At 63.0% G+C, this 56,318-nt stretch carries 54 protein-coding genes, 1 tRNA gene and 1 other RNA gene (2 of these 56 running past the window's edge); 21 read left to right on the forward strand and 35 right to left on the reverse strand.

Annotation, left to right across the window (positions count from 1 at the left end):
* From FN835_RS05195 to FN835_RS05205, 3 genes are all read right to left on the reverse strand, one after another.
* A protein-coding gene (locus FN835_RS05195; RefSeq protein WP_142662131.1) for a microcin C ABC transporter permease YejB crosses the window boundary here: on the reverse strand, positions 1-77 show its start. It extends 1,066 nt beyond the left edge of the window; only the first 77 of its 1,143 coding nucleotides appear in the window; the start codon lies at positions 75-77; its stop codon lies beyond the left edge, outside the window.
* A 43-nt stretch (positions 78-120) separates the two neighbouring features.
* Positions 121-1,992, reverse strand: coding sequence for an extracellular solute-binding protein (locus FN835_RS05200; RefSeq protein WP_142662132.1), 1,872 nt, complete (start codon positions 1,990-1,992; stop codon positions 121-123).
* Positions 1,993-2,154: 162 nt separating this feature from the next.
* Entirely contained in the window at positions 2,155-2,694 is a 540-nt protein-coding gene (locus FN835_RS05205) for a c-type cytochrome (RefSeq protein ID WP_142662133.1), read from the reverse strand.
* Positions 2,695-2,842: 148 nt separating this feature from the next.
* On the opposite strand from FN835_RS05205, the gene FN835_RS05210 reads away from it, so the two are divergent.
* Positions 2,843-3,712: a prephenate dehydratase gene (locus tag FN835_RS05210; protein WP_142662134.1), complete on the forward strand. Its 870-nt coding sequence runs from the start codon at positions 2,843-2,845 to the stop codon at positions 3,710-3,712.
* A 25-nt stretch (positions 3,713-3,737) separates the two neighbouring features.
* On the opposite strand, the gene FN835_RS05215 is transcribed toward FN835_RS05210, so the two are convergent.
* A complete protein-coding gene (locus FN835_RS05215; RefSeq protein WP_142662135.1) occupies positions 3,738-4,199 on the reverse strand; it encodes an SRPBCC family protein in 462 nt (153 codons plus the stop codon).
* 410 nt (positions 4,200-4,609) lie between these two features.
* On the opposite strand from FN835_RS05215, the gene ffs reads away from it, so the two are divergent.
* The 3 genes from ffs (at position 4,610) to FN835_RS05230 (ending at position 6,613) form a co-directional block, all read left to right on the forward strand.
* Positions 4,610-4,706, forward strand: an RNA gene (ffs, locus tag FN835_RS05220) — signal recognition particle sRNA small type.
* 72 nt (positions 4,707-4,778) lie between these two features.
* Positions 4,779-5,705: a PfkB family carbohydrate kinase gene (locus FN835_RS05225; RefSeq protein WP_142662136.1), complete on the forward strand. Its 927-nt coding sequence runs from the start codon at positions 4,779-4,781 to the stop codon at positions 5,703-5,705.
* Positions 5,702-6,613, forward strand: a complete 912-nt coding sequence (locus FN835_RS05230) for a pseudouridine-5'-phosphate glycosidase (protein WP_142662137.1) — start codon at positions 5,702-5,704, stop codon at positions 6,611-6,613. The genes FN835_RS05225 and FN835_RS05230 overlap by 4 nt, the downstream gene beginning before the upstream one ends.
* Here the strand turns inward: FN835_RS05230 and FN835_RS05235 are convergent.
* Entirely contained in the window at positions 6,610-7,656 is a 1,047-nt protein-coding gene (locus tag FN835_RS05235; protein ID WP_185958587.1) for a patatin-like phospholipase family protein, read from the reverse strand. The genes FN835_RS05230 and FN835_RS05235 overlap by 4 nt on opposite strands.
* 111 nt (positions 7,657-7,767) lie before the next feature.
* Between FN835_RS05235 and FN835_RS05240 the strand changes: the two genes are divergently transcribed.
* A complete protein-coding gene (locus tag FN835_RS05240) occupies positions 7,768-8,184 on the forward strand; it encodes a DUF2267 domain-containing protein (protein ID WP_185958588.1) in 417 nt (138 codons plus the stop codon).
* A 73-nt stretch (positions 8,185-8,257) separates the two neighbouring features.
* Here FN835_RS05240 and prfB read toward each other — a convergent pair whose 3' ends face one another.
* The 4 genes from prfB to FN835_RS05260 all read right to left on the reverse strand — a co-directional run bounded on the left by prfB (position 8,258) and on the right by FN835_RS05260 (position 14,438).
* Positions 8,258-9,385, reverse strand: a complete 1,128-nt coding sequence (gene prfB / locus FN835_RS05245) for a peptide chain release factor 2 (RefSeq protein ID WP_142662139.1) — start codon at positions 9,383-9,385, stop codon at positions 8,258-8,260.
* 79 nt (positions 9,386-9,464) lie between these two features.
* Positions 9,465-12,002, reverse strand: coding sequence for a penicillin-binding protein 1A (locus tag FN835_RS05250; RefSeq protein WP_142662140.1), 2,538 nt, complete (start codon positions 12,000-12,002; stop codon positions 9,465-9,467).
* Between the two features lie 73 nt (positions 12,003-12,075).
* Positions 12,076-13,308 (reverse strand): N-acetylmuramoyl-L-alanine amidase, encoded by a 1,233-nt coding sequence (locus FN835_RS05255; protein ID WP_142662141.1) that lies wholly within the window; start codon positions 13,306-13,308, stop codon positions 12,076-12,078.
* Positions 13,305-14,438 (reverse strand): pyridoxal phosphate-dependent aminotransferase, encoded by a 1,134-nt coding sequence (locus tag FN835_RS05260; RefSeq protein WP_142662142.1) that lies wholly within the window; start codon positions 14,436-14,438, stop codon positions 13,305-13,307. The genes FN835_RS05255 and FN835_RS05260 overlap by 4 nt, the downstream gene beginning before the upstream one ends.
* 157 nt (positions 14,439-14,595) lie before the next feature.
* Here FN835_RS05260 and FN835_RS05265 point away from each other — a divergent pair, with 157 nt between their 5' ends.
* Positions 14,596-15,345, forward strand: coding sequence for a DsbA family protein (locus tag FN835_RS05265; protein WP_142662143.1), 750 nt, complete (start codon positions 14,596-14,598; stop codon positions 15,343-15,345).
* A gap of 129 nt (positions 15,346-15,474) precedes the next feature.
* Here the strand turns inward: FN835_RS05265 and ispG are convergent, their stop codons facing one another.
* The 3 genes from ispG to hemA all read right to left on the reverse strand — a co-directional run bounded on the left by ispG (position 15,475) and on the right by hemA (position 19,289).
* Positions 15,475-16,599: a flavodoxin-dependent (E)-4-hydroxy-3-methylbut-2-enyl-diphosphate synthase gene (ispG, locus tag FN835_RS05270; RefSeq protein WP_142662144.1), complete on the reverse strand. Its 1,125-nt coding sequence runs from the start codon at positions 16,597-16,599 to the stop codon at positions 15,475-15,477.
* A gap of 116 nt (positions 16,600-16,715) precedes the next feature.
* Positions 16,716-17,954: a helix-turn-helix domain-containing protein gene (locus FN835_RS05275; protein ID WP_142662145.1), complete on the reverse strand. Its 1,239-nt coding sequence runs from the start codon at positions 17,952-17,954 to the stop codon at positions 16,716-16,718.
* A 105-nt stretch (positions 17,955-18,059) separates the two neighbouring features.
* Complete coding sequence (gene hemA / locus FN835_RS05280; protein WP_142662146.1) at positions 18,060-19,289, reverse strand: 5-aminolevulinate synthase; 1,230 nt, start codon at positions 19,287-19,289, stop codon at positions 18,060-18,062.
* Positions 19,290-19,452: 163 nt separating this feature from the next.
* Here hemA and FN835_RS05285 point away from each other — a divergent pair, with 163 nt between their 5' ends.
* Positions 19,453-20,838: a dipeptidase gene (locus FN835_RS05285; RefSeq protein WP_142662147.1), complete on the forward strand. Its 1,386-nt coding sequence runs from the start codon at positions 19,453-19,455 to the stop codon at positions 20,836-20,838.
* Positions 20,839-20,873: 35 nt separating this feature from the next.
* On the opposite strand, the gene FN835_RS05290 is transcribed toward FN835_RS05285, so the two are convergent.
* Together FN835_RS05290 and FN835_RS21175 are read right to left on the reverse strand one after the other, a co-directional pair.
* Positions 20,874-21,476 (reverse strand): autoinducer binding domain-containing protein, encoded by a 603-nt coding sequence (locus tag FN835_RS05290; RefSeq protein WP_142662148.1) that lies wholly within the window; start codon positions 21,474-21,476, stop codon positions 20,874-20,876.
* On the reverse strand, positions 21,388-21,729 hold the full coding sequence (locus FN835_RS21175) for a hypothetical protein (protein ID WP_185958589.1): 342 nt from the start codon (positions 21,727-21,729) through the stop codon (positions 21,388-21,390). The genes FN835_RS05290 and FN835_RS21175 overlap by 89 nt, the downstream gene beginning before the upstream one ends.
* Before the next feature lie 53 nt (positions 21,730-21,782).
* On the opposite strand from FN835_RS21175, the gene FN835_RS05300 reads away from it, so the two are divergent.
* On the forward strand, positions 21,783-22,127 hold the full coding sequence (locus FN835_RS05300) for a hypothetical protein (RefSeq protein WP_142662150.1): 345 nt from the start codon (positions 21,783-21,785) through the stop codon (positions 22,125-22,127).
* 586 nt (positions 22,128-22,713) lie between these two features.
* Here the strand turns inward: FN835_RS05300 and FN835_RS05305 are convergent.
* The 10 genes from FN835_RS05305 to coaBC all read right to left on the reverse strand — a co-directional run bounded on the left by FN835_RS05305 (position 22,714) and on the right by coaBC (position 31,394).
* Positions 22,714-22,790: transfer RNA gene (locus FN835_RS05305), tRNA-Arg, on the reverse strand.
* A gap of 46 nt (positions 22,791-22,836) precedes the next feature.
* Positions 22,837-24,048: a cysteine desulfurase gene (locus tag FN835_RS05310; protein WP_142662151.1), complete on the reverse strand. Its 1,212-nt coding sequence runs from the start codon at positions 24,046-24,048 to the stop codon at positions 22,837-22,839.
* Positions 24,045-24,632 carry a Yip1 family protein gene (locus FN835_RS05315; protein WP_142662152.1) on the reverse strand — a complete coding sequence of 196 codons (588 nt, stop codon included), beginning with the start codon at positions 24,630-24,632 and terminating at the stop codon, positions 24,045-24,047. Before FN835_RS05315 ends, FN835_RS05310 begins: the two co-directional genes overlap by 4 nt.
* A gap of 10 nt (positions 24,633-24,642) precedes the next feature.
* Positions 24,643-25,134 (reverse strand): hypothetical protein, encoded by a 492-nt coding sequence (locus tag FN835_RS05320; protein WP_142662153.1) that lies wholly within the window; start codon positions 25,132-25,134, stop codon positions 24,643-24,645.
* Positions 25,135-25,138: 4 nt separating this feature from the next.
* Complete coding sequence (locus FN835_RS05325; RefSeq protein WP_142662154.1) at positions 25,139-26,470, reverse strand: SufB/SufD family protein; 1,332 nt, start codon at positions 26,468-26,470, stop codon at positions 25,139-25,141.
* Positions 26,470-27,225 carry a Fe-S cluster assembly ATPase SufC gene (gene sufC / locus FN835_RS05330; protein ID WP_142662155.1) on the reverse strand — a complete coding sequence of 252 codons (756 nt, stop codon included), beginning with the start codon at positions 27,223-27,225 and terminating at the stop codon, positions 26,470-26,472. Before sufC ends, FN835_RS05325 begins: the two co-directional genes overlap by 1 nt.
* A gap of 9 nt (positions 27,226-27,234) precedes the next feature.
* On the reverse strand, positions 27,235-27,546 hold the full coding sequence (locus FN835_RS05335) for a heavy metal-binding domain-containing protein (protein WP_142662156.1): 312 nt from the start codon (positions 27,544-27,546) through the stop codon (positions 27,235-27,237).
* Positions 27,543-29,066, reverse strand: a complete 1,524-nt coding sequence (sufB, locus tag FN835_RS05340; protein ID WP_142662157.1) for a Fe-S cluster assembly protein SufB — start codon at positions 29,064-29,066, stop codon at positions 27,543-27,545. The genes FN835_RS05335 and sufB overlap by 4 nt, the downstream gene beginning before the upstream one ends.
* A 1-nt stretch (position 29,067) precedes the next feature.
* On the reverse strand, positions 29,068-30,135 hold the full coding sequence (locus FN835_RS05345) for a cysteine desulfurase family protein (RefSeq protein ID WP_142662158.1): 1,068 nt from the start codon (positions 30,133-30,135) through the stop codon (positions 29,068-29,070).
* Positions 30,132-31,394, reverse strand: coding sequence for a bifunctional phosphopantothenoylcysteine decarboxylase/phosphopantothenate--cysteine ligase CoaBC (gene coaBC, locus FN835_RS05350; protein ID WP_142662159.1), 1,263 nt, complete (start codon positions 31,392-31,394; stop codon positions 30,132-30,134). Before coaBC ends, FN835_RS05345 begins: the two co-directional genes overlap by 4 nt.
* A gap of 132 nt (positions 31,395-31,526) precedes the next feature.
* Here coaBC and FN835_RS05355 point away from each other — a divergent pair, with 132 nt between their 5' ends.
* Positions 31,527-33,041, forward strand: a complete 1,515-nt coding sequence (locus FN835_RS05355) for a YifB family Mg chelatase-like AAA ATPase (protein ID WP_142662160.1) — start codon at positions 31,527-31,529, stop codon at positions 33,039-33,041.
* Between the two features lie 827 nt (positions 33,042-33,868).
* On the opposite strand, the gene gshB is transcribed toward FN835_RS05355, so the two are convergent.
* From gshB to rsmI, 3 genes are all read right to left on the reverse strand, one after another.
* Complete coding sequence (gene gshB, locus FN835_RS05360; RefSeq protein ID WP_142662161.1) at positions 33,869-34,819, reverse strand: glutathione synthase; 951 nt, start codon at positions 34,817-34,819, stop codon at positions 33,869-33,871.
* Between the two features lie 68 nt (positions 34,820-34,887).
* Entirely contained in the window at positions 34,888-35,271 is a 384-nt protein-coding gene (locus FN835_RS05365) for a YraN family protein (protein WP_142662162.1), read from the reverse strand.
* Positions 35,268-36,170 carry a 16S rRNA (cytidine(1402)-2'-O)-methyltransferase gene (gene rsmI / locus FN835_RS05370; protein WP_142662222.1) on the reverse strand — a complete coding sequence of 301 codons (903 nt, stop codon included), beginning with the start codon at positions 36,168-36,170 and terminating at the stop codon, positions 35,268-35,270. Before rsmI ends, FN835_RS05365 begins: the two co-directional genes overlap by 4 nt.
* 146 nt (positions 36,171-36,316) lie before the next feature.
* Here rsmI and FN835_RS05375 point away from each other — a divergent pair, with 146 nt between their 5' ends.
* The 3 genes from FN835_RS05375 to murJ all read left to right on the forward strand — a co-directional run bounded on the left by FN835_RS05375 (position 36,317) and on the right by murJ (position 41,884).
* On the forward strand, positions 36,317-37,516 hold the full coding sequence (locus FN835_RS05375) for a penicillin-binding protein activator (RefSeq protein WP_142662163.1): 1,200 nt from the start codon (positions 36,317-36,319) through the stop codon (positions 37,514-37,516).
* 65 nt (positions 37,517-37,581) lie between these two features.
* The gene (locus tag FN835_RS05380) at positions 37,582-40,329 is read left to right on the forward strand and encodes a [protein-PII] uridylyltransferase (protein ID WP_425467453.1); all 2,748 of its coding nucleotides are present in this window, start codon (positions 37,582-37,584) and stop codon (positions 40,327-40,329) included.
* 10 nt (positions 40,330-40,339) lie between these two features.
* Positions 40,340-41,884 carry a murein biosynthesis integral membrane protein MurJ gene (murJ, locus tag FN835_RS05385; protein ID WP_142662165.1) on the forward strand — a complete coding sequence of 515 codons (1,545 nt, stop codon included), beginning with the start codon at positions 40,340-40,342 and terminating at the stop codon, positions 41,882-41,884.
* Here murJ and FN835_RS05390 read toward each other — a convergent pair.
* The gene (locus tag FN835_RS05390; RefSeq protein ID WP_142662166.1) at positions 41,875-42,588 is read right to left on the reverse strand and encodes a rhomboid family intramembrane serine protease; all 714 of its coding nucleotides are present in this window, start codon (positions 42,586-42,588) and stop codon (positions 41,875-41,877) included. The genes murJ and FN835_RS05390 overlap by 10 nt on opposite strands.
* A 111-nt stretch (positions 42,589-42,699) precedes the next feature.
* On the opposite strand from FN835_RS05390, the gene trpS reads away from it, so the two are divergent.
* Both trpS and bmt read left to right on the forward strand, forming a co-directional pair.
* A complete protein-coding gene (trpS, locus tag FN835_RS05395) occupies positions 42,700-43,719 on the forward strand; it encodes a tryptophan--tRNA ligase (RefSeq protein WP_142662167.1) in 1,020 nt (339 codons plus the stop codon).
* Between the two features lie 82 nt (positions 43,720-43,801).
* Complete coding sequence (bmt, locus tag FN835_RS05400) at positions 43,802-44,755, forward strand: betaine--homocysteine S-methyltransferase (RefSeq protein ID WP_142662168.1); 954 nt, start codon at positions 43,802-43,804, stop codon at positions 44,753-44,755.
* Here the strand turns inward: bmt and FN835_RS05405 are convergent.
* Entirely contained in the window at positions 44,752-45,834 is a 1,083-nt protein-coding gene (locus tag FN835_RS05405) for a PA0069 family radical SAM protein (protein ID WP_142662169.1), read from the reverse strand. The two genes, bmt and FN835_RS05405, sit on opposite strands and share 4 nt — an antisense overlap.
* Positions 45,835-45,973: 139 nt before the next feature.
* Between FN835_RS05405 and FN835_RS21180 the strand changes: the two genes are divergently transcribed.
* Positions 45,974-46,135, forward strand: a complete 162-nt coding sequence (locus FN835_RS21180) for a hypothetical protein (protein WP_185958590.1) — start codon at positions 45,974-45,976, stop codon at positions 46,133-46,135.
* Here FN835_RS21180 and FN835_RS05410 read toward each other — a convergent pair.
* Positions 46,132-46,725 carry an HNH endonuclease gene (locus tag FN835_RS05410; RefSeq protein ID WP_142662170.1) on the reverse strand — a complete coding sequence of 198 codons (594 nt, stop codon included), beginning with the start codon at positions 46,723-46,725 and terminating at the stop codon, positions 46,132-46,134. The genes FN835_RS21180 and FN835_RS05410 overlap by 4 nt on opposite strands.
* Positions 46,726-46,878: 153 nt before the next feature.
* A complete protein-coding gene (locus tag FN835_RS05415; RefSeq protein WP_142662171.1) occupies positions 46,879-47,199 on the reverse strand; it encodes a DMT family transporter in 321 nt (106 codons plus the stop codon).
* 67 nt (positions 47,200-47,266) lie between these two features.
* Here FN835_RS05415 and FN835_RS05420 point away from each other — a divergent pair, with 67 nt between their 5' ends.
* Positions 47,267-47,683 carry a VOC family protein gene (locus tag FN835_RS05420; protein ID WP_142662172.1) on the forward strand — a complete coding sequence of 139 codons (417 nt, stop codon included), beginning with the start codon at positions 47,267-47,269 and terminating at the stop codon, positions 47,681-47,683.
* Between the two features lie 193 nt (positions 47,684-47,876).
* On the opposite strand, the gene FN835_RS05425 is transcribed toward FN835_RS05420, so the two are convergent.
* Genes FN835_RS05425 through FN835_RS05435 form a run of 3 tightly spaced genes read right to left on the reverse strand, consistent with a single transcriptional unit; the run spans position 47,877 to position 49,797 of the window.
* Positions 47,877-48,536 carry an alpha/beta hydrolase gene (locus FN835_RS05425; protein ID WP_142662173.1) on the reverse strand — a complete coding sequence of 220 codons (660 nt, stop codon included), beginning with the start codon at positions 48,534-48,536 and terminating at the stop codon, positions 47,877-47,879.
* Positions 48,533-49,159 (reverse strand): DNA-3-methyladenine glycosylase family protein, encoded by a 627-nt coding sequence (locus FN835_RS05430; RefSeq protein ID WP_185958591.1) that lies wholly within the window; start codon positions 49,157-49,159, stop codon positions 48,533-48,535. Before FN835_RS05430 ends, FN835_RS05425 begins: the two co-directional genes overlap by 4 nt.
* On the reverse strand, positions 49,156-49,797 hold the full coding sequence (locus FN835_RS05435) for a GntR family transcriptional regulator (RefSeq protein ID WP_142662224.1): 642 nt from the start codon (positions 49,795-49,797) through the stop codon (positions 49,156-49,158). The genes FN835_RS05430 and FN835_RS05435 overlap by 4 nt, the downstream gene beginning before the upstream one ends.
* A gap of 90 nt (positions 49,798-49,887) precedes the next feature.
* On the opposite strand from FN835_RS05435, the gene FN835_RS05440 reads away from it, so the two are divergent.
* The 5 genes from FN835_RS05440 (at position 49,888) to purF (ending at position 55,408) form a co-directional block, all read left to right on the forward strand.
* Entirely contained in the window at positions 49,888-50,568 is a 681-nt protein-coding gene (locus FN835_RS05440; RefSeq protein WP_142662174.1) for a pyrimidine 5'-nucleotidase, read from the forward strand.
* The gene (locus FN835_RS05445; protein ID WP_142662175.1) at positions 50,552-51,739 is read left to right on the forward strand and encodes a UbiH/UbiF family hydroxylase; all 1,188 of its coding nucleotides are present in this window, start codon (positions 50,552-50,554) and stop codon (positions 51,737-51,739) included. The genes FN835_RS05440 and FN835_RS05445 overlap by 17 nt, the downstream gene beginning before the upstream one ends.
* Positions 51,740-51,744: 5 nt before the next feature.
* Positions 51,745-53,109, forward strand: coding sequence for a DNA repair protein RadA (gene radA / locus FN835_RS05450; protein WP_142662176.1), 1,365 nt, complete (start codon positions 51,745-51,747; stop codon positions 53,107-53,109).
* A gap of 46 nt (positions 53,110-53,155) precedes the next feature.
* Positions 53,156-53,764: a CvpA family protein gene (locus FN835_RS05455; RefSeq protein WP_142662177.1), complete on the forward strand. Its 609-nt coding sequence runs from the start codon at positions 53,156-53,158 to the stop codon at positions 53,762-53,764.
* A gap of 150 nt (positions 53,765-53,914) precedes the next feature.
* Complete coding sequence (purF, locus tag FN835_RS05460; protein WP_142662225.1) at positions 53,915-55,408, forward strand: amidophosphoribosyltransferase; 1,494 nt, start codon at positions 53,915-53,917, stop codon at positions 55,406-55,408.
* A 73-nt stretch (positions 55,409-55,481) separates the two neighbouring features.
* Here the strand turns inward: purF and FN835_RS05465 are convergent, their stop codons facing one another.
* On the reverse strand, positions 55,482-56,318 hold the 3' portion of the coding sequence (locus FN835_RS05465) for a sensor histidine kinase (protein WP_142662178.1). 216 nt of this gene lie beyond the right edge of the window; 837 of the gene's 1,053 nt are visible here — the last part of the coding sequence; its start codon lies beyond the right edge, outside the window; its stop codon occupies positions 55,482-55,484.

Here is a 56,318-nt window from a genome sequence, read left to right on the forward strand (position 1 = left end):
AGGGTGAAGTTCACCAACATGATGCCGATCAATGTCGGAATGATCAGCAGCAAGCGCCGCAGGATATAGGCTGCCATCCGCCCCGTCTTTCGTTTGCCGTCTTGTTATGCCGTCATGCGCTTAGCGCAGCACGCCGGATTGCTTTAGCTTTTCGGCCTTATCGGCGTCATACCACCAGAAATCAAGTTCACCCAGCGCATAGGGTGGCAAGGTTTCGGGACGGCCGAACATGTCGTAATAGGCCAGCGTGTAATCGGCCTTATACCATTGCGGCACCCAGAAACGCAGGGCGCGCAGGCTGCGGTCAAGCGCCTTGATGACGGTATCGCTTTCTTCCTGTGTCGTTGCCTCGATCCCTTTTGTGATCAGCGCATCAATGGCGGGGTTCGCAAGGCCCATCGGGTTGAAGACATCGCCCACGTTTTCGGAACCAAAGATCTGCTCGGTTCCGCCGCCCACGGCAAAGCCCTGCGGGAAGCTGTCGGTGACCATATCGAAATCATGGCTGCGCGTGCGGTTCGTCATCTCGGCATCATCGACACGGGCGTTGACGGCATCGACGCCAAGAGCGCGCAGGTTCTGGACATAGGGGTTGATGACGCGGTCGAAACTTTGGTTGTCGTTCAGGATTTCCAGCCGCAGCACCTGCCCCTTGGCATTGCGCCGGATGCCGTCCTGCCCGACCTTCCACCCCGCTTCGTCCAGCAGGGCCGATGCGGCGCGCATATTGCGACGGTCAAGCTGCGTCTTGCCCGATACCGGCTGCACCACGGCATCATCGGTCAGAATGCCCGGCGGCAAATCCTTGGCCAGCGGCTCCAGCAGCGCCAGTTCCTCGGGCGTGGGCTTGCCGGATGCGCCAAGATCGCTGTTGTCCCAGAACGAATTCACACGCTTGTTCAGGCCATAGAACAGCGTTTCGTTCGACCATTCGAAGTTAAAGACCGACGCGATGGCCTGACGTACGCGAATATCCTGCCAGATTTCACGGCGCAGGTTGAAAATCCACGCCTGCCCGGTCGCCAGATCGCCGTTCGGCGGCGTGTCCAACTTGACTGCGCCCGATTTCACCGCCGGAAAATCATAGCGCGTCGCCCAGTGGATCGAGCTTGCCTCGTTCCTGAAGGTATAGACGCCCGCCTTGAACGCCTCGAACGCGCTGTCGTAATCGCCGAAATATTCCAGACGGATGCGGTCGAAATTGTGCCGCCCGATATTGATGGGCAGATCCTTGCCCCAATATTCGGGATTGCGCTTGACGGTCATCGACCGCCCCATTTCGGCGCTGTCAAAGACATAGGGGCCGGACCCAAGATAAGGCTTGTCGGATGATTGCTCGATGTCGCGCTTGTTCTTGCGGAAATCTTCGCGGGAAAAGACGATCTGGCTGCCCACCTGCTGGATCACATCGCGGCGCGGATAGCCGGGCTGAAAGATGAACTTGATGCGGTGATCGTCCAGCACCTCGGCCTTGGCGACCATCTTGGCGATTCCGGTGCGATAGGACGACAGACCCTTGTCGCGCAAAAGCTCAAATGAAAACAGCACGTCATGCGCGGTCAGCGGCGTGCCGTCCGAAAACTTGGCCTCGGGGCGAAGGTTGAAGATCACCCAGTCGCGGCTTTCGGGATATTCGATCGTCTCGCAGATCAGGCAATAGGAGGAGCCGCGTTCATCGACCGCATCCTCCATCAGGCGTTCCAGCATGATGACCGAAAGCGGCCCGGCACGCCCGCGATGGGTAAAGGGATTGTAGCTGTCAAAGCCGCCAAGCGCCCATTCCGAAATCTCGCCGCCCTTGGGCGCATCGGGGTTCACATAGCGCAGATGCTTGAAATCGGCGGGCAATTCGGGCTGACCGAAGGTCGCGATGCCATTTGATACGATGGTCTGCCCCTCGGGCGTCGTGGACGGTCCCTGCGCCAGCAAGGCGGTGGGCAAAAGCGCCAGAAGCGCAACCATCGGGGCATGTCGCAGCATGTGCATCGTCATCGGGTCTTGGTGATCCTCTTGGCTCGAACCGGCCTTGCGCCTTTGGGTCACGCTACCAATGCTGCGCGTCGGTTCAACAAGCAAATGCGTGATGAGGCCCCCGGCCCCGAAAAGCGAAAGGGCGCCCCGGCGGGACGCCCCAGCAAGCGGCAATGCGCCGGATTATTGCTGCGTTTCCAGATAGGCGATCAGATTCGCGCGATCTTCGACCTTGGGCAGACCGGCAAAGGTCATCTTGGTTCCAGGTGCCGCGGCCTTGGGGTTCAGCAGGAAATGCTCAAGCGCCTCGGGCGTCCAGTCGGGCGCGTCGGTGACATGGGCCTTCATCCCATCGGAATAGTTGAAGCCTGCGGCGCTGGCGACGGCACGACCGACGACGCCGTTCAGATGCGGGCCGGTGCTGTCGGACCCGTCCAGCTTGTGACAGGCTTTGCATTTGGCAAAAACCTTTTCGCCAGCGGCGGCATCGGCGGATGCCATGACGGTGGCGAAATCCGGGCCTGCATCAGCGGCGGCATCACCGCCTTCGGCGCTTTCCGGAACGGGAATGGTATAGGCCTGCGCGTGCTCCTCGCCCTCGGCACCATGGCCGGCAGAGCCGACATGATAAATGCCCGACGCGGCCCAGCTCATCAGCATAAGGAACAGCGCAGCGCCGATAAAGGCGCCAGCGGCCTTTGTGATGGTCATCGTGTCGAACATGTCTGCGGCTCCCCCCTGTGGACTGTCCGTGGATGCCTTGTATCTATGCGCTTTTGTTTCGAGCGATCAAGGTATAGTTGTCGGCTCCGCATGGAACTGGGCCGATGGCGTGCCATGCCCGCCACGGCCCGCAAAGGGGCTTTGTCTCATGACCAAGAACGTGATCGCATTTCAGGGTGAACCGGGCGCCTATAGCCATCAGGCCTGCCGATTCTATCGTCCGCAGATGGAGGCCCTGCCCTGCCGCACGTTCGAGGACGTGATCGATGCCGTTCGTTCGGGCCGCGCCGAACTGGCAATGCTGCCGGTCGAAAATTCGACCTATGGCCGGGTGGCCGACATCCACCACCTGCTGCCCGAAAGCGGGCTGCACATCATCGACGAAGGTTTCGTGCGCGTCCGCATCAGCCTGCTGGGCGTGCCGGGTGCCAGGATCGAGGACGTGACCGACGCCATGAGCCATACGGTCCTGCTGGGTCAATGCCGGGGCTTTCTGAAACAGCACGACATCCGCAGCATCACTGGCGCGGATACCGCAGGTTCCGCCATGGAAGTCGCGCGCCGGGGCGAGAAATCGCTGGCCGCGCTGGCCGCCCCCCTTGCCGGTGAAATCTACAAGCTGGACGAGCTTGCCTCGGGGATCGAGGACCGGCAGAACAACACGACCCGTTTCCTGATCATGTCGCGCGAGCCGAATTACGCGCGGCGCGACGGACTGGCCGGCAGCGCGACGATGATGACCACTTTCGTGTTTCGCGTGCGCAACATTCCGGCGGCGCTTTACAAGGCGATGGGCGGTTTCGCGACCAATGGCGTCAACATGACCAAGCTGGAAAGCTACATGGTGGACGGCATCTTCACCGCGACGCAGTTCTATGCCGACATCGAAGGCCATCCCGAAGACCCCAATGTCGCCCGCGCGCTAGAGGAACTGGCCTATTTCACGTCAAGCCTTGAAATTCTGGGCGTCTACCCCGCCGATCCGCTGCGGGCCGAACAGGCGGCGGAAACCGCCTGACCCGATGCAGGCCGGGCAATTGCCGTCAGGTATATTGCTCGGCCGCCAGACGATCAACGAATTCACCGATCCGTTGCGAGAATTTGCGGTCAAGCTGCGCCTTGCCCAGCTTCGCCGTTTGCAGCATCAGCCGCGCCTTCATGCCGCGGGGCTGCACGTCCACCTCGAATATCAGGCGCGATTTCGTCGGGGTCAGGGCCACGACGGTAATCTGGACGTCGATGTTGAACTGCTCGGACTGACCGGCAAAGGTCAGTTGCTGGGGCGGATTGAAGGTCGCGACTTTCAATGAAAGGTCGCGTTGCTTGCCGCGCCAGTCAAAGCCGATCTGCCAGGCATTCCCGCGCCCCGGTTGCGGATTTCCATCCACCCGCCGCACAGTCGCGCCGCGGCGCAGCAAGATACGTTCAAGCCTGGGGAAATCGCTGACCGCGCGGAACAGCGCATCAGCAGCCAGATCGGTGTCCTGCCGCGTCGAGAATTTCATATTCCACCGGATAATTCGAGAGGTTGAGTGCTGTTAACCGTATTCTAATCATGCTTGCAAGACCACCGGAAAGGGACAAGTGCGCTTTCGCCGACAACAATCTGTGGTTGCATAAATTCCCTTATGACCACGCCGTCATAGCACATTCATGCGACAATTCTCCGCAGTGCAGCAAAATTCATCCAAAATGCTTGAACTGCTTGGGGTTGTGCCCACCAGCCTGCAAAGGCTGCCATGACAATAGGACTGTTTTACCGCAGCGGCGGGCTGCAGCGGCACATTTTCGGCCCAGATGATAAATGTTGTTTTGGGTCACAGGGCGAATCCCCGCACCCCGCCGCCTGACCCGTCCCGATCTTTCCCGCGCCGAAGTGCTTGCATCCCGCGCGCACCGCGCCTAGATAGGCGGCGAGAGGTTGGCGCGGGTAAGCGCCTCGCCAACCCGGTCAGGTCCGGAAGGAAGCAGCCGTAACGAGCCCCGCTTGGGTCGTTGTCCAGCCTCTCACCCGGTTCCCGTGCCGCATTGATCGCAACAGGCGATGTTCCCGGCGGAACCCGCCCTTTCCACAAGAGCCCGCCATGCCTGACCAGCCCCGGATCATCTGCCTTGGCGCAATGCTCTGGGATGTGATCGGCCATAGCCCGGTGCCGCTGGCGCATGGCGACGATGTGGCGGGCCGCATCCATCAACGCCCCGGCGGCGTCGCGCTGAACGTGGCGATTGCGCTGGCCCGCCTTGGGCTGTCGCCCGCGATCCTGTCCGCCGTGGGGCGTGACGCACCGGGCGATTCGCTGATCCACGAAACCGCGCGGCATGGCGTCGCGATCGACTGGCTTTACCGCGACGGCCCGCTGCCCACCGATCTTTACATGGCGATCGAGGCGCCGGGTGGCCTTGTCGCCGCCATCGCCGACGCGCATGGGCTTGAGGCGGCCGGGCTTGGCATCCTTGGGCCGATGCGCGACGGCACGCTGGGTTCGGCCCAGTCGCCCTGGCAAGGCGTGTTGGTGGTTGACGGCAACCCCACGCTGGAAACGCTGGCACTGATCGCTGCCGACCCCTGCCTTGCGCTGGCCGAATTGCGCATCGTTCCCGCCAGTCCCGACAAGGCGACGCGCCTTGCGCCGCTGTTGAAGCACCCCAGCTCGGTCTTCCATATCAACCGGCTTGAGGCCGAGGCGCTGGCCGGACGCCGCTTCCATTCCGCAGTCGATGCGGCCGAGGCGGTCGTGGCCATGGGCGCATCGCGCGTGATCGTGACAGACGGTCCACGCGCCGCTGCCGACGCGATGCAGGACCGCCCGACCCTGACGCTTGTTCCGCCACCCATTGTCGCATCGCGCGTGACCGGCGCGGGCGATGCGTTTCTGGCCGCGCATCTGGCCGCCGAATTGTCGGGCGCCGACCGCCAAACCGCCCTTGCCGCCGCAATCGACGCGGCATCCACCCATGTCACGGCGCAGGACGCCACAGCCCCAACCGCCATCGAAAAGGACATCGCATGAACGACCTGCTGGTATTCTCCCCCGAGGTCGAGGCCGCCCGTGCCAATGGCGCGCCCATCGTCGCGCTGGAATCGACCATCATCACCCACGGGATGCCCTATCCGCAGAACCTTGAGGTCGCGCGCCGGGTCGAGGCGACGGTGCGCGAAGCCGGGGCCATCCCCGCGACCATCGCGGTCATCGGCGGTCGCATCCATATCGGTCTGGACGATGCCACACTGGAAACGCTGGCATCGACGCCGGGCGATCAGGTGATGAAACTGTCGCGCGCCGATCTGGCCGCCTGCTGCGCGCTTGGCCGCACCGGGGCCACTACGGTCGCAGCAACGATGATCTGCGCCAATCTGGCGGGCATCCACGTCTTTGCCACCGGCGGCATCGGCGGCGTGCATCGGGGCGCCGAACTCAGCTTTGACATTTCCGCCGACCTGCAGGAATTGTCGCGCACGCCGGTCACGGTGGTCGCCGCAGGGGCCAAGGCGATCCTTGACCTGCCCAAAACCCTTGAGGTGCTGGAAACGCTGGGCGTGCCCGTCATCGCCTTTGGTCAGGATCAGCTTCCGGCCTTTTGGTCGCGCGAATCCGGCCTTGCCGCACCGCTGCGCATGGATGACCCGGCGCAGATCGCCGCATCGGCACAGATGCGCGCCAAGCTGGGCCTGATCGGCGGGCAACTGGTGGTGAACCCGATCCCCGAAGCCGACGAAATCCCCCGCGCGACCATGATCCCGGTCGTGGAACAGGCCCTGGCCGAGGCGGCAAGCCAGGGCATCGCGGCGAAGTCGGTGACGCCATTCCTGCTGCAACGGATATTCGAGCTGACCCAGGGCCGTTCGCTGGACGCCAATATCGCGCTGGTCCTGAACAATGCCCGCGTCGCGGCCCGCATCGCGGCGGCGATGGCCTAACTGAACAGGGCGGGCAGATCGACGGAATCACGCTGCCCCAGATTTTCCGCGTCGCCTGCCAGAAACCGGTCGGCGGCGCGGTATCCCGCCTCGTGCATCGTGCCCAGCAATCCCGGCTCCGGCACCAGCTTGCTGCCCGCACTCAACGAGGTCATCAGGCAATCATCCATGATCATATGCACCAGCACGTTCTTCATCGGGCGCCCGGTCAGGCGATCCTCGCCATGCAGACGCTTGACGAAGTTGATCGCCCGCAATTCGCGCAGCAATGAGGTATTGAAGCTGATTTCATTGATCCGGTCCTGAATCTCGCCCGGCGTCCGCGGCACAACGTCCCGCAGCATAGGATTGATGTTTACGATCACCACATCCCGCGGCAGATCGGGATGGAACAGCGGAAACAGCGCCGGATTGCCGGAATAGCCGCCATCCCAATACGCCTCACGCCGCCCGGTCTTGGGATCGTCGATCTCGACCGCACGAAACAGCGTGGGCAGACAAGCCGAGGCCATGATGGCATCCGGCGTGACCTCGGCCCCGCCAAAGACACGGATGCGGCCTGTGCGCACATTTGTCGCGGTCACGAAAAGCTGCGGCCCGCGCCCGGTATCCAGCCGGGGATGCGGCATCTCGCGCAGGATGGCGGCCAGTGGATTGGAATAGAACGGCCCGTAATCATAGGGGCTGAACACCCGCGTCAGGCTTTCCATCCAGGCAATAGGCGAAATCATCTCGGTCAGGCGCTGCAATCCACGCGGCACGGGAAACATCGAATGCATCCAGCGCACCATGCGATTATCGCTCAGCTGGCTGACCTGCGACCAGATATAGTCCAGATTTTCCCGCGCCGCATCGCGCCCGCGCCTGCCGGGACCGCTTGCCAACCCCGCAGCCAACGCGGCACCGTTCAGCGCCCCCGCCGATGTGCCGCTTATGCCGGAAATCTCGATCCCGTCATCCTCCAGCAACCGTTCCAGCACACCCCATGCAAAGGCGCCATGCGCACCCCCGCCCTGCAAAGCCAGATTGATGCGTCGTGCCATCAGGACCCCCGTTCCGGTCACCCGCAGTATATCGCCGCAGCGCAGCATGGAAAGGTTGCGTTTTCAGACCTCACCCCACACCCTCGGACCACGCAACACGGGAAAGCGGACATGCCCATGCCATTCACCTATCGCCACGCGACCGACGAATGGCGCGGCTTCCTGAAAGACCTGCGCGACGAAACGCTGATCATATCCGACAATGTGCTTTATACCGGAACGCAGGCGGTGCTTCACGCATTCCGCGCCCGCATTTGTGTGCAGGATGCGCTGGATTTCGCAAACCTGCTGCCTGCGATCCTGCGCGCCATCTTCGTCGCCGACTGGCAGATCGCGCCGCCCCGCCCCTGGCCCACGCGCGACGATCTGCGCAGCGAAATGCTAGACCTGCGCCGCGATCACAATTTCTGCCCGCCGGACCTGCTCGAAGTGCTGCTACGCGCCATACCAGCGACCACGCGCCGGATGGAATTCGACCGCCTCATGATCCGCATCGGACCCGAGGCTGGGGATTTCTGGGCAACCTGACGACTTCTTAGTTCCCCAAATACCCAAATTCACCACGCCAGCCGTCAGCACGGCATGGCAGATCCGCGCGGCATCAGTCCTCGGCCTGCGCCTCGGCCCGCGACTTGCCTGCAACGTCAAGTGCCAGCGTCGCGGCCATGAACGCATCCAGATCGCCGTCCAACACGCCTTGCGTGTCCGACGTCTCGTGCGAGGTCCGCAGATCCTTCACCATCTGATAAGGATGCAGCACATAGGACCGGATCTGGTTGCCCCAGCCTGCATCGCCCTTGGCCGCGTGCTGGGCGTTGATCTCGGCATTCCGCTTGTCCAGTTCCATCTGGTAAAGCCGCGCCTTCAGCGCCGCCATGGCGTTGGCGCGGTTCTGGTGCTGCGACTTTTCGGAACTCGTCACGACGATGCCGGTGGGCAAGTGGGTGATCCGCACCGCCGAGTCGGTGGTGTTCACGTGCTGACCGCCCGCGCCCGACGACCGATAGGTGTCGATGCGGATGTCCTTGTCGGGAATATCGATCTCGATATTGTCGTCCACCACCGGATAGACCCAGACCGAGGAAAAAGACGTGTGCCGCCGCGCCGCCGAATCGTAGGGCGAGATGCGGACCAGACGATGCACGCCCGATTCCGATTTCAGCCAGCCATAGGCATTATGGCCAGAAATCTTATAGGCGGCCGAGCGGATGCCCGCCTCCTCGCCCGGCGTTTCCGACAAAAGCTCGACATTATAGCCCTGCTTTTCGGCCCAGCGGACATACATCCGCGCCAGCATGGATGCCCAATCGGCGCTTTCCGTACCACCGGCGCCGGCGTTGATTTCCAAAAACGTGTCGTTGGAATCCGCCTCGCCGTTCAGCAGCGCCTCAAGCTCTTTCTGCGCGGCCATTTCGGCCAGCGCCTTCAGCGAGGCTTCGGCATCTGCCACGATCTCGGCATCGCCCTCGGCTTCGCCCAGTTCGATCAGTTCGGCATTGTCCGACAGCCCGCTTTCGATCCGGCGATAGCTTTCCACGGCGTCGATCAGGCTTTGACGTTCGCGCATCATCTTTTGCGCGCGCTCCGGCTCGGACCAGATGTCGCCCGCCTCGATCATGGCGTTCATTTCTTCCAGACGATGCGGCGCGGTTTCCCAATCCATGCGCTGACCGATCAGTTTCAGCGACTTGCGGATCGCATCAATGGTGGCTTGGGTCTCGGCGCGCATGGGCTTCACTCTTAGGAAACGGATCAAGGCACGACTGATAACGTGCAGAGCAGCCTCTCGCAAGCCACCCCGCCCGTGATCAGTAAAGCCCGCCCGATGACAGCGTGCCGAAATCGGCCTTTTTCGGGATCACGCGCTTTTTCCCGGTCGATGTGGTCACCGCCTGCCCGCGATCGCTGGGCTGGGTGAACATCGGCAAGGTCGCCGGATCGACACGCGCAAAGCCGCCGTCCACGATGCCCAACCCGCTAAGATCCTGCCCGTCGCGGAAGTATTCGGCAATCACGTTCGGACCCTTGGCATTGGGGCCAAGGATCGCGCCGGTAAAGCGGTCCACGTTGACGAAATGGCCGCCCGGCGGAACCTTGAAGGCGGCGCCGCCATATTCCTTGACCACTTCGCGCATGAATTCGTTGAACACCGGAACGCAAAGCGTGCCGCCAAAGGCATCTTCGCCCAGCGTGCGCGGCTGGTCATAACCCAGATAACAGCCCGCCACGATGTTCGAGGTGAAGCCGATGAACCACACGTCCTTGGCGTCGTTGGTCGTGCCGGTCTTGCCCGCCACCGGAACCGACAGGTTCACACCACGACCCGAGCCGCGCTTGACCACCCCTTCCATCATGGAAGTCAGCTGATAGGCGGTGACCGCATCCATCACCCGTTCGCGGTTCGATGCAATGGCGGGTGCAGCGCCCGCGGGCAGATTCGCCTGATCACAGTTGATGCATTCGCGGCGGTCGTGACGATAGATCGTGCGGCCCATGCGGTCCTGCACGCGGTCCACCAGCGTCGGTTCGACCCGCTCGCCGCCGTTTGCGAACATGGCATAGGCAGCGACCATCTTGAACAGCGTGGTTTCCTGCGCCCCCAGCGCATTGGCAAGAAACGGCGTCAGCTGATCATAGACCCCGAATTTCTCGGCATAGGTGGCGACCGTTTCCATCCCGATATCCTGCGCGATCCGCACGGTCATCAGGTTGCGCGACTGTTCGATCCCGGTCCGCATCGTGGTCGGGCCATAGAACTTGCCGGACGAGTTCTTGGGCGTCCAAAGTCCCTGCGGCGTGTTCAGCGTGATCGGCTCATCAACCACGATCGTCGCGGGGTTGAAGCCGGAATCCAGCGCCGCCGCATAGACGAACGGCTTGAAGCTGGAACCGGGCTGGCGTTGCGCCTGCGTTGCACGGTTGAAGACCGAGCTTTGATAGGAAAAGCCACCCTGCATGGCGATGACGCGGCCGTTGTTCACGTCCATAGCCATGAAGCCGCCTTCGATCTCGGGCACCTGCCGCAGCGTCCAGCGGATGAAGCTGCCATCGTCGTCGCTGGTCATCTGGCGCACAAGCACCACGTCGCCCACAGAAAGCAGATCGGATGCCACGCGGGCACGCGGACCAAGACGTCCGTCATCCAGCCGTTTGCGGGCCCATTGCACGTCCTTGGCGGGGATTTCGGCAGTGCCCTCTTCGCCCTCGATGCCGATTTCGGCATTGTTGGCCCCCAGCGACAGCACCACGGCGGGATACCAGCCCTGAATGTCGCGCGGAACCGGGGCGGCGGACAGGGCGGCACGCCATTTTTCCTCGGTTGCCAAGTCGTCGGCGGGGATCACCTGCTTTGTGCCGCGCCAGACACCGCGACCGCGGTCATAGCGTTCCAGCGCACGTTGCAGCGATCGGGCCGCCAGCTTTTGCAGATCGGGCTCGACGGTCGCGCGGATCGCCAGGCCGCCGCTGAAGAATTCGTCCGAACCGAATTCACGCGAAAGCTGGCGGCGGATTTCATCGGTAAAGTAATCGCGCGGCGGCAATTGCTGCTGAAAGGCCGGGAAATCGCCATTCTGGACCGAGCGCAGCGGCAGTTCCGCCTCGGACTTATAGGTCGCTTCGGTGATATAACCGTTCTGCCACATCTCATGCAGGACGTAGTTGCGCCGTTCGGTCACGCGCTGCTTGGCGCGGACGGGATGATACCGCCCCGGAGCCTGAGGCATGGATGCCAGCATCGCCGCCTCGTGCGGGGACAGTTCGGACAGCGACTTGTTGAAATAGGTCTGGGCCGCAGCGGCCACGCCAAAGCTGTTCTGACCCAGAAAAATCTCGTTCAGATACAGCTCAAGGATCTGGTCCTTGGACAGCGATTGTTCCAGCCGGTTGGCAAGGATCAGTTCCTTGACCTTGCGCTCGATGCTGCGATCCGACGACAGCAGAAAGTTCTTCATCACCTGCTGCGTGATGGTGGATGCGCCGCGCACGTTTTCACCGCGCGACTGCACCGCCTGCACCAGCGCGCCAATCATGCCGCGCGGGTCGAAGCCGTGGTGATGATAGAAATTCTTGTCCTCGGCGCTGATAAAGGCCTGCTTTACCAGATCGGGAATATCGGCGATCGGGACGAAGATGCGCCGTTCCTCGGCGAATTCGTCGATCAGCTTACCTTCGCCGGAATAGATGCGGCTGATGGTCTTGGGCGTGTATTGTGCAAGCTGTTCATGGCTTGGCAGGTCACGCGAATACATCCAGAACACCGCCCCGATGGTCAGGGCGAGAAAAAACAAACCGGTTACGATCCATGAGAAGATCGCACCGAAGAACGACATTACGATGCGCAACAATAGCCCGGCCTCAGGGATTTACTCCCCGCCTCTATAGTTGCAGCAAAGGGTTCAGTCAAAGCAACAAGGCGTTTCAGCGACGCGAAAGACCGGCCCGGATCGCATCGTCCTGCGCCCATGCGCCGATCCCCCGCGCGATGGCCTGTGCGGTCTGCGCGCGCCACGCCGGATCGAACAGGTTCGCCCGGTCGCCCGGATCGGTCAGAAAGCCCAGTTCCACAAGAACCGAGGGGATGTCGGGTGATTTCAGGACCGAAAACGCCGCGCCCCGGATCGGGCGGCTATGCATCGCAAGCCCGGCCTTGTTCAGCTCCGAGACGACGAATTTCGCAAAAGCCTCGGAGCGGGGCTGGGTATCCATGCGGGCAAGGTCCATCAACACATTCGCCACCTGATCGTCGGCACCTTGCAGGTCCACCCCGGACAGCAGATCGTCGCGGTCGTGGCGGATCGCCAGTTCGCGCGACGCGCGGTCGTCGGCATCCTGATTCCACGTATATAGCGACAGGCCGGCCGCCTGCCCGACCGGCAAGGCATCTGCGTGAAGCGAGATGAACAGATCGGCCCTGCCCGCCCGCGCGATGGTCATGCGCTGTTCCAACGGCACGAAGCTGTCATCGGTGCGCGTGGGCACGACCTCGAACCCGGCGCGGGTCAGGGTTTCGGTCAGTTCGCGGGCAAATCCCAGCATCACCGCCGCCTCGTATATCGCGCCGACCTGTGCGCCCGGATCGTGCCCGCCATGGCCGGGGTCGATCGCGATGCGCAGGGGGCGGCCCGTATGGCGATGCGCCTCAGGTGGCGCGATGGCCGAGGGCTTGGGCAGATCCCACAGCGCCGACAGCGCATTGCCGCGCGTCACGAAATCTTCGGCCTCGACCGGCTCGATGTCCAGGCGGACCAGCGCACCTGCTGCGCCGCCCCTGGCCGGCGCCTGCACCGCCGTGCGCAGCGCGTATGGGCCGGGCAGTTCCATGACCATGCGCGACCAGCCCGGACGAAACCGCCCCCAGCGCAATGCCGGGACAAGTTCGCGCCCCCGCAGCGCATTGGCATCGGTGCCCGCAAAGTCGATCTCGCGGAAATCCACGACAAGGCGCGGCGGGCCGTCCAGAAAATACACCCGGTAAGGCACGGGCTGGCTGATGGTCAGTTCCAGTTCAAGCGGGCGTGGTCTGCCGCGATCCCGCCCCTCGGCCACCAGCGAGGAGTTGACCAGATCGACCCGCGCCAATGCCGAACGCTCGGCCTGGGCCCATGCGGGCACGGCCAGCAATACCAGCAAAAGCGCGCAAAGCCATCTCATCGCGCGGCCATGAAGCGGGCAAGGCGCTCCAGTCCCTCGGCAATGTCGGCGGTCGATCCGGCATAGCTGAAGCGCAGCGTCTGCGCGCCGCGATGCGGGTCGAAATCCAGCCCCGGCGTCACGGCGACGCCTGCCTTGTCCAGAATCTCGGCGGCGAAACCAAGGCTGTCGGTCGTCAGCGCCGACACATCGGCATAGATATAGAATGCGCCTTCGGGCGGAGCGATGCGGTCAAAGCCGATCTGCGGCAACCGCTCAAGCATCAGGCGGCGGTTTTCGGCATAAACGGCAAGGTTCTGGTCCGCCTCGTCGATGCAATCCAGTGCGGCAAGGGCCGCGACCTGACTGGCATGCGGCGGGCAGATGAACATGTTCTGTGCAATGCGCTCGACGGTGCGGATCATGTGTTCCGGCACGACCATCCAGCCGACGCGCCAGCCGGTCATGCTGAAATACTTGGAAAAGCTGTTGATGACGAAAACATCATCCGTCACCTCAAGCGCGGAATGGAACCCGGCGCCGTAATCCAGACCGTGATAGATTTCGTCCGAGATGACGGCCATCCCCAATTCTGCCGCGCGCGCGGTCAGCGCCGCCAGTTCATCGCGCCGCAGCACCGTGCCCGACGGATTACCGGGCGAGGCAAGGATCAAACCCTGCGCCTGCGGCAAATCCTGCGGGCGCGGCTGATAGCGGTCCTCGGGACGGGTCGGGATGCCCACGGGTTCCAGCGACATGGCCCGCAGGATCTGGCGATAGCTGGGATAACCCGGCTCACCCAGCGCCACGCGGTCGCCAGCATCGAACAGCGCGGAAAAGGCAAGAATGAACGCGCCGCTGCTGCCTGGCGTCACGACCACGCGGGCGGGGTCCAGATCGACGCCATACCAGCGACGGTAAAGTTGCGCGATGCCTTGGCGCAGCGCGGGCAGACCCAGCGCGACCGTATATCCCAAAGGTTGTTCCAACGCCAAGGCCAGCGCCCGCCGCGCCCCCGCCGGCGCCGGGGTCGAGGGTTGGCCCACCTCCATGTGGATGATGTGGCGGCCTGCGGCCTCAGCCTTGCGGGCGGCTTCCATGACGTCCATGACGATGAAGGGATCGACCTGCCCCCGGCGCGACTGTTTCATCTGATCCCTCATGGTTTTTCAGCGGTATCACAACTTGAACGGGTCGGGTCAAGCGCAAGCGGTCAAGCCCGCGTGAAGCGTGCGCCGCATGGAACCTTCGCGGCTTGCAATGGCTTGCACTGCGGGTCAAGCTTCGCGCCAAATGAAAGGACATCCGATGAAAGCCATTCTGACCGCCGCCCTGCTGACGGCGACCGCCCTGCCCGCAATGGCCTTTGATCCCGCCGCGATGAACGACACCGAAAAAGCCGCCTTCGGTGCTGCCGTCCGCGACTATTTGATGGCCAATCCCGAGGTGCTCGTCGAAGCGATCAACGCCATGGAAGAACGTCGCATGGCCGATGAAAGCAAGAACGACAAGCTGCTGGTCGAACAGAACAGGGACGCAATCTTTGACGACGGCCATAGCTGGGTCGGCGGCAACCCGGACGGCGACATCACGCTGGTCGAATTCGTGGATTACCGCTGCGGTTACTGCAAGAAGGTAAACCCCGAGCTTGAAGAACTGGTCCAGAAGGACGGAAATATCCGTTTCATCATCAAGGAATTCCCGATCCTGACTGCGGAAAGCGAAATGGCCGCACGCTTTGCGGTTTCGCTGCAGCAGGTTGCGGGGCCCGATGCCTATAAGAAGGCGCATGATGCGCTTATGGCGTCACGCGGGCCGGTCAATCTGGAAAGCCTGACCAAGCTGGCCGAGGAAGTCGGTGCCGATCCCAAAGCCGTCATCGACCGCATGAACGGCGAAGAGGTCATGGCCGTTCTGCGCGCCAACAAGCAGCTTGCGCAGGGCATGAACATTCAGGGCACCCCGACCTTTATCATCGAAGGCGAGATGCTACGTGGCATCCCGCAATCGGGAATGGCGGCTGCGGTTGAACAGATCCGGGCGGCGAAAGAGGGCTGAGAGCGGCCCGCCGCCGCGCCTGTGGCTGCGGCGCGATTTGGGTATTTGCAGAACTAAGAAGGGGTGGGCTTGCCGCCCCTTTTTCATATGTCGGCGCAGGTTTTTGGCATTCGGCCTGCGGGTCTGCCGCTATTCCGCGGCTTGGGCTGCGGCAGCGTCGAGTTCGGCGGCGCGTTTTTCCACCAGCTCGACGATGTGATCGACCATCTGGTCATTGGTCATCTTGTGGTTCTGTTTGCCCGCAAGATAGACCATGCCCGCGCCCGCACCGCCGCCGGTAAAGCCGATATCGGTCATCAGCGCCTCTCCGGGGCCGTTGACCACGCAGCCGATGATCGAAAGGCTCATCGGTTGTTTGATGTGTTCAAGCCGTTTTTCCAGCGTTTCGACCGTCTTGATGACGTCGAAGCCCTGACGCGCGCAGCTGGGGCAGGAAATGATCTGCACGCCGCGGGTGCGCAGGCCAAGCGATTTCAGGATCTCGAAGCCGACCTTCACCTCTTCGACGGGATCGGCAGAGAGGCTGACGCGGATCGTGTCGCCGATGCCCATCCACAGCAGATTGCCAAGCCCGATGGCGGATTTCACCGTGCCGCCGACGAAGCCGCCCGCCTCGGTGATGCCAAGGTGAATGGGGGCGTCGGTCGCCTCGGCCAGTTGTTGATAGGCGGCGGCGGCCAGGAACACGTCGGAGGCTTTGACGCTGATCTTGAATTCGTGAAAATCGTTGTCTTGCAGGATCTTGATGTGATCCAGGCCGGATTCCACCATCGCATCCGGGCAAGGCTCGCCGTATTTTTCCAGCAGGTGTTTTTCCAGACTGCCCGCGTTCACGCCGATGCGGATCGAACAGCCATGGTCCTTGGCCGCCTTGATCACTTCGCGCACGCGGGCCGCGTCGCCGATATTGCCGGGGTTGATGCGCAGGCAGGCCGCGCCCGCCTCGGCGGCCTCGATCGCGCGTTTGTAGTGGAAATGGATGTCGGCCACGATCGGCACCGGGCTTTCGCGGCAGATTTCGCGCAAAGCCTGCGTCGAGGATTGGTCGGGGGTCGAGACGCGCACGATGTCTGCACCCGCATCCGCCGCGCGGATGATCTGGTCCAGCGTGGCGCGCACGTCGCTGCTATCCGTGTTCGTCATGGTCTGGACGCTGATCGGCGCATCGCCCCCCACGGGAACGCGCCCGACCATGATCTGACGCGATTTGCGCCGGTCGATATTGCGCCAGGGACGGATCGGATTATGCGACATGGCGATGGCCTTTTGAGCGCGGGAAGGTTTGCGTCACAGATAGGCCCATGCGGCCCGACGGGCAACCCACCCAAGGCAAAAGCCCGCGCAGGATGCCGCAGCCGTGACCCGTGTGATTATTCCTGAACCTTTTTCGGCTCGACCGGATCGGCGGATGCAAGCGCGATCATCTGCGCCAGTTCCGGGTCTTTCTTGGGGTCGGCAAAGGCCAGCTTGGCCGTCAGCGCCTCGGGCGAAAGTTCCACGTTCTTGACAACGTTCGCGCCCGGTGCAGCGGGGCCATAGGTCTGGCCGTTCACCGCGAAATAGACCGCGCCGGAATTGCCCGCGCGCAGGATCGGCGGCGCTTCCAGCTTGGGCAGGGAAAAGCGTTCGCCCGCATCCATGGTCTTTTCCAGAAGGATCGTGCCGTCAGCCGAGGTGACGCGGACCCAGGCGGGGCGCGCGGCCAAAATCTCGATCCCGGCGGCGTCCGGGGCCACGGTTCGGACCACTGCGGTATCTTCAGGAATTTCGGGGCCAAAGACTTTGCCCGCAGCGACGGCGGGCGACACCGCACCAGCCGCGATGTCCACGCTGGTCACAATGGTTTCGGGTTGCATCGCAGGGGCGTTCAGACCCGGATCGATGGCGGCAATGGGGCCATCGCGCGCAATCAGGACGGGCACTTCCAGGGCTTGCGGGCGATAGGTGCGATCCAGACCCTCGGGACGCGGCAGGTTGACCTGCGCGGATTCGATCATCTCGGGTTCGGCCGCCTCTTGCACGGGGTCAAGCGTGGCGATGACGCCCGGTGCCTGATTGCCCGGCGTCAGGTTGACCTTTTGCACCTCTTGGAGGACGGACCAGCCGCCATAGCCCAGACCACAGGCCAGAAGCGCCATGACCAGAACCGAGCCGATGGCCCGCGGCTCGATCGAGGACCACATGCTTTCAGGCTTGGGCAGAAAGATAGGATGCGGATTTGCCAACGCCTCGGCCGGGTCAGACGGGCGGCGCTGCGGTTTGGGTCCCGCTGCCTGCGCCATCATGCCATGCGACGGCTGAAAGCCCGATTCCTGACAAAAGCGGCGGAATGTCCAGTCGCTGTCCATCCCCAGATAGCGGGCATAGGAGCGCACATAGCCCGCGATGAAGCTGGGCGCGTCGAAGGCGGAAATATCGCAGTTTTCAATGGCGGCGACATAAGACGCGCGGATGCGCAACTCTCGTTGCACGTCCAGAAGCGACTTGCCCAACGTGGCGCGTTCGCCCCGCATCAGGTCGCCCAGCCGGATATCCGGATCATCAAAGCCTGGCGGCAAACCCGCCTGCTCATCATGATGCATTGGGGAATTCCCCCTCAGCCCGATCATCAACGCCTGCCCCATTCTTGCTGCTCACCTTCCGAATCGGGAAGGTCTCAGAACTTCATTAAAGCAAGGTTATCACGGCTGCGAGAGCATATCACCCCTCAACCGTCAGGCGACATTCGCCGAACGGTTGAGCTTGCACATCGACCACAGCGCGTCCATCGCCTTGACCAGTGCGTCGATTTCCTTGGGCGAATGCACCGGCGACGGGGTAAAGCGCAAACGCTCGGTCCCGCGTGGCACGGTGGGAAAGTTGATGGGCTGCACATAGATGCCGAAATCGGCCAGCAGCATGTCCGACAGCGCCTTGCAATGCACCGGGTTGCCGACATGAACGGGCACGATATGGCTGCCATGATCCATAATCGGCATTCCCAGACCGCGCAGGCGCATCTTCAGGATACGGGCATTCAGCTGTTGCTGATCGCGCAGCAACTGCCCCTCGGCCGTTTTCAGAAACGCGATCGAGGCCGCAGCACCCGCCGCGACCGCAGGCGGCAACGACGTGGTAAAGATGAAACCCGGCGCATAGGAACGCACTGCATCGCACATCTTGGCCGAGGCGGCGATATAGCCGCCGAACACGCCAAAGGCCTTGCCCAGCGTGCCGTTGAAAATGTCGATCCGGTCCAGCAGCCCGTCGCGTTCGGCCACACCGCCACCGTGGGGGCCATACATGCCCACGGCATGCACTTCGTCCAGATAGGTCAACGCGTTGAATTCATCGGCCAGATCGCAGATTTCCGCGATGGGGCCGAAATCGCCGTCCATCGAATAGATCGATTCAAAGGCAATCAGCTTCGGCGCCTCGGGGTCGTCGGCTTCCAGCAATTCGCGCAGATGCGCGACATCATTGTGGCGGAAGATGCGCTTGGCCCCCTCACCGCGCTTGATCCCCTCGATCATCGAGGCGTGGTTCAGCGTATCGGAATAGATGATCAGGCCGGGGAACAGCTTGCGAAGGGTCGAAAGCGTCGCATCATTGGCGATATAGGCGCTGGAAAAGACCAGCGCGGATTGCTTGCCGTGCAGATCGGCCAGCTCGGCCTCAAGCCGCTTGTGATAGACGGTCGTGCCGGAAATGTTGCGCGTGCCACCCGAACCCGCGCCAGTGGCGTCCAGCGCCTCGTGCATGGCGGCCAGAACAACCGGATGCTGGCCCATGCCAAGATAGTCGTTGCCGCACCAGACGGTGATCTGGCTCTCGGTCCCATCGGGGCGGGTCCAGGTCGCATGTGGGTAGGAGCCTTTACGCCGCTCAATGTCGATGAAGGTGCGGTAGCGCCCTTCTTCGTGCAATTTACCGATAGCCTGGTCGAGGGCGGCGTTATAATCCATCTGGCTCCCTTGCCTTGCTTGAACTTGGTCGCTTGGGGGATCATGGTCCCACGGGTCATGCTTAGATACGCGGCAGGGCAAGGAAAATACAGGGTCAAAATGTCGCATTACGACCATGGAACCATGGTTTTTGTCTGACCCAAACGCTAAGGAAAGGCGGAAAATGCAGGATAATTCCCGGATCGAGGAAGTTCTTTCAACGCTGGATAAAGGATTGCCGCAGGCCCTGGACCGTCTAGTGGAGTTCCTGCGCATCCCGTCGATTTCAACCGATCCGGCGCATAAGGACGACGTGCGCGATGCGGCGGAATGGCTATGCGCCGAACTGGCGGGGCTTGGCTTTGACGCATCGGTGCGCGACACACCCGGCCACCCGATGGTCGTTGCGCATTCACCCAAGGGCGACCGTCGCGGCCTGCTGTTCTATGGCCATTACGACGTGCAGCCGGTCGATCCGCTGACCCTGTGGGACCGCCCCCCGTTCGAGCCGGAAATTCAGGAAACCCCTGCTGGCCGCGTGATCCGCGCGCGCGGCGCCGCCGACGACAAGGGCCAGCTGATGACCTTTATCGAGGCGTTTCGCGCGTGGAAAGCCGTCCACGGCGCGCTGCCCACCGACCTGACCCTGCTGTTCGAGGGCGAGGAGGAATCCGGCTCGCCCAGCCTGCAGCCGTTCCTGCGCGACAATGCCGATGAACTGCGCGCGGGCATCGCGATGATCTGCGATACCGGCATGTATTCCGATGGCCGCCCCGCCATCACAACTCAGCTGCGCGGTTTGTATGGCGAGGAAATCGTGATCCACGCCGCCGATCGCGACCTGCATTCCGGTAGCTTCGGCGGGCTGGCGGCAAACCCGATCCAGATCCTTGTGAACGCGCTTTCGACCGTTAAAGACGAAAATGGCCGCGTCACTCTGCCCGGCTTTTACGATGGCGTGCCCGAGCTTTCGAACGAGCTGCGCGCCGATTGGGACGACCTGCGCTTTGACGCCAGCGAATTTCTGTCCCGCGTCGGCCTGAAACATCCCATCGGCGAAAAGGGCCGCACCGGGCTTGAGATGGTCTGGAACCAGCCGACCTTCGAAATCAACGGCATCACCGGCGGCTATACCGGCGAAGGCTTCAAGACCGTTCTGCCCGCCGAGGCGCGCGCCAAGGTCAGCTTCCGCCTGACCGGGACGCAAGATCCGCTGGCGATCCGCGATGCGTTCCGCGCCCATATCCGCGCCGCCCTGCCCGCCGATTGCCGCGTGGAATTCCACGACCACGGTGCCAGCCACGCCAGCCGCATGGACATCACCGATCCCGCCTTCGCCGCGGCAAAAACGGCGCTTTCGCAGGAATGGGGCCGCGAGGCAGCCTATATCGGCGCGGGCGGTTCGATCCCGATTGCCGGGGATTTCAAGGAAATCCTTGGCATGGATTCCATGCTGATCGGCTTTGGTCGCGACGATGACCGCATCCATTCGCCCAATGAGAAATACGATCTGGACAGCTTCGCCAAAGGCGCGCGCAGCTGGGCGCGTATTCTGGCGGCGCTAAGCTGACCTTCGCGGGCGCATCGGTGACGGTGCGCCCACCATCAGATGATGTTTTGCTGGCGGGCGATCTGGATCGCCTCGGGCACCGTTCGCGCGCCCAGGCGACTGCGTGCCGAGGTCAGGCGCGCCCGCAGCGCCCCTTCGGAAATCCCCAGCATATGCGCGGCAATGGCATAGGTCTTACCCGCCGCGACCAGCCGCAGCGCGTGCAATTCGCGCACCGTGACAGCCTTCGGGCGGGCATGGCGGTGCATACGATGCAACGCGGCCTGCAGATACTCCGCCTCGGCTAGCGAAAAAGGACGATCAGGCCGCGCAAACCCTGCGATGGTGCGCGCGCCGATCGCGCCCACCGTGACGACCAGCCCATGCACCAACCCATGCCGCGCCGCATCCGCGATCACGCCAGCCGCATCGTTTTGGGCAATATCGCTCCAATGTGCGGCGCCGTTATTGGCATAGGCCCAGGCGATGATCGGATCGCGCAGCTTGTAGGACATCGCCAGATAGCGTTGCTGCCATTGCGGCGGATACGTGTTGTAAACAAGATCGGCTTTAGCTTCGCGGATGCGGATGCCCATGTAATAGCCCGCTGACGCCAGCAACGAGATCGCGCGCAGTTCCGCTTCCACCGAAAAGGTCACGGGTCAAATTCCTCAGATGCGGTTCGGCACCGCGAATTTTATAACCTGTTTCGGCATTCTGAAAGCCGCCACCGATGCGCAAGAAAACCGCGAAATGAATGTCGCGGCTATAGGGCACGTCCCATCCGACCGCAACCAAGCGCGCATATCCATCTGTGGCGATAAGGACAGGATTGGTGGCGCGCCTCACCGACTGAACCTGTTTGGCCGCTTTGCGCATCTGTATTGAGGCGAAGGTCAGCCATCGCGCCATCCACTATCATGAATGTCTCGATCTATTGAACCCGGCCGATCGCGAGGGCGTTGGTGTCGATCAAAGCCCAGCAAGCACTTAAAGATTTGAATAGAAGGCTCGCAAAGCGCGGCAGACCGACCGTCACGATTGATGACTGCTTATGGTTCTACGACTACTCGATAGGGATTGGGGACGATAACGAGGCACAAAGCTCCATATGGGCTGCTATTGGTGCCGAAGCTGGTAAGGCTATTGGCTATGCTGCGCTAGCAGGACCCAGACAACCCCTGCAAAAAGACCGCGTTCCGCCCGAAGTCACCGCCGCCATCAATCCTCCTGTCGTCACACGCGAAAACACTGAATACATAGCGGCCGCGCCTTTTACAGAACTGACGGAACGGTCGGAACGATCCTAATCACCGGAGGCTGTTCCATATCTGACAACACCTGCTTTTGTGGAGTGATAGAGGGCGATGTCAAACGAAGCGAGGGCGCGCCTTTCTACCGTCGCTTCAGGCGTCACCTTGTCTTTGAAGGTCGGCTACAAGTGCAAGGTCAGCGACGCTATGATGACACCCTGCCCGGCGGAACCTTCAACTATCAAAAACGGATTGTGACAAGACTGACCGAGATTGAAATCGCTGCCATGATTGGTGTGGCTGAACCACGAATGCCTGATCATACTATCGGGACTTAAGACCACGGGGCAGCGAGGGCATTCCCCAGCGGGCCATCGCCATTTCTGCCCCTTCGTCACCGTGCCGGATGATCGGCGCGAGGTAATCGGGGATAAACATCGGTTTTCCACGGCTCATTGCCGGTTCTGTCGCGCGCCGGGAAGAGGCTCGCGATTTCAGCTGGGGTGCGCTTCGTCGTATAGAGATTGCACACGGATAGCCCCTGCGCCGATGTTCTTCGCTTGCTGAACTGGTGCTGAACCAAATTGCAGCAGATAGCCCCAGCAGTTTTTCTCGCCGTTAAATCATTGATTTTAAAAGAAAATGGCGCACCCAAGAGGATTCGAACCTCTGACCTCTGCCTTCGGAGGGCAGCGCTCTATCCAGCTGAGCTATGGGTGCAACCTTGCGATTGCATAGCCGCTAACTTGCGGCTCTGCAATGGGGATCAGGCGAAAAGCTCTCGGCAAAAGGCCAGCCCGTCGATCAGGACATCTACCTCGGCCTTGGTGTTATACATCGCAAAACTGGCGCGCGCCGTTGCCGAAACCCCAAAGAAATCCAGCAGCGGCATGGCGCAATGTGTCCCTGCCCTGACGGCGATGCCACGCTTGTCCAGAATGGTCGAGATGTCATGGGCATGTGCCCCCTCCATCGTCAACGAGAAGATCGCACCCTTGTCCGCCGCATCGCCCTGAACCGAAACCCAGTTCAGGCTGCGCAGCCGGTCGCGCGCGTAATCGCGGATGCCGCGTTCATGGGCCGCGACATTCTCCATGCCAAGCTCCATCAGGTATTCCAGCGCAGCGCCCAGACCGATCTGGTTGACGATGCCGGGCGTCCCCGCCTCGAACCGCAGCGGCGGATCGGCATAATCCACGCTTTCGCGCGTAACGGTGCGGATCATGTCGCCGCCGCCCATAAAGGGGCGCATCTCGGCCTGACGTTCACGCGAAATCCAGATCGCCCCCGACCCCGAGGGGCCGTAAAGCTTGTGCCCGGTGATGCAGTAGAAATCGACGCCCAAAGCACCGACATCCACCGGCATATGGACCGCGCCCTGACTGCCATCGACCAGCACCGGGACATCCGTGCCGCGCGCGATGGCGGCAACATCGACCACCGTGCCAGTCACGTTCGACATATGCGTCACCGCAACAAGCCGGGTCTTCGGCCCGACCGCAGCCAGCACTTTCTCAGCCGGCAGGCTGCCATCGGGCTCGGGCTCGACCCATTTCAGCACCACGCCCTGACGTTCGCGCAGGAAATGCCACGGCACGATATTGGCGTGATGTTCCAGCACCGAAAGCACGATCTCATCGCCCGGCTGCAGCCGCGGCGCGGCCCAGCCATAGGAGACAAGGTTGATCCCCTCGGTCGAACCAGAGGTGAAGATCACCTCATCTTCGTGCGGGGCGTTCAGGAAACGCGCGATGATCGCGCGCACCCGTTCGTAATTTTCGGTCGCGAGGTTCGACAGGTAATGCAGGCCGCGATGAACGTTGGCATACTCACCCTCATAGGCGCGGGTGATCGCGTCGATCACCTGACGCGGCTTTTGCGACGATGCGCCGCTGTCCAGATAGACCAGCGGACGACCGTTGACCTGACGCGACAGGATCGGAAAATCAGCGCGGACTTTTTCGATGTCGAAGCTCATGGAGCGACCTCCGGTAGAATGCCAAATGCGGCGGCGATGATCGACAGCACGAAACCCAGCAGAAACACGCTGCCGATGAACCCAAGTGCGACCTTGGCGGTGCTTTGGAACCCATGCAGCGCCTTGGTCATCGCAATCGTCAGATAGACCGAAATGGCAAAGGCGATAATCGACATCAGCGAAGCAGTGCCGGGAAACAGCAGCATTGCAACCAGTTGCACAGCCTGCAGCCCGACAAGGATCAGCTCGACCCAGCCGATCAGCAGCACCGCGTCATCGAACGCGCCCTGACCGCCGAATGCCCGTCCGATGACGGTGATGGCGATGGCCGAAATCACCATGGCCCCCAATTGCAGCACAGCCAGAGACATCGGAACCGACAGGATCGCTGTCAGCGCATCCTGAGACATGGGCGGAAACATGACACGGGCGATGCCAGCCAGCAGCGTCGACAGGCAGACGGCCACGCCCAGCACCATCCACCGCTCGGCCATGGACAGATCCAGCCCGCGCAGCACCGCCACGCCCTGCGCCGGATTGCGCAGCGTGGTCACCATCAGTTCGCCCAGATCGCGGAAATTCATGAATGCTCCGTCATTGCGCGGATGCGGTGGACACCGCACGCAGCCCCGCGCCCCATATCATCAGAAAACCAAGGCCCGCCACCGCGCGGGTCAAGGTCAGCGCCGGACCGGGGCCGACCAGCCCCGCCGTCAGTCCCGCCAGCAACATCGCGGGCGCGACGGCCAGCAGCGCCCAGAACAGCGCCAGCCGGGACGCCTGCGGATCAATCCGCCATGGTGTCAGCCGCGACAATCCCGCGACCAGCGCCGCCAGCGCGTAGGCCACCAGCGGCATCATGAACAGCACCGCCGTCGCAGCCCCCGCCATCCGCGCAGCCATCGGAACCGAGGGGTCCAGATGCGCCGCCCGCGCATGTTCAGGTGTCTGCGCGACCAGAAACATCAGCATCGCCGCCATCAGGATGACGACCAGCGCCCGGTCGGGGATGCCGCGCAGGGACGTAACCACCCTGCCCGGCGCCCACCAGCTTTGCACAATGCGCGGGACGATCCCGGACTGCATGGTCTTAGCTTGCAGCCCGGCTGGTCAGCCATTCGTCCAGACGGCCAAGAATGTCGTCGCGCAGACGGTCATCCTCGATCTCATCCAGCGCGTCGGCCAGGAAGGACAGCACCAGCAGCACGATCGCCTGTTCACGCGGCACCCCGCGCGAGCGCAGGTAGAACAGCGCCGTTTCATCCAGCGCACCGGTCGTCGAACCATGCGAACATTTCACGTCGTCGGCATAGATCTCCAGCTCGGGCTTGGCCAGAAACTGGCTGCCTTCGTCCAGCAGAAGACCTTGGCTGATCTGGTAGCCATCGGTCCTTTGCGCGCCGGGTTTCACCAGAATCTTGCCCTGGAAGATGCCATTCGCACCGTGCTTCAGCACCTTCTTGAACACCTGACGGCTTTCGCAACGCTCGGCGGCATGGGTGATGAAAACGGTGTCGTCGTGATGGAACTTGCCGGTGCTGCCATCGCCAAGTGCGGCGGCGGCAATATGTGCCACGGCGTCGTCGCCAAGGATCTGGATCACGCCTTCGTTGCGCATCATCTCGCCATTGACGGCCAGCGAGAAGGACTTGAACAGCGCAGCTTCACCCACGCGGGCAAAGATATGGCCGATGCCGACCTTGGCATCGTCGGCACGCTTGCTGGCGATATGATGGAAACGCGCGCCCTTGGCCACGTCCACCTCAAGCACCGCGTTCGAACGTGCACCCAGCGCGCCGGTTTCCAGCAGCGTCAGTTCGGCACCTTCCTCAAGCGCCACGACGTGATGCACCATCACGTCCGCGGCAGCATCGGCGCGGCGATAGATCAGATGCACCGGACGCGCGACCTGCCCCGTCACACGGATCAGCACGCCATCGACGGCTGCCAGCGTGTTCAGCACGGCAAAGGGACGCTTCACCGGGGTCTGCCCCTCGGTCTCCAGCTTGCCATAAAAGGCAGCGGCCCAGTGATCGCCCGCATCGGCGGTGGCCAGCGTCGAGATTTCCAACCCCTCGCCCGCCAGATCGTCCGAGGCGTCTGCATCGAAACGGCCATCGACAAAGACCAGCTTCAGCCGGTCGATTTCCGCAAACAGGGTCGATTCACGCGCCGGGATGTCCAGCGCAGTGGCCTTCGGTGCGTTGAACGCCGCCGGGTCGGTATAGCGCCAGTATTCGTCACGCGCGCCCGGCAGGCCCATTGCCTGCAGGCGCTCAGCCGCATCGGCGCGGGCCGCGCGGGTGAAACCACCCTGCGGCAGGTCCAGCGCAGCCAGCCGCGCCGTTAGCGCCGCATCGCCGGGCCGCGCTTTCCCCTCGACCGTTGGGGTCTGGGCGGCAAGAACAGCCGTATCCGCCATCAGTTGGCCTCCGCCAGCAGATCGCCGTAGCCGTTCTTTTCGACTTCCAGCGCCAGTTCAGGGCCGCCGGTCTTGATGATGCGGCCGTTCGACATGATGTGAACCACGTCCGGTTTGATATGGTCCAGCAGGCGCTGATAATGCGTGATGACAAGGAAGCTGCGATCGGGCGAACGCAGCGCGTTCACGCCTTCGGCCACCAGACGCATCGCATCGACGTCCAGACCCGAATCCGTTTCATCCAGGATGCACATCCGGGGTTCCAGCATTGCCATCTGCAGGATTTCGTTGCGCTTTTTCTCACCGCCCGAGAAGCCCACATTGACCGGACGCTTCAGCATGTCGGCGTCGATCTGCAGGGTCTTGGCCTTTTCGCGCACGACCTTCAGGAACTCGGCCGAGGAAAGTTCTTCCTCGCCACGTGCCTTGCGCTGAGCGTTCACTGCGGTGCGCAGAAAGGTCAGGTTGCCCACGCCCGGAATTTCGACCGGGTATTGGAACGCAAGGAACAGACCGGCGGCAGCGCGCTCCTCGGGCTCCATCTCCAGCAGCGCCTCACCGTCCAGCGAGGCCTCACCTTCGGTCACTTCGTAACCGTCGCGGCCCGACAGCACATAGGACAGCGTGGATTTCCCCGAACCGTTCGGGCCCATGATCGCATGGACCTCGCCTGCCGGGACGGTCAGATCCACGCCCTTGAGGATTTGCTTATCCTCTTCCTCAAGTTTGACGTGCAGATTCTTGATTTCCAGCATGTTTCGTTCCTATTCCACGGTCACGGCGGTGCCCGAGGCGGACACCATCAGCATGTTGTTGATGACTTCATAGTCAAGATCGACACCGATCACGGCATTGCCGCCAGCGGCGCGGGCACGGTCCTGCATTTCCGACAGGGCCGTTTCGCGCGCCTCGGCCAGCGCGGATTCGTAGGCGCCGGAACGGCCGCCCACGATGTCGCGAATGCCTGCGAACAGGTCACGGAAGATATTGGCACCGATGATCGTCTCTCCGGTCACGACGCCATGATAGGCGGTGACGCGGCGACCCTCGACACTGTTGGTCGTGGTGACGATCATCCCACCGACCCTTCAAGCGAGATCGCGACCAGCGACTGCGCTTCCATTGCGAATTCCATCGGCAGCGCCTGCAGCACTTCGCGGCAGAAGCCGTTCACGACCAGCGCGACGGCCTCTTCCTCATCCATGCCACGCGCGCGGCAATAGAACAGCTGGTCGTCATCGACCTTGCTGGTCGTCGCCTCATGTTCGACGCGGGACGAGGTGTTCTTGACCTCGATATAGGGCACGGTATGCGCACCGCATTGATCACCGATCAGCAGGCTGTCGCATTGGGTATAGTTGCGGCTGTTGGTGGCGCGCGGGTGCATCGTCACCAGACCGCGATAGGTGTTCTGCGCCTTGCCCGCAGAAATCCCTTTTGAAACAATGCGCGATCGGGTGTTCTTGCCAAGATGGATCATCTTGGTCCCGGTGTCGGCCTGCTGCATGTTGTTGGCGATGGCGATGGAATAGAACTCGCCTTGGCTTTCTTCGCCGCGCAGGATGCAGGACGGATATTTCCACGTGATCGCCGAGCCGGTTTCAACCTGCGTCCACATCACCTTGGCCCGAGCCTCGCGGCAATCGGCGCGCTTAGTGACAAAGTTGTAGATGCCGCCCTTGCCGTCTTCGTCGCCGGGGAACCAGTTCTGGACGGTCGAGTATTTCACCTCGGCATCTTCCAGAATGACGATCTCGACCACGGCGGCGTGCAGCTGCGCGGTGTCACGTTTGGGCGCGGTGCAGCCTTCCAGATAGCTGACATAGCTACCCTTGTCGGCAATGATCAGCGTCCGTTCGAACTGCCCGGTGTTTTCCGCGTTGATGCGGAAATAGGTCGAAAGCTCCATCGGGCAGCGCACGCCCGGCGGAATATAGACGAACGACCCATCCGAGAACACGGCGCTGTTCAGCGTCGCATAGAAGTTGTCGGATTGCGGCACGACACTGCCCAGATATTTCTGGACCAGCTCGGGATGTTCGCGGATCGCCTCGGAGATCGAGCAGAAGATCACGCCCGCCTTAGCCAGTTCGTCCTTGAAGGTCGTGCCAACCGAAACGCTGTCGAACACGGCATCCACGGCGACCTTGCGGCCCTCCGCCGGGGCATCCTCAGCCCCCTCGACGCCTGCAAGGATCATCTGCTCCTTCAGCGGGATCCCCAGCTTTTCATAGGTCGCCAACAGCTTGGGATCGACCTCGTCCAGTGACTTCGGCTTGACTTCCATGCTTTTGGGACGGGCGTAGTAATACTGATCCTGAAAGTCGATTTCGGGATAGTTCACCATCGCCCATTTCGGTTCCGTCATGGTCTGCCAGCGGCGGAAAGCCTGCAGGCGCCATTCGGTCATCCATTCGGGTTCGTTGTTCTTGGTCGAGATCAGGCGAACGATGTCTTCGTTCACGCCCTTGGGGGCGTATTCCATCTCGATCTCGGTGTCCCAGCCGTATTTATACGACCCCATGTTCTGGACGGTCTCGACGGTCTCGCGGTCCACGCCTTCGCGGACTTCAATTTCTTCGAGTTCAGCAGCCATCTCAAACCCTTCCTGCGGTTTCCCGCGTGTCATTCCTTTGCCGCCAGCGCGCATGGGCCGCCAGCCAGGCATCTGCGAAACGCACAACATCCCGACCGTCCGTCGTCGGACCGATCGAGACGCGGATCGCATCGCCCGCCCATTCCGCCGCGATGCCCATGGCCGTCAGGACCGAACTTGGCCGGACCTTCCCCGACGAACAGGCCGAGCCCGCCGAAACGGCGAAACCGGCCAGATCCATCTGCATCACCTGCGTCTCTCCGCGCCAACCCGGCGTCAGGATCGACAATGTATTGGGCAGGCGGCGGGATTCGCGTCCCGGGAATGTAACCATTTCCGTCTGGGATTCCAGTGCGGCCATCAGCGAATCCCTGATCTCGGCCATTTTTTCAGGGATGCCACGATCCAGATCCGCTTGCGCTGCGCGCGCGGCGGCGGCAAAGCCCATGATGCCGATCAGGTTCTCGGTCCCGGCGCGGCGGCCCTGTTCCTGACCGCCGCCTTTCAGACGCGCCTCGATCTCGGTCCCGCGTTTGACGACCAGCGCGCCGATGCCGCGCGGCCCGCCCAGCTTATGGGCGCTGACAAATCCCGCCTCGATCCCCAGCCAGTTGAAGGCAAAGGGGATTTTCCCGAAAGCCTGCGTCATGTCGCTGACGGCCAGCCCGTGCGGCAGATCCTGAATGACGCCGGTTTCGGGATTGGCCAGTTGCAAAGTTGCGCGCGCCGGGTCGGGAACCGTCACGATACCCGCTGCATCCACCGCCAGTTCAGGCCGAACCCAGGCCAGCACGGCGGCATGTTCCACCCCCGCGCAGGCCAGATCGCGCCCTTGCAGCACCAGCGCAGCACTTTCCGTCGCGCCCGAGGTGAAGATGACATCCGCCCCTTCGGCCCCCAGCGCCGCGGCCACATCCTCGCGCGCACGCTCCAGCGCGGATTTCGCGGCGCGGCCTTCGGCATGGACGGATGACGGATTGCCCACGATCTCGGTCGCGGAAAGCATCGCCTCGCGGGCCTCGGGACGCAGAGGGGCGGTGGCGTTCCAATCCAGATAGGTGCGGTTCATCCCAAATCCTCCGGCAGGTGATCCAGCGCGTCGGCAATGCGTTCGGCCAGCTGCGCAGCCACCTGTTCCTTGCGCATCCGGGGCCAGCTTTCAGCGCCGTCTTCGGTGATCAGCGTGACGGCATTTTCCGTCCCGCCCATGATGCCGGTCGCGGGGCTGACATCATTGGCGACGATCCAATCCGCAGCTTTGCGCAGACGCTTGGCGGTCGCATGGGCGATCACATCATCGGTTTCGGCGGCAAAGCCCACGACCAGCGCCGGACGTTTCTGCGCCAGATGCCCGATCCATGCCAGAATATCGGGGTTTTCGGCAAATTGCAGGCTGGGCGCCATGCCGCCGGCATCTTTCTTGATCTTGTGATCCTGCGCGTTCGTCACATGCCAATCGGCCACAGCGGCGGCCATGACGGCAGCATCGGCGGGCAAGGCCGTCTCGACCGCGTGGCGCATTTCGACCGCAGTCTGGACGCGGATCACATCGACGCCAGCAGGTGGCGGCACTTCGGCGGGGCCGGTGACGAAACTGACCTTTGCCCCCAGATCACGCAGCGCGGCGGCAATCGCCGTCCCCTGCGCCCCGCTGGAGCGGTTGGCGATATAGCGCACCGGGTCGATCGGCTCATGCGTCGGCCCCGAGGTCACGATCACATGCCGCCCCGCCAGACGTTGCGAGGGCAGCGCCACCACCGCCTCGGGCGGCAGCCGTAGCGGGCGCACACGACCAAGAGCGGTCAGGATGGCTTCCTTGATCTCCTCGGGTTCCGACATGCGGCCCGGACCGTATTCGCCGCAAGCCATGTCGCCTTCGACTGGACCGACGAAACGAATGCCGTCCTCCTCCAGCATATCGCGATTGCGGCGGGTGGCGGCGTGCTGCCACATCCGCACGTTCATCGCGGGCGCGATCAGCACCGGCTTGTCGGTCGCAAGCAGCAGGGTCGAGGCCAGATCATTCGCCATCCCCGCCACCATCCGCGCCATCAGGTCGGCCGTCGCAGGGGCCACCACCACCAGATCGGCGGCGCGCGACAGCTGGATATGCCCCATCTCGGATTCGCGGGTCAGGTCGAACAGCTCGGTGTGGCAGGGCTGTTCGGCCAGCGCCGACAGCGTCAACGGCGTCACGAACTGCGCCCCCGCCTGCGTCAGCACAGGCGTCACCGCCACACCTTCGCGGCGCAACATGCGGATCAGTTCCGGGATCTTGAAGGCGGCGATGCCCCCTCCGACAATCAGCAAGACGCGGCTGCCCAGCATGGTTGCTCCCTTCGACGTGGCCTTGTCCCTGCACATAGGGGGAAAGCCCGCCTGCGGCAAGGAAACGTGCCCGTTAACCTTTCCTTAAACACGATCCGGTTAACGATCTGCCAAGCGCATTCCGGGGACGACATGGCAGCAACCGCCTATACCGTGGCTTTCGAGGGGGTCGAGGCCCGACTGGTCGAGGTGCAATGTTCGGTCACGCCGGGCCTGCCGGGTTTCGGCATCGTCGGTCTGCCCGACAAATCGGTCAGCGAGGCGCGCGAACGTGTCCGCGCGGCCTTTGGCGCATTGTCCATCGCCATGCCTTCGCGCAGAGTCACGGTGAACATGTCGCCAGCGGATCTGCCCAAGGAAGGCTCACATTACGATCTGCCCATCGCGCTGGCCGTGCTTGCGGCGCTGGAGGTGATCCCGACGGATGCGCTGTCGCAGATTGTCTCGCTTGGGGAACTGGCGCTGGATGGACGGCTTTCGCCGGTCGCAGGCGCCCTGCCCGCCGCGCTAGCCGCGTCCGAGGATGACCGTGCGCTGATGGTCCCTGCCGCCTGCGGTCCCGAGGCCGCCTGGGTCGGTGCCGTTCCGGTCTTTGCGCCACGCAATCTGCGCGAGGCTGTCGATCACCTGACCGACCGCGCGCCGCTGACCCGCGCCGACCCCGGCGAGGCGCGGGATCGCGACATTTTCGATGACCTGTCCGATGTGAAAGGTCAGGAACGCGCTCGTCGCGCCATCGAAATCGCCGCAGCCGGCCGTCATCATCTGCTGATGGTCGGCGCACCGGGCGCCACGAAAACCATGCTTGCCAAACGCCTGCCCGGAATTCTGCCACCCCTGACCCCGACCGAGGCGCTGGAAACCTCGGTCATTCATTCGGTCGCGGGTATGCTGAAGAATGGTGCGATCTCTCGCTCGGCCCCGTTCTGCCAGCCGCATCACACCGCCTCGATGGCCGCGATCGTCGGCGGTGGACGCCATGCCGGGCCGGGCCAGATCAGCCTTGCCCATAACGGCGTGCTGTTCATGGACGAACTGCCGGAATTTGAACGCCGCGTCATCGACGCCCTGCGCGAACCGATCGAGACCGGAGAGATTCACGTCTCGCGTGCCAATGCCCATATCCGCTACCCGGCGCGCTTCCTGCTGGTCGCGGCGGCCAATCCCTGTCGCTGCGGCTATCTGCCCGATCCCGCCCGCGCCTGCGCCAAGGCACCCGTCTGCGGCGCCGATTACATGGGCCGCGTGTCCGGTCCGATGATGGACCGTTTCGACCTGCGCATGGAGGTGCCGCAGATCACTATCGACGAGATGAACCTGCCCGGTCGGGGCGAAAGCTCGGCTGACGTGGCCGCCCGCGTGGCCGCTGCCCGCGCAATCCAGTCCGAGCGTTTTTCAGGCCATCCGCAGGCGCGGGTGAATGCCGACGCCTCGGGTCGCCTGCTGGAGGAGGTCGCCCCACTGGATCAGGAATGCCGCGACCTGCTGACCCGCGCCGCCGAGCGTTTTGGCCTGACCCCGCGCGGCTATCACCGCATCCTGCGCACGGCGCGCACGATTGCCGATCTGGACGCCTCGGCCAAAATTCGCCAGCCCCACTTGGCCGAGGCGCTGTCCTATCGGCTGGCATTTACGCAGATGGGCTGAGCTGCGCCGTATCCGGCAATAAAACGGCACACCGATCGCGACTGTATTGTTGTTCACACCCCGAGACGTTGAGGTTTACACTGAAAAGCGACGCCCTTCGTAACCCTGATGTGTCCACTGTCCATCAACTGCGGCAGGTTTTCCACCGGGCGGCATATTCGACGTTACCGTTGGGGGCTAACTGCTTGAGGGGGACGTTAGATAACCCGCCTCTCGGCGGCGCTTTGCATAAGTTGCCAAACGATCACCGAAAACCAAGTTTCCGCTGTATTCGATAGCTCAACTGGCGGGGCGTAGCCGTATCAGGTGATTTTTTCTGCCACGGCTTCAGCTTGGATTAAGCGCCCAATGCCGCAGCAGATCCCACCACAAGCGTGCCCATTCTGCCAAGACATGGGCTTTCGCAATGCGGCTCAAGTCGGCCCATAAACTTTTCGAGTGCCGTCTTCAGGAGCTCGCCCCGCGCCACCACCAACGACAACTGCGCTGGAACTTAGGCGAAATCGACCGCAGTTGTGTTCAAGATCAAAGCCACAGCTGCAACCTCATGCGCAGTCGAGTGATGCAAAGTTGCGCATCGCTGTCTGATACCGACACGCTTCACCCCCGAGCCAAGCCGTCAAACAAGGCACGGTTCAGTCTTGATGTTATCGGAAAAATAACTTCGCGGACACGACTAGAGAAGCACCGCATTCATGTAAACGCGGTGCCCTGTTTCATCATCATCTGCGAATAAAATCGCGTCCACAACATGCGCAGCGATCAGAAAGCAGCATGGAGCAACCTGCTAATCCCAAGCGAGCGTCAAAGCTCTCCTAGAAGGACGTTTACGTCCGCTCAGCCAAACGCCGCTCCACCGCGTCCCAGATCAGCGCGGCTGCATTTATGCCGTCAAAACGCTCAAGCTCCTGAATCCCGGTGGGAGAGGTGACATTGATCTCGGTCAGCCAGCCGTCAATCACGTCGATACCGGTAAAGATCAGCCCCTTTTCACGCAACACCGGCCCGATGATGGCGCAAATCTCGCGCTCGCGCTCGGTCAGGCCGACCTTTTCCGGACGCCCGCCGACATGCATGTTCGACCGCGCCTCGCCCTTGGCAGGAACGCGATTGATGGCACCTACCGGCTCACCATCGACAAGAATGATCCGCTTGTCGCCTTTGACCACGGCGGGCAGGAATTTCTGCGCGATGATCGGCTCTCGGTTGATGGCCGAAAACGTCTCGACAAGCGAAGACAGGTTCGGATCCTCGGGGCGCAGATGGAAAATGCCCGCACCGCCATTGCCGTAAAGCGGCTTGACGATGATATCGCCGTGGCGTTCGCGAAACGCGCGGATCTGCGCCAGATCGCGGGTGATCAGCGTCGGCGGTGTCAGGTCGGGAAAATCCAGAACCAGCAGCTTTTCCGGGCAGTTGCGCACCCAGAACGGATCGTTGACCACGAAAGTTTCGGGATGCACGCGATCCAGCAGATGGGTGTTAGTGATATAGCCCATGTCAAAGGGCGGGTCCTGCCGCAGCCAGACGACATCGAAGTCCGCCAGATCCACCTCGGCCCAATCGCCGAAGATGACGTGATTGCCTTCCTCGCGCTGCAGGGTGATGGGACGCCCTTTGGCGATTACGCGTCCTTCGACATAGCTCAGCTTGTCAACGGTATACTGAAACAGCCGATGCCCCCGCGCCTGCGCTTCAAGGCCAAGACGAAACGTGCTGTCGGCATTGATCGAGACATGCTCGACCGGGTCCATCTGGAGGGCCACGTAAAGACTCATGCTATCAACTCCAGCCTAGTTCGGCGCGAGTTGTCGCCTGCAATGGCCCAGTTTGCAAGCCTGCCCGGTCAGGCCATGCCAAAGGCGTTTTCGATCACCTCGACCCGTCCGGTGTGATCGACCAGTGCCGCGTCAAAGCGCATCAGGGTCATCAGCCCGTCCGCTTGCCCGCCGCAAAACTCCAATGCGGCATGGCAAATCCGGTCCATCTGCCGCCGATCAATTCTTTCTGCAGCTTGTCGATGCGAGGCGGATTTCTTGACCTCGATGAAGATATATTCGTTATCGCGCTGCATGATCAGGTCAATCTCTCCTGATTTTCCCCGCCAGCGCGATGCGATCAGTGCATAGCCCCGCGCCAGATAGTCACGGGACACGCTGTCCTCGCCCATCCCACCTGCCGAATAGGCGGTGCTACCCTTGGCTTTGCGCGATGCCGTGATCTGATTCATTCGTCTTCCTTCCTCATGGCCAAGGCAAGCGCATAGACATCGCGCCGTGGCAGACCATATCTTGTGGCGACCTGCGCGGCCGCCTCTTTGACAGGCATATCGCCCAGCAGCGCCGCAAGTGCGGCCCGCAAATCTTCTTCGCTGGCCTCCCGCTCCTCGGGGTGGCCGAACAGCACGACGACTTCGCCACGCAATCCTTCGTCCGGGATACGCTGCACCAGTTCGGCAGCGGTTCCGCGCATCACCTCTTCGAATTTCTTGGTCAGTTCCCGGCAAATCACCGTAATTCGATTCGCCTCAATCTCGCAGAAATTCTCCAACAATTGCTTAACGCGCCTGGGGCTTTCAAAGGCGATGACCGTCGCTTCGACCCGGATCCAGCTTTCGATCCAGCGCCGACGCGCACCCGCGGCCGAGGGCGCAAAGCCCACGAACATAAACCTGTCGCTGGGCAGACCCGATACCGAAAGCCCCGCCAATGCGGCCGATGGGCCGGGCAATGCCCTGACCGTCAGCCCTTCGGCGATCACGTCCCGCGCAAGGCGGTAACCCGGATCGGCCACCAGCGGCGTGCCCGCATCCGATGCATAGGCCACCGATTGTCCCGCCCGCAGCGCCTCAAGGATGGCGGGACGCGCACGGTCTGCGTTGTGATCGTGATAGGCGATCATCCGGCGCCCGCGCAGCGCGATGCCGTGAATGTCCATCAGGTGGCGCAGGGTCCGGGTATCTTCGGCGGCAAGGATGTCGGCGGCATTCAGCACATCCAGCGCCCGCAGCGTGATGTCGCGCGCCGACCCGATCGGGGTGGCCACCAGATGCAGCGCCGCCTCGGGCTTTTCGACCGAGATCGAGAGTGAGACCGGGCGTGCAGCCGGTCCCGATGCAGCCTCTGGCATGTCGCTCATTTTGCTTGTCCTTCTGTCTCGGGCTGCGCGGCCAAGGGGTGTGCCAATGGCTGCGCGGGCAAGTTGCCAACCCCCGGATATGCCAATAACCTGCCTGCGTTAAGTCCTTAGTCCCCCCAGTCACAGGGAATCACGCCATGACCGCCAAGACCACGATCCGCGGCAGCAGTTTCGATCTGCGCCGTCCCTTCGCGCGCCTCGCCGCCATAGCTTCGGCCCTGGTGCTTGCCGCCTGTCAGCCGATCGAGACCGGCGTATCGGGCGGATCGTCGGGACAGACGATCGATCCGTCGCAGCCCGTGCAGGTGGCGCTGCTGGTTCCGGGCGGTGCGCCGGATCTGGACTGGCTGGCGCGGTCGCTGACGAACTCGGCCAAGATGGCGGCCAGCGACGCGCAGGGCGCGACCATCGATCTGCGCATCTACAATTCCGGCTCGGACCCGGCGACGGCGGTGGCGCAGGCGAACCAGGCGGCGGATCAGGGCGCAAAGATCATCCTTGGCCCGCTGTTCGCAGACAGCGCCAATGCGGTGGGCAATGCGATGGCACCGCGCGGCGTGAATGTGCTGTCATTCTCGAACAACGCGGATATTGCGGGCGGCAACGTCTTCGTGCTGGGAAATACCTTTGCCAATACCGCGAACCGTCTGGTGAAATACGCCAAGGATACAGGCCGCCGCCGCATCATGGTCGTGGCCGAAGATGACGCCGCGGGCCAGATCGGCGCACAGGCGATTCAGCAGGCGATCCAGCGCAACGGCGTCACCATGGCGGGCATGGCCGTGCATCCGGTGTCGCGTCAGGGCATCGACGGAGTGATCCCGAATGTCAGCCAGGCCGCGCTGTCAGGCAATGTGGATGCGATCTTCCTGACCGCGAACCAGGGTGCCGTGCTGCCCTATCTGACGGACCGGCTGGCGGATTCGGGCGTGACCTCGGCCAATGTCCAGATGATGGGCCTGACCCGCTGGGACCAGCCTGCCGACCGTCTGGGCCTGCGCGGCGTGCAGGGCGGCTGGTTCGCGCTTCCCGACACCCGGATGAAGGCGCAGTTCGATCAGCGCTACCGCTCGGCCTATGGCGAAACGCCGCATGATCTTGGCTCGCTGGGCTATGACGGGGTGGCGGCGATCGCGGCACTGGTCCGCGCGGGCAAGCGCAATGCGCTGACCACCGCTGGGTTGACCCAGAATGCAGGCTTTGCCGGCATCAACGGCGCATTCCGCCTGAATCGCGACGGCACGAACGAACGTGCGCTGGCCGTCGCCACCATTCGCAATGGCCGTGTCGAGGTGCTGGACCCCGCGCCCAGCAGCTTCGGCGGCTACGGATTCTGACCTTGAACGACAATTCGACCGACAATCTTCCTCAAAGCGCCCCGGCATTGCCCGGGGCGCATTCCTTGTTTTCCCCCGACAGCTTTCTGCCCCGCCTGACGGCAGAGCTTGCCGAACTGTCCGATCCCCGCGACATCCGTGCCCGCGCGGTGGCGATTCTGGCACAGGCGCGGGCCGACGCCATGTCCGATCTGGTGACGGGTTTTCGCACACACCCGCGCGCCGCGCGCGAAACGGTGCGCGCCGTTGCCAGCCTGACCGATGCCATCGTCACCGCCGTGCATCACGTCGCGACCACGATCCTGCATCCGCAAAAGAACCCGACCGATACCGAAAAACTGTCCATCCTTGCCATCGGCGGTTATGGCCGCGCGGAAATGGCCCCGCAATCGGATGTGGACCTGCTGTTCCTGACCCCGTGGAAAGTGTCTGGCTGGGCCGAAAGCGTCGTCGAATCGATGCTTTACATGCTTTGGGATCTCAAGCTGAAAGTCGGGCAGTCCACGCGATCCATCGACGACTGCCTGCGACTTGGGGCGGGTGACATCACGATACGCACCAGTCTGCTGGAACACCGGCTGATCTGCGGCTATGCCGCGCCCGCCGAAAGCCTGCGCGAACGCCTGTGGGCCGAACTGTTCGACAATACAGTTCCCGAATTCATCGAAGCGAAAATGGCCGAGCGGGCCGAACGCCACCGCCGCCAGGGCGGTCAACGCTATGTCCTTGAACCCAACGTCAAAGAGGGCAAGGGCGGGCTGCGCGACCTGCAGACGCTGTATTGGATCGCCAAATACATCCACCGCGTCGATCGCGCCGTGGAACTGGTCGATCTGGGTTTCTTTACCCGCGACGAACATCTGACCTTCTGGCGGGCCGAGGATTTCCTGTGGGCCGTGCGCTGCCACATGCATCTGATCGCCGGGCGTCCGGTCGAACAACTGACCTTCGACATGCAGGTCGAGGTGGCCCGTGCTATGGGCTATCGCGACCATGGCGGCAGGCGCGCCGTCGAAATCTTCATGCAGGAATATTTCACCCATGCGACCCGCGTGGGCGAATTGACCCGTGTCTTCCTTGTCGCGCTTGAGGGGTGGCATCTTTACAAGGCCCCGATCCTTGGCACGCTGTTTTCACGCCGCAAACGCGCCAAGCCCGGCTTCCGCATCGATCAGGGGCGGCTGAACTATACGGATGAGGCGACCTTTCTTGCCAATCCCTTGAACATGCTTCTGGTGTTCGAGGAAGCGCTGCGCCTGCAAGTGCTGCTGCACCCCGATGTCATGCGCTCGGTCGCGGCGAACCTGCGGCTGATCGACGACCGCGTGCGCCAGGACCCCGAAGCGGTGCGCATCTTTCTGGACCTGCTGCTGAAACACGGCAACCCGGAACGCCCGATCCGGCGCATGAACGAACTGGGGGTGCTTGCGGCCTTCATCCCCGAATTCGCGCCCATCGTCGCGATGATGCAGTTCAACGTGTATCACCACTACACGGTGGACGAACATTCGATTCAATGCGTTGCGGCGCTTTCCTCGATCCAGCGCGGCGAGGTGGTGGAAGATCTGCCTGTTGTGTCGCGGATCATGCAGGGCAAGATCAACCGCCGCGTCATCTATCTGGCGGTGCTGTTTCACGACATCGGCAAGGGCCGGGCCGAGGATCACTCGATCCTTGGCGCGCGACTGGCGCGGCGCATCTGCACGCGCTTCGGCCTGCCCGCGGATGAGATCGAGACGATCGAATGGCTGATCCGCAATCACCTGCTGATGTCGGACGTGGCGCAGAAACGCGACATTGCCGATCCGCGCACCCTGCGCGACTTTGCCAAGGCGGTGAAAAGCACGCGGCGGCTGGACCTGCTGATCGTGCTGACCGTCTGCGACATTCGCGGCGTCGGGCCGGGCACATGGAACAACTGGAAAGCCATGCTGCTGCGCAAACTGCATGCCGAGACCGAACGTGCGCTGAAAAACGGCCTTGAAGAGATCAACCGGGACAAGCGCATCGGCGAGGCGAAGCGTTCCCTGCGCCACCTGCTATCAGCCCGGAAATGGGAACCGAAGGCCATCAAGACCGAGCTTGGCCGCCATTACGACAATTATTGGCCCGGCCTGCCCACGGAAACGCAGGGCGTCTTTGCCGATCTGCTGCGGGGTCTGGGCGATGACCAGATCCGCATCGACCTGCATCCCGATACCGACCGCGACGCAACCCGCGCGGCCTTCGTGCTGGCCGACCATCCGGGCATCTTCTCGCGCCTTGCCGGAGCGTTGGCGCTGGTCGGCGCGAATGTGGTCGATGCGCGGACCTATACGACGCGGGACGGTTTCGCGACGGCTGTATTCTGGCTGCAGGACAGCGACGGCCATCCCTATGACATCGAACGCCTGCCCCGCCTGCGCAAGATGATCGAACGCACGCTTTCGGGCGAGATCGTGGCGCGTGAGGCATTGGCCGGACGCGACAAGCCGAAGAAACGCGAAAGCGCCTTCCGCTTCCCGACGCATGTGACCTTCGACAACGAAGCCTCGGATGTCTACACGGTGGTCGAGGTCGATACACGCGACCGCCCCGGCCTGCTTTACGATCTGACTCGGACGCTGGCGGAAAGCCATATCCAGATCGCCAGTGCCGTGATCGCGACCTTCGGCGCGCAGGTCGTCGATACCTTCTATGTCAAGGACATGTTCGGGCTGAAGCTGCATCAGCAGCAGCGCCGCGACACCCTGTCCAAGAAATTGCAGCAAGCCATCAAGGACGGCGCCGAGCGGGCCGAAAAGGCCGAGCGGCCCCTTGGCGGCGCGTTCTGAAAGACGATCCATGCAACCGATCAGACTTATCCGCGGCTTTCTTTCGGTCGGTGCATGGACGCTGGCCAGTCGGCTTGTGGGCTTTGTCCGCGACGTGATGATCGCGGCCTATCTGGGCACGGGTCCGGTGGCGCAGGCCTATCTGGTGGCCTTTACCCTGCCCAACATGTTCCGCCGCTTCTTTGCCGAAGGCGCGTTCAACACCGCGTTCGTGCCCATGTTCTCGAAGCGGCTGGAGGCCGGGGACAACCCGCGCAGCTTTGCCGAGGAGGCGTTCTCGGGTCTGTTCACCGTCGTGCTGATCGTGTCCTTGATCGCGCATTTCGCGATGCCGTGGCTAGTTTTCGCCATGGCAGCAGGCTTCAAGGGCGATGAGCGGTTCGATCTGGCGGTGATCTATGGCCGCATCTGCTTTCCCTATATCCTGTTCATCTCGCTCACGGCGCTGCTGTCGGGGCTTTTGAACGCGGGCGGGCGCTTCATGGCCGCTGCTGCCGCGCCGGTGCTGATGAACTTCATCCTGATCGCCGCGATGCTGCTGGCGGACTGGAACGGTTGGGACATGGGCGCTGCGATGGCGTGGTCCACGCCGATTTCGGGGATCGCGCAGCTGTTCACCGTCTGGTGGGCAGCCAAGCGCATGGGCTTTCCGCTGCGCCTGCGCCGCCCTCGTCTGTCGCCCGACATGCGCCGCCTGCTGGCCGTGGCCGCACCTGCCGTTCTGGCGGGGGGCGTCGTTCAGATCAACCTGCTGGTCGGGCGTCAGGTCGGATCGTTCTATGACGGCGCGATTGCATGGCTGACCAATGCCGACCGGCTGTATCAGCTGCCTTTGGGCGTGGTGGGCATCGCCATCGGCATCGTGCTGTTGCCCGACATCTCGCGCCGCCTGAAGGCCGAGGATACCGAGGGTGGCCGCCACGCCTATAACCGCGCCACCGAATTCGCGCTGTTTCTGACCGTGCCTGCCGCCGTGGCGCTGATGGTTGCGGCATATCCGCTGATCTCGGTCCTGTTCAAACGCGGCGCCTTCCTTGAGGCGGATGTGGCGCCCACCGCGCTGGCCTTGGCGATCTATGGCGCGGGCCTGCCCGCCTTTGTGCTGCAAAAGGTGCTGCAACCCTTGTATTTCGCGCGCGAAGACACGCGCCGCCCCTTCCGCTTCGCGGTCTGGTCGATGGTGGTGAACGCTGTCGCGGCTTTGGGGCTTGCGCCGTTGATCGGCTTTTCGGCAGCGGCGCTTGGCACGACCATCGCGGGCTGGACCATGGCCGCGCAGCTATGGCTGGGCACCCGCGCCTATGGCGAGGCTGCGGCATTCGACGACCGGCTGCGCGGACGTCTGCCCCGTATCATCGCGGCCTCGGCTGTGATGGGCGTGGTGATCTGGGGGCTGATGCTGGTCTTGGGCGACATGCTTTATCAGCCCGGAACGCGCTATCTGGCGCTTATCGTGCTGGTGGTGGGCGGCATGGTCGCCTATGCCGCCGCCGGTGTCGCGCTCGGGGCGTTTCGCGCCTCGGATCTTAAAGCCGGTTTGCGGCGTCAACGCTGACGGATCTGGCGGATCACCCGCCCGATCCCTCCGGGGATCAGCACGAAAGACAACAGAAAGCCGGTTGCGAAACCCGCGACTTCGGCGATCCAAGTAGTATTGCCGCTTTGGAACAGGATCGCAAAGACCAGCTGGAACGCCAGCAGCATTCCGATCAGCGTGAATGCCCGCAGCCGGTTGGCATTTTCCTGTCCCAGCCGGGTCCATAGCAGGAAGGTGAAGGCACCCACAAAGCCGTAAACCGCGGGATAACCACCGATCAGCGGCTGAAATCGAAACTGCGGCAAAAGCCCGACGAACAGTGTATAGACCAGCGCACCGCCAATGGCCGAGCCAAGAAACAGCACGATCACCGCCCATGCGCGGAACTGGGTGGCCAGCAGATTCCCCAGTGCCAGCGCGAATACGATCACGAAAAGCGCGTGCATGATCGACAGATGCACAAAGGAATAGGTCAGGATGCGCCAGCTTTGATCAATGATGAAAGCGCGCATCTGGATCAGTTGCAGTACCATTTCGGGGATGAAGGCCGTGCGCTCGACCGCGATCTGGCGCATGGCAAGACCCGCCCCCGGCGCACCGCCGCCCAAAAGCCCGACCTGGGCAAGGCCGAACACCGCTTCGCAGGCGATCATCGGCAGGACCAGCGCCCAGACCACGGCGGGCACAGGGTTCAGGGGCGATTCATCGAAACCGGGACGCATCTTTGCTCCATAATTGCAGGGCGGACACGCCCAGTTCTTCCTTGCGGGCGGTTGCGCCCGCGCGGGCCAAGGGGTAAGCCAGCCCACGGGATTTTCCAAGCAGGTAGTGCCATGACCACCAGTTTCGCCAAGCGCATCTTCTCTGGCATCCAGCCCTCGGGCGGGCTGACGCTTGGGAACTATCTGGGTGCGCTGAAACGCTTTGCGGAATATCAGGGCAAGGGCGCCGAGACGATCTATTGCGTCGTGGACCTGCACGCGATCACCGTCTGGCAAGACCCCAAGAAGCTGCGCCACAACACCCGCGAGGTCGCAGCGGCGTTTCTTGCCTCGGGCGTGGACCCGGAAGTGTCGATCCTGTTCAACCAAAGCCAGGTCAGCCAACACGCCGAATTGGCTTGGCTTTTCAATACCGTGGCGCGCGTGGGCTGGATGTATCGCATGACCCAGTTCAAGGACAAGGCGGGCAAGAACAGCGAAAATTCGTCGCTGGGGCTGCTGGCCTATCCCTCGTTGATGGCGGCGGATATTCTGGCCTATCACGCCACCGCCGTCCCGGTCGGTGAAGATCAGAAACAGCATCTGGAGCTGACCCGCGACATCGCGGCCAAGTTCAATCACGATTACGGGCAGGAATTCTTCCCGATCACCGAACCGCTGATCGAGGGCACCGCCACCCGCGTCATGTCCTTGCGTGACGGGTCCAAGAAGATGTCGAAATCCGACCCTTCGGACGCGACCCGCATCAACCTGACCGACGATGCCGACGCCATCGCGCAGAAAATCCGCAAGGCGCGCACCGATGCCGATCCGCTGCCGGGCAATATGGAAGGGCTGAAAGACCGCCCAGAGGCCCGCAATCTGGTCAATATCTATGCCGCGCTGTCGGGTGAAACCGCCGATCAGGTGCTGGGCCGTTTTGAAGGTCAGGGCTTTGGTGCGTTCAAGCCCGCCTTGGCCGAGATCGCGGTCGAGGTCATGGCCCCCATCACCGCCAAGATGAGCCAGTTCATGGCCGATCCCGCCGAAATCGACCGGATCATGGGCCGCGGCGCAGATCAGGCGGCGGCCATCGCGGCCCCCATTGTCGAGCGCACGAAAGAGATCATGGGGATGATCCGCTCGCGCTAATTCACGTTAAAGCGCCCAATTAATTCAACCATTTCCGCATGGGGCGTGCTAGCATCGTCCCATGTGACCACGGATTTTGACGATGACGGATTTGCTGTCCCGGTTACTCGGTCAGCGCCAATGGCTTCTGGCTGATGGTGCGACCGGGACGAACCTTTACAATATGGGCCTTGCCCCCGGCGATGTGCCGGATCTGTGGTGCGAAACACATCCCGACCGCGTGCGCGACCTGCATCGCCAGATGATCGCCTCTGGCGCGGACCTGATCCTGACCAACAGCTTTGGCGCCAATGCCAGCCGCCTGCGGCTGGCCCGCGCGCAGGACCGTGTGGCCGCGATCAACCTTGCCGCCGCCCGTCTGGCCCGCGAAGCCGTGGAACATGCCGGGCGTCCGGTCATCGTCGCGGGTTCTATCGGACCAACCGGCGAAATCATGGCCCCCGTCGGCCACCTGACCGAGACACAGGCGACGCAGCTTTTTACCGAACAGGCGCTGGCGCTGAAGCAAGGCGGGGCTGACATCCTGTGGATCGAGACGGTCAGCGCGGCCGAGGAAATGCGCGCCGCATCCCGCGCCGCCGAAGAAGCGGGCCTGCCATGGTGCGGCATGATGAGCTTTGAGCCGGGCGGACGTTCGATGATGGGCGTCAGCCCACCGCAACTGGCAAAGCTGATCGACCGCCTGCCCTATCCTCCGGTCGCTTACGGGGCGAATTGCGGCACGGGCCCTTCGGAACTGCTGCTGGCGGTATCGGGCTTTGCGGCGGCTGGCTGCGAAAGGCCGCTGATCGCCAAGCCGAATGCGGGCGTCCCGCGCTATCAGGATGGCGGGCTGGTCTATGACGCCACGCCCGAGGTGATGGCCGAATTCGCCGTGCTGGCCCGCGACCTTGGCATTCGGATCATCGGCGGCTGCTGCGGCACCACACCCGCGCATCTTGCCGCGATGCGCGATGCGCTGGAACAGCGTCCCAGCGGCCCGCGCCCCAGTTCGGACGCCATATCATCGCGGATCGAGGCGCTGATGACCCGCTAGAACAGCGACATCTGGTCCCCCGCCCGTGGCGGCGGGCCAAAGCGGCTGCAGTCCAGCACCTGCCGGTTCCGTTCCAATCCCAGCCGCTTGCGGGCCAGCCGGAAACGCTGGCGCAGCAACTCGGCCTCGGGGCCTTCGCCGCGCATACGAGAGCCGAAACGGGGATCGTTGTCACGCCCGCCGCGCATGGCCTGAATACGGTTCATCACATGGGCGGCCTTACCGGGATGGTTGCGTTCCAACCAGTCGCGGAACAGGGGCGCCACCTCAAGCGGCAGGCGCACGGGGATCATACTGGCACCGCTGGCACCGGCGTCGCGGGCAGCCTGCATGATGCGTTCCATTTCGTGATCGTTCAGAACGGGGATCATCGGCGCAACCATGACGAAAACCGGCACGCCCGCCTGCGCCAGCCCTTCGATCATGCGCAGCCGCGTGGCGGGCGCGGGCGCGCGCGGGTCCATCTGCCGCGCCAGCGCCGGGTCCAGCGTCGTGACCGACACCCCGGCCCATGCCAGTTTTCGCGCGGCCATATCGCCCAGAATATCCAGATCGCGCAGGACCGTCGCGCCACGTGTCACCAGTGTCATCGGATGGTTCCAGTCGGACAGTACCGTCAGGCAACCGCGCATGATCTGATACTTCGCCTCGATCGGTTGATAGGGGTCGGTATTGGTGCCGAAGGCGATGGGCGCAACTGCATAGCCGCGCCGCCCAATTTCTGCCGCCAGCAGTTCCGGCGCATTGGGCTTGGCTGTCAGCCGCGTTTCGAAATCAAGACCCGGCGACATGCCCAGATAGGCGTGGCTGGGCCGTGCAAAGCAATAGATGCAACCGTGTTCGCAACCTCGATACGGATTGACCGAACGATCAAAGCCGATGTCGGGCGACACGTTGCGCGAAATGATCGAGCGCGCGCGCTCCTCTGCCACTTCGGTCCGCAGCAGGCTTTGTTCTTCGGGAATATCCCAATCGTCGGATTCACGCACCCGCTGATAAGGCTCGAACCGGCCGTCCGGGCGCTTGTCCGCGCCGCGCGCTTTCAGGATTTCGTCCGGGTTTCTGGGTGGCAGGGTCATGCATCGACACTACCCCTCAGACAGGAACATTTCAAGAACACATAAGACGGGTGAAACCCACCGACCTTTGGCGGGTTATCTTCATATCCGCTTTCGATTTGCGCCAAGGAGACGCATACTGATCCCAAAGGAGGACGCCATGCCCCTGCCCCATTTCCTGATCCTGATCGTCGCCGTCATTCTTGCGGCGGGTCTGACCATCTGGGTGGCAAGTGCTGCGGGTGTGCCGTTACTGGTCTTGGGTCTGCTGGTGCTGATGGCAGCAGCCGTCGCACATCTGGCGACGCGCAGGCATCATTAGCTTTCCAGCTCGGTATCCCAGTAAAGGTAATCCATCCAGCTTTCATGCAGATAGTTCGGCGGGAAACGCCGACCGACCGCGTGCATTTCCTCGGGCGAAGGGTGGCGGGGCGAACGGCGAAGTTTCAGGCCGGAATTGCGCAGCGACTTGTTGGCCTTTTTCAGGTTGCAGGGCGAACAGGCCGCAACGACATTTTCCCAGCTTGTCACGCCGCCCCGCGAACGCGGCACCACATGGTCAAAGGTCAATTCGCCTTTGGCCCCGCAATATTGGCAGCAGAATTCGTCCCGCAGAAAAAGATTGAAGCGCGTGAATGCCACGCGCTTCTGAGGTTTGATGAAATCTTTCAACACGACGACCGAGGGGATGCGTATCGCCTCACGTTGGCTTCGCACCACTTCGTCATATTCGGCGATGATTTGAACCCGGTCCAGAAAGACCGCCTTGATCGCTTCCTGCCACGGCCACAATGACAGCGGGTAATAGCTGAGTGGCCTGAAATCAGCGTTCAGCACAAGCGCGGGATAGTGGCGCAAGTTCGAAGGCTCGCGCACGAAATGAGTTCGGAAATCACCGTGGTCGTCCAGCATCGGCCCCTTGCCTCGCCTTACCCGGAACTTGTCGGAACGTCTTCGGCTCGACTATATATCGCGACCCGGAACTGACAAGCCCCTGAATATATGTCCTGCACCCGGATAACCCCGCTGCGTGACATCGGCGTGACGAATTTCAGTCGGCATCCGTCAGTGAGGCGTGGCGAATTTCAAAAGCAACAGTCCGCCGATAATCAGCGCCGCCGCAATCAACCGCAACGGATCGGCGGATTCGCCAAGAAAGGCGATGCCCAGGACAAAGGCGCCGATGGCTCCGATACCCGTCCAGATGACATATGCCGTGCCCAAAGGCAGCACGCGCATTGCCATCGACAGAAACCACACGCTGGCAATCATCCCCACCACCGTCACGACAGTGGCCATGGGTTTGGTAAAGCCCTCGGACTGTTTCATTGCGAAGGCCCAGACGACTTCCAGAATTCCCGCGATTCCAAGATAAACCCAAGCCATTGCACGCTCCGTTATGGTCATGGCAGGTTTGTGCTTGGCTGAAACGGTCCGGTCAAGCGAGGAGGCGATGAAACATCCCCCGATCATCGGCACGCTGGAAAGCGCGCTTTACGCATCCGATCTGAACGCCGCAGCGGAATTCTGGACCGATGTGATGGGTTTTCAGGAAATCGCCCGCGTGCCCGGCAGGCATGTCTTTTTCCGCTGCGGTGCGCAGGTGCTGCTGATCTTCGATCCCGATGCCACGCGCGAACCGCCGCGGCGCGATGCCCGCCTGCCCGTGCCGCCGCATGGAACCAAGGGCGCGGGACATTTCTGCATTGCTGTGGATGCAGGCAAAATTCAGGAATGGCGCGACTATCTGCAAAGCCGGGGCATCACGATCGAGGCGGATTTTACATGGCCGCAAGGTGGCCGCTCGATCTATTTTCGCGACCCGGCCGGCAATTCCATCGAAATCGCCGACCCGAAAATCTGGGGCTAGACCTTAGCGGCGACGGGCGCGGACGGCGACCTTTTGCGGCTGCGGCTGACGCACAGATGCGACTGCGACCGTGGCGGGAACCAAAGCAATCAGCGCGATCCAGATCAGGTCCATGACGATTTCTCCTCGTATCGTAGGGGTGAGCCTATCCCCTGCCCGGCGCGCTGCAAGCCCTATTTCATGAAATCTTCACCTACCTGGCGTCAAATTGACGTTTCAGGAACCCAAGCGCCATCGACAACCCATCCGGCGAAATGCCGTGGGGCGTGCCTTCCATCACATGGGTATAGACCTCGAACCCGGCGGCGGTCAGCGCGTCGGCAGCAATTCCCAAGCTGTCAAAGGGCACGACGGGATCCTGGTCGCCATGCAAAAGCAGAATCGGCGGCTTGGAACGGACCTGCCCCTGCAGCCCCTCGGGGTCCAGCAGCCGACCCGAGAAACCGACGACGCCGGCCAGTTCCTTGGCCCGGCGCGGCGCGACCTCCAGCGCCATCATCGTGCCTTGCGAAAAGCCGACCAGCGCCAGACGATCGGGTTCGATGCTTTCGGCAGCCAGCACCATGTCCAGAAACGCATTGATGTCGGCGAATGACTGTTCCGCCGAGGCGCGCGCCTGTTCGGGCGACGATCCGTCCATCCACGGGATCGGAAACCACTGATAGCCCATCGGATTGTTGACGCAGGGTCCCGGCGCGTTCGGCGCATAAAATGCGGTCGTCGGCAGATGTGGCGCCAAGGGATCGGCCAGACCCAGCAGGTCGGCACCGTCCGCGCCGTAGCCATGCAGGAAAACCACAACCGAATCAGCCTGTTCTGGCCCTTTGCGTTCAGATTTCAATTCGCGCGTCATCTGACCCCCTCGCGTCCTTTTGCCACCCGGTAATATGCCCACAGCCCACGGGCCGCAACCGCACGCCAAGGTCGCCACGGCTCGGCCAGGGCGATCAGCGCGGAGGGTCCGGGGCGTTCGGGCAGGTCGTAAAGCAGCTTCGCCGCCTCGGCCAAGGCAAGGTCGGCTGCGGCAAAGGCATCAGGGCGGCCAAGCGCGAATTTCAGGTAGATCTCGGCGGTCCAGCGCCCGATGCCCGGCAGGGCGGTCAGCTGCGCGATCACCTCCTCGTCAGGAAGGTCGCGCAGCGCGGTCCAGTCCAGCCCGGCTTCGGCAATGCCGCGCAGATAGCGCATCTTGGGCCGCGACAGACCCACCGCGCGCAGCGCGTCGTCATCGGCAGCGTTGATCCCGGCCTCATCCGCCAGCCCTGCGTCAACCATGCGCGCGACGATGGCGCCCGCCGCATGGGTGGAAATCTGCTGCGAGACGATGGCATCGCGGATGGACACGAAACCTTCGTCCCAACGGCGCAGCGGCAAGGGGCCAAGTTCGGGCAGCACACGCGCCCAAACCGGACAGACCCGCGCCAGATGGTCCGCACCCTCAAGGATATCGTCCTGGGTGCGAATCTGGCGGATCATTCGTCCAGACCTATATCGACGGCACGCTTGGCCTCTTCCTTCAGGCGGGTCTCATAGGCCATCGAGATATGCTTGCGCAGTGCCTCCTCGGACCGCTTGGCGTCGCGGGCGTTGATGGCATCGACGATTTCCTGATGTTCATCAAGGCTGACGGCATCGCGGCCCTTGGCCGCCAGCGTCGTGCGCGCCATCAGCGCCATGCTGCGATGGACCAGATCAAGCTGTTGCACCAGATAACGGTTATGGGAGGCAAGGTGGATCTGGTGATGGAACCGCCGGTTCGACCGCGACAGCGCCTGCGGATCGCCCAAAATCCTGCGATCCTCCTCGACCATGCTGGCAAGGACGCGGATTTCCTCGGGTGTGGCGTGATTGGCGGCAAGGCGCGCGGCCAGCGCCTCAAGCTCGGCGCGGACGGTGTAAAGTTCGGCCAGTTGGTTGTGATCCAGTGTCGCGATGATCAGGCTGCGCCCGTCGCGTTTCAGCATGGATTGTGTCTCAAGGCGCTGCAACGCTTCGCGCACCGGCGTGCGCGAGACGCCAAAACGCTCGGCCAGTTCGGATTCGACCAAGCGGTCGCCGGGGCGATAGGTGCCATTGTCAATGGCGGCAAGGATCAGGGAATAGGCGTCTTTCATGCGCGCACGATTCCCGGTCGGGCGCAGGATTGCAAGCACGGCTTGCGGCTCGGGATTGCAAGCGCCCTGCTGCGGGCTTAGGCAGGTGACATGGATTTCAAGCACGTCACCACCTGGATCTTTGATCTGGACAACACGCTTTACGCGCCCGAGATGCAGCTTTTCGCCCAGATCGAAAAGCGCATGACCGCCTATGTGATGCGCGAATTGCGCGTCCCCGAGGCCGAGGCGAACCACCTGCGCGACCACTACTGGCGCGCGCATGGGACCACACTGTCGGGGCTGATGGCGGAACATGCGATCGACCCGCTGCCCTATCTGCGCGAAGTCCATGACATCGACTTTTCCCACCTGACGCCCGCGCCGGAGCTGGCCGCGCTGATCTCTGGCCTGCCGGGGCGCAAGATCGTGCATACGAACGGTGATGTGGAATATGCCGCGCGCGTGCTGCACCATCGCGGACTTTCGGTGTTCGATGAGGTGCATGGCATTGATTCCGTGGGCTTCCTGCCCAAGCCCGATCCCCGCGCCTATGATGCGGTGATCAAGGCAGCAGGCTTTGACCCCGCCCATGCCGCGATGTTCGAAGACGACCCCCGCAACCTGAGCGTCCCACATGCGCTGGGGATGCGGACGGTTCTGGTCGGCGCGGGCATGATCGGGCCGGATCCGCTGGCCCCCGACCACCCCCATGGCCCGCATGTGCAGCATCGCACGAACGACCTGACCGCATTCCTGCGCGCGCTGGGGGAAGATGATGGACGACACTGACATCCTGATTTCCGGCGGCGGCATCGCCGGTCTGGTCGCTGCGGCGGCGTTCGGCGCAGCGGGCCATGCGGTCACGCTGGTCGATCCCGCGCCGCCCGTCACCGACGAAGGGGCCGAGGGTGCCGATCTGCGCAGCACAGCTTTCCTGCAACCCTCGGTCACTGTGCTGAAAGCGGCCGGACTGTGGGACGGGCTTGCCCCCCATGCGACCGCCCTGCAAATCATGCGGATCATCGACGCGGGCGGCGATCTGTCGCAGGCCCGGCTAAGCCGCGACTTCGATGCGTCCGAGATTTCCGACCAGCCCTTTGGCTGGAACCTGCCCAACTGGCTGCTGAAGCGCGAAATTGCGGCGCGGCTGGCCAGCCTGCCCAATGTGCGCTTTTTGCAAGGTGTGGGAACCGCCGCGCTGGTCGCCCGCGATGCCGAGGCATTGGTGACGCTGACCGATGGCACACGCATCCGCGCCCGTCTGGTGATCGGCGCGGATGGGCGCAATTCGCCTGTCCGCACCGCACTTGGCATCGGGACGCGGACCCTGCGCTACGGCCAAAAGGCGCTGGCATTCGCCGTGACGCATGATCGCCCGCATGAAAACGTCTCAACCGAGATCCACCGTTCGGGCGGGCCGTTCACACTGGTTCCCCTACCCGACCGCGATGGCAAGCCCTGCTCTGCCGTGGTCTGGATGGAGCGTGGCCCCGAGGTTGCCCGCCTGCGCGCCCTGCCACCCGGCGATTTCGCTGACGCGCTGAACACCCGGTCCGCAGGCGTGCTGGGGCATCTGACGCAGGCGACGCGCCTGACCGAATGGCCGATCATCAGCCAGATCGCCGACAGTTTTACCGGGCCACGCACCGCGCTGATTGCCGAAGCCGCGCATGTCGTGCCGCCCATCGGCGCGCAGGGCCTGAACATGAGCCTTGCCGATCTGGCCGACCTTCTGGCGCTGTCCGGCGATCGTCCGGGCGAGAAAGCGGGCCTTGACGCCTATAACCGCCGCCGCCGCCCCGAGGCGATGGCGCGGCTTCTGGGTATCGACGCGCTGAACCGCACCAGCATGATCGCAGCCCGTCCCCTGCGCGATCTGCGCGCAGCGGCGCTTGGCAGCCTTTACGCGGTGGCCCCGGTGCGCAAGCTGCTGATGCGGGCCGGGTTGGGGATGCACTGATCTATATGGCCAAACCCGTCAACGCCTTCACCTGCACCGCCTGCGGCGCGACCCACCGCAAATGGGCTGGCAAATGCGACGCCTGCGGCGCGTGGAACACCATCATCGAAGAAGCGCCCCTGTCCCAAGGTCCCGGTCGCGGGCTTGGCACGCTCAAGGGCAAGCCCGTGCCGCTCTCGGGCCTTGCCACGCAGGATGCGCCGCCGCCCCGCGCCCAGTCGGGCATCGCGGAACTGGACCGCGTTCTGGGCGGCGGGCTGGTGCCCGGTTCGGCCATTCTGGTCGGCGGGGATCCGGGCATCGGGAAATCTACGCTGCTGCTGCAGGCGGCGGCGGCATTCGCGCGGTCTGGCCAGCAGGCCATCTATATCTCGGGCGAGGAAGCCAGCGCACAGGTCCGCATGCGCGCGCAGCGGCTGGGTCTGGGCGATGCGCCCGTGCGGCTGGGCGCGGAAACCGCGTTGCGCGACATCCTGACCACGCTGGACGCCGAACGCCCCGATGTCGCCATCATCGATTCGATCCAGACGCTTTGGTCCGACCAGATCGAGGCCGCGCCCGGATCAGTTTCCCAGGTCCGCGCCACCGCGCATGAGCTGGTGACATTCGCCAAGCGGCGCGGCACGGCGGTGATCCTTGTGGGCCATGTCACCAAAGAAGGCCAGATCGCCGGTCCCCGCGTCGTCGAACACATGGTCGATACGGTGCTGTATTTCGAAGGCGAGCGTGGCCACCAGTTCCGCATCCTGCGCGCCCACAAGAACCGCTTCGGCCCGGCGGATGAGATCGGCGTGTTCGAGATGACCGGCGGCGGCCTGTCCGAGGTCGCCAACCCCTCGGCCCTGTTCCTGTCCGAAAGGGGCGAGCCCAGCCCCGGCTCGGCGGTATTCGCCGGGATCGAAGGCACGCGCCCCGTCCTGACCGAGGTGCAGGCGCTGGTCGCACCCTCGACGCTGGCAAGCCCCCGCCGCACCGTGGTCGGGCTGGATTCGGGCCGCGTGTCCACGATCCTTGCCGTGCTTGAGGCGCGCTGCGCGATTCCCTTCGCAGGTCTGGATGTTTTCCTGAATGTTGCCGGCGGGATGCGCGTGGCCGAACCTGCCGCTGACCTTGCGATTGCAGCGGCGCTTCTTAGCGCACGCGAGGATACGTCCCTGCCCGCCGACTGTGTCCTTTTCGGCGAAATCAGCCTTTCCGGTGCCTTGCGTCCGGTGTCTCAGGCGGAAAACAGGTTGAAAGAGGCGCAGAAACTTGGTTTTTCACGGGCAATCCTGCCTTCGGCCACCAAGGGCGAGGGTCTTGCCGGAATGCGGATCGACCGCACGCCGGATCTGACAAGCTTCGTGGGCGACACGTTCGGCGCTGGCTGAACGGGGCGACCACCCAAACGCGGATCAACCGCGAAAGGGCGTGACAATGGACGGTTTCACCATCATCGACGGCGTTGTGGCGGCCGTCGTCATCCTCTCCGCGATCCTGGCCTATTCGCGTGGCTTCGTGCGCGAATCGCTCGCCATCCTTGGCTGGATCGGCGCGGCGGTGCTGGCCTTCATCTTCGCCCCGACCGTCCGGCCCATGGTGGCACAGGTTCCGGTGTTGAACAAATTCCTGTCCGACAGTTGCGAACTGGCGACCATCGCCGCATTTGCGGCAGTCTTTGCACTGGCGCTGGTGCTGTTTTCGATCATCACGCCGCTGTTTTCCTCGGTCGTGCAGCGTTCGGCGCTTGGTGGCGTCGATCAGGGCATGGGCTTTCTGTTCGGTGTGGCGCGCGGCATCCTGCTCGTGGCTGTGGCGTTCATCGTCTATGACCGTGTGATGGCAACGCAACCCGTCGCAATGGTCGATAATTCCCGTTCGGCGCAGGTTTTCGAACGCATGAGCAGCCAGATGGACCAGCAGATCCCTCAGGATGCGCCGGGCTGGGTTGTGTCGCGTTATGAGCAGCTTGTGCGTGGTTGCGCCGTGACGCAGCCGGTCGATGCCGGAACCGCCACCCCGGCCCCCGCCGCCCCGGCCAACTGATCCGCGACAAGATTAGTGACCAATTCGTGACAGATAATGCGCCCTGCCTGCCCGGCGGGGCGTGACTTTATCCGCCCAAGCCCCTATATGTGGCGCGAACAAGCGCCACTATGTAGCCCTCCCCCCTACTAGCCCCATGAGTCGGTGATGATGCAGCCATTTCTTGCCCATCCCTTCGATCACGACCGCCTGCATGAAGAATGCGGCGTTTTCGGTGTGATCGGTGTCGCGGATGCCGCGAATTTTGTCGCCCTTGGCCTTCATGCCCTGCAACATCGCGGGCAGGAAGCCGGGGGAATCATCAGCCACGACGCGGAACAGGGCTTCAACAGCGCCCACCGCTTCGGCTATGTCCGCGACAACTTCACCAAGCAATCGCTGATGGAGACGCTGCCCGGCTCGCTGGCCATCGGCCATGTGCGCTATTCGACCGCAGGCACCAAGGCCGCGACCGCGATCCGCGACGTGCAGCCCTTTTTCGGCGAATTCGCCATGGGTGGCTGCGCCGTCGCCCATAATGGCAATATCACCAACGCCATGGCCCTGCGCCGTGAGTTGATCGAGCGCGGCTCGATCTTCCAGTCGTCCAGCGACAGCGAATGCATCATTCACCTAATGGCGCGCTCGATCCAGCGCAACATCCCCGAACGGATGAAGGACGCGCTGCGCCGCGTCGAAGGCGCGTTCTCAGTCATCGCCATGACCCGCACCAAGCTGATCGGCGTCCGCGACCCGCTGGGCGTGCGCCCGCTGGTTCTGGGCAAGGTGGGCGATGACGGCTTTGCACTGGCGTCTGAGACCTGCGCGCTGGACATCATCGGCGCCGAATTCGTCCGCGAAATCGAACCCGGTGAGATGGTGGTGATCTCGCAGGGCAATGTCGAAAGCTCGCGCCCCTTCGGTCCCTCGACCGGGCGGTTCTGCATCTTTGAACACGTCTATTTCTCGCGTCCCGATTCGATCATCGGCGGGCGTTCAGTCTATGAAACCCGCCGCCAGATTGGCGTGGAACTGGCCCGCGAAGCCCCGATCGAAGCCGATCTGGTCTGCCCCGTCCCCGATTCGGGCACGCCTGCCGCCATCGGTTACGCGCATGAAAGCGGCATCCCCTTCGGCATGGGCATCATCCGCAACCAATATATGGGCCGGACCTTCATCGAGCCGACCGAGCAGATTCGCAACATGGGCGTGCGGCTGAAGCTGAACGTGAACCGGGCGCTGGTCGCGGGCAAGCGCGTCGTGCTGGTGGACGATTCGGTGGTGCGCGGTACCACCTCGCGCAAGATCAAGGACATGATCCTGGATGCCGGCGCGGCCGAGGTGCATTTCCGCATCGCGTCGCCGCCGACTGCCTGGCCGTGCTTCTACGGCGTCGATACCCCCGACCGTGAAAAGCTGCTGGCCGCGCAGATGTCGGAAGACGAGATGCGCGACTGGATCGGCGTTGACAGCCTTGCCTTCGTCTCTCTGGACGGGCTTTACCGTGCCGCGGGCGAGGCCAAGGGCCGCAACAATTCCTGCCCGCAATATTGCGATGCCTGCTTCTCGGGCGACTATCCGGTCGCACCCTTCGACCAGCTGGAACGCGGCTTCCGCATGAAGCCCAATTCCGAGACCGCCGAATTGGGCCACGCCGCCGAGTGATTGCGGTCAGCGACACCGGACATCAAAAAAGGCGGGGGTTCGATGCCCCCGCCTTTTTTCGTTCCCCCCAGGATCAAAGCCGCCCGACGCTTTCGGGTAGCATCACGATAAAGCGGCTACCCTGTCCCTTCTCGCTTTCGATCCGCAGTCGTCCACGGTGACGGCTGACGATGTGCTTGACGATCGCCAGCCCCAGTCCAGTCCCGCCCTGCTCGCGCGAACGGTGGGTATCGACGCGGTAGAACCGCTCGGTCAGGCGCGGCAGGTGGCGCGGATCGATCCCCTCGCCCTTATCGGCAACGGTCACGGTCCAGGCCGCGCCGCGCATCACCGGCTCATGTTCCAACCGCTCCAGCGCCACGGTCACCAGACCGCCGCTTGCGCCATATTTCACCGCATTTTCGATCAGGTTGTGGAACACCTGCAAAAGCTGGTCGGGATCACCTGGAACCATGACCTGCCGCTGCGTTCCGACCTGCTCGATCTCGACACCCGCCATATCGGCCGATCCGGTCTGCGCCGTCACGACACCGCGCAGCAATGCTGCAATATCAATGGTTTCGACCGGGCGGCGACGTTCGTCCTGTTCGACCCGGCTCAGCGACAACAGGTCACCGATCAGGCGGTTCATCCGTCCCGCCTCACGCTCCATGATGTCCAGAAAACGATCGCGCGCGTTGGGATCATTGCGGGCGGGACCGCGCAGCGTCTCGATGAACCCCATCAGAGCGGTCAGCGGCGTGCGCAATTCATGGCTGACATTGGCCACGAAATCGCGGCGCATCTGCTCGGTTTCCTCATCGCGCGAGCGGTCCTCGATGACAATGGCCGCACCCGGCCCGCCCGACAGGCGTTGGCCGGTCACCGTAACCTCGCAAAAGACGCCGCGACCCTGGGACATGATTGTGGC

It is taken from the genome of Paracoccus laeviglucosivorans (genome assembly GCF_900182695.1).
GTDB classification, from domain to species: domain Bacteria; phylum Pseudomonadota; class Alphaproteobacteria; order Rhodobacterales; family Rhodobacteraceae; genus Paracoccus; species Paracoccus laeviglucosivorans.

Excerpts from the sequence above, each read along its gene's own strand:
- FN835_RS05225 (WP_142662136.1), top strand. The coding sequence starts at position 4,779 with ATGCCTGACCAGCCCCGGATCATCTGCCTTGGCGCAATGCTCTGGGAT.
- FN835_RS05255 (WP_142662141.1), bottom strand. The coding sequence starts at position 13,308 with ATGAGATGGCTTTGCGCGCTTTTGCTGGTATTGCTGGCCGTGCCCGCA.
- rsmI (WP_142662222.1), bottom strand. The coding sequence starts at position 36,170 with ATGCCAGAGGCTGCATCGGGACCGGCTGCACGCCCGGTCTCACTCTCG.
- radA (WP_142662176.1), top strand. The coding sequence starts at position 51,745 with ATGGCCAAACCCGTCAACGCCTTCACCTGCACCGCCTGCGGCGCGACC.
- FN835_RS05455 (WP_142662177.1), top strand. The coding sequence starts at position 53,156 with ATGGACGGTTTCACCATCATCGACGGCGTTGTGGCGGCCGTCGTCATC.
- FN835_RS05435 (WP_142662224.1), bottom strand. The coding sequence starts at position 49,797 with ATGAAAGACGCCTATTCCCTGATCCTTGCCGCCATTGACAATGGCACC.
- FN835_RS05425 (WP_142662173.1), bottom strand. The coding sequence starts at position 48,536 with ATGACGCGCGAATTGAAATCTGAACGCAAAGGGCCAGAACAGGCTGAT.
- FN835_RS05210 (WP_142662134.1), top strand. The coding sequence starts at position 2,843 with ATGACCAAGAACGTGATCGCATTTCAGGGTGAACCGGGCGCCTATAGC.
- bmt (WP_142662168.1), top strand. The coding sequence starts at position 43,802 with ATGACGGATTTGCTGTCCCGGTTACTCGGTCAGCGCCAATGGCTTCTG.
- trpS (WP_142662167.1), top strand. The coding sequence starts at position 42,700 with ATGACCACCAGTTTCGCCAAGCGCATCTTCTCTGGCATCCAGCCCTCG.
- gshB (WP_142662161.1), bottom strand. The coding sequence starts at position 34,819 with ATGAGTCTTTACGTGGCCCTCCAGATGGACCCGGTCGAGCATGTCTCG.
- FN835_RS05415 (WP_142662171.1), bottom strand. The coding sequence starts at position 47,199 with ATGGCTTGGGTTTATCTTGGAATCGCGGGAATTCTGGAAGTCGTCTGG.
- FN835_RS05205 (WP_142662133.1), bottom strand. The coding sequence starts at position 2,694 with ATGTTCGACACGATGACCATCACAAAGGCCGCTGGCGCCTTTATCGGC.
- murJ (WP_142662165.1), top strand. The coding sequence starts at position 40,340 with ATGCAACCGATCAGACTTATCCGCGGCTTTCTTTCGGTCGGTGCATGG.
- FN835_RS05230 (WP_142662137.1), top strand. The coding sequence starts at position 5,702 with ATGAACGACCTGCTGGTATTCTCCCCCGAGGTCGAGGCCGCCCGTGCC.
- FN835_RS05335 (WP_142662156.1), bottom strand. The coding sequence starts at position 27,546 with ATGATCGTCACCACGACCAACAGTGTCGAGGGTCGCCGCGTCACCGCC.
- FN835_RS05200 (WP_142662132.1), bottom strand. The coding sequence starts at position 1,992 with ATGACGATGCACATGCTGCGACATGCCCCGATGGTTGCGCTTCTGGCG.
- FN835_RS05275 (WP_142662145.1), bottom strand. The coding sequence starts at position 17,954 with ATGATCGGGCTGAGGGGGAATTCCCCAATGCATCATGATGAGCAGGCG.
- FN835_RS05345 (WP_142662158.1), bottom strand. The coding sequence starts at position 30,135 with ATGAACCGCACCTATCTGGATTGGAACGCCACCGCCCCTCTGCGTCCC.
- FN835_RS05215 (WP_142662135.1), bottom strand. The coding sequence starts at position 4,199 with ATGAAATTCTCGACGCGGCAGGACACCGATCTGGCTGCTGATGCGCTG.
- FN835_RS05265 (WP_142662143.1), top strand. The coding sequence starts at position 14,596 with ATGAAAGCCATTCTGACCGCCGCCCTGCTGACGGCGACCGCCCTGCCC.
- sufB (WP_142662157.1), bottom strand. The coding sequence starts at position 29,066 with ATGGCTGCTGAACTCGAAGAAATTGAAGTCCGCGAAGGCGTGGACCGC.
- FN835_RS05375 (WP_142662163.1), top strand. The coding sequence starts at position 36,317 with ATGACCGCCAAGACCACGATCCGCGGCAGCAGTTTCGATCTGCGCCGT.
- FN835_RS05420 (WP_142662172.1), top strand. The coding sequence starts at position 47,267 with ATGAAACATCCCCCGATCATCGGCACGCTGGAAAGCGCGCTTTACGCA.
- FN835_RS05325 (WP_142662154.1), bottom strand. The coding sequence starts at position 26,470 with ATGGCGGATACGGCTGTTCTTGCCGCCCAGACCCCAACGGTCGAGGGG.
- sufC (WP_142662155.1), bottom strand. The coding sequence starts at position 27,225 with ATGCTGGAAATCAAGAATCTGCACGTCAAACTTGAGGAAGAGGATAAG.
- coaBC (WP_142662159.1), bottom strand. The coding sequence starts at position 31,394 with ATGCTGGGCAGCCGCGTCTTGCTGATTGTCGGAGGGGGCATCGCCGCC.
- FN835_RS05390 (WP_142662166.1), bottom strand. The coding sequence starts at position 42,588 with ATGCGTCCCGGTTTCGATGAATCGCCCCTGAACCCTGTGCCCGCCGTG.
- FN835_RS21180 (WP_185958590.1), top strand. The coding sequence starts at position 45,974 with ATGCCCCTGCCCCATTTCCTGATCCTGATCGTCGCCGTCATTCTTGCG.
- FN835_RS05430 (WP_185958591.1), bottom strand. The coding sequence starts at position 49,159 with ATGATCCGCCAGATTCGCACCCAGGACGATATCCTTGAGGGTGCGGAC.
- FN835_RS05310 (WP_142662151.1), bottom strand. The coding sequence starts at position 24,048 with ATGAGCTTCGACATCGAAAAAGTCCGCGCTGATTTTCCGATCCTGTCG.
- FN835_RS05240 (WP_185958588.1), top strand. The coding sequence starts at position 7,768 with ATGCCCATGCCATTCACCTATCGCCACGCGACCGACGAATGGCGCGGC.
- purF (WP_142662225.1), top strand. The coding sequence starts at position 53,915 with ATGCAGCCATTTCTTGCCCATCCCTTCGATCACGACCGCCTGCATGAA.
- FN835_RS05365 (WP_142662162.1), bottom strand. The coding sequence starts at position 35,271 with ATGAATCAGATCACGGCATCGCGCAAAGCCAAGGGTAGCACCGCCTAT.
- FN835_RS05315 (WP_142662152.1), bottom strand. The coding sequence starts at position 24,632 with ATGAATTTCCGCGATCTGGGCGAACTGATGGTGACCACGCTGCGCAAT.
- FN835_RS05410 (WP_142662170.1), bottom strand. The coding sequence starts at position 46,725 with ATGCTGGACGACCACGGTGATTTCCGAACTCATTTCGTGCGCGAGCCT.
- hemA (WP_142662146.1), bottom strand. The coding sequence starts at position 19,289 with ATGGATTATAACGCCGCCCTCGACCAGGCTATCGGTAAATTGCACGAA.
- ispG (WP_142662144.1), bottom strand. The coding sequence starts at position 16,599 with ATGTCGCATAATCCGATCCGTCCCTGGCGCAATATCGACCGGCGCAAA.
- FN835_RS05285 (WP_142662147.1), top strand. The coding sequence starts at position 19,453 with ATGCAGGATAATTCCCGGATCGAGGAAGTTCTTTCAACGCTGGATAAA.
- FN835_RS21175 (WP_185958589.1), bottom strand. The coding sequence starts at position 21,729 with ATGGCGCGATGGCTGACCTTCGCCTCAATACAGATGCGCAAAGCGGCC.
- FN835_RS05445 (WP_142662175.1), top strand. The coding sequence starts at position 50,552 with ATGATGGACGACACTGACATCCTGATTTCCGGCGGCGGCATCGCCGGT.
- FN835_RS05260 (WP_142662142.1), bottom strand. The coding sequence starts at position 14,438 with ATGAAACAGTCGCGCCGGGGGCAGGTCGATCCCTTCATCGTCATGGAC.
- FN835_RS05355 (WP_142662160.1), top strand. The coding sequence starts at position 31,527 with ATGGCAGCAACCGCCTATACCGTGGCTTTCGAGGGGGTCGAGGCCCGA.
- FN835_RS05235 (WP_185958587.1), bottom strand. The coding sequence starts at position 7,656 with ATGGCACGACGCATCAATCTGGCTTTGCAGGGCGGGGGTGCGCATGGC.
- FN835_RS05320 (WP_142662153.1), bottom strand. The coding sequence starts at position 25,134 with ATGCAGTCCGGGATCGTCCCGCGCATTGTGCAAAGCTGGTGGGCGCCG.
- FN835_RS05440 (WP_142662174.1), top strand. The coding sequence starts at position 49,888 with ATGGATTTCAAGCACGTCACCACCTGGATCTTTGATCTGGACAACACG.
- FN835_RS05405 (WP_142662169.1), bottom strand. The coding sequence starts at position 45,834 with ATGACCCTGCCACCCAGAAACCCGGACGAAATCCTGAAAGCGCGCGGC.
- prfB (WP_142662139.1), bottom strand. The coding sequence starts at position 9,385 with ATGCGCGCCGAGACCCAAGCCACCATTGATGCGATCCGCAAGTCGCTG.